The 56287-nt window shown below is 71.8% G+C and carries 52 protein-coding genes (1 of these 52 cut by a window edge); 37 read left to right on the forward strand and 15 right to left on the reverse strand.

Annotation, left to right across the window (positions count from 1 at the left end; genetic code table 11):
- Window positions 1-138: 138 nt before the first annotated feature.
- Window positions 139-825: a hypothetical protein gene (locus AC5L30_RS29060; protein WP_494871135.1), complete on the reverse strand. Its 687-nt coding sequence runs from the start codon at window positions 823-825 to the stop codon at window positions 139-141.
- A 69-nt stretch (window positions 826-894) separates the two neighbouring features.
- Here AC5L30_RS29060 and AC5L30_RS29065 point away from each other — a divergent pair, with 69 nt between their 5' ends.
- From AC5L30_RS29065 to AC5L30_RS29075, 3 genes are read left to right on the forward strand one after another with little or no spacing between them, the layout of a single operon-like run.
- Window positions 895-3513, forward strand: coding sequence for a valine--tRNA ligase (locus tag AC5L30_RS29065; protein ID WP_494871136.1), 2619 nt, complete (start codon window positions 895-897; stop codon window positions 3511-3513).
- Window positions 3510-4844 (forward strand): bifunctional folylpolyglutamate synthase/dihydrofolate synthase, encoded by a 1335-nt coding sequence (locus tag AC5L30_RS29070; protein ID WP_494871137.1) that lies wholly within the window; start codon window positions 3510-3512, stop codon window positions 4842-4844. Before AC5L30_RS29065 ends, AC5L30_RS29070 begins: the two co-directional genes overlap by 4 nt.
- Window positions 4841-5275 (forward strand): DUF4233 domain-containing protein, encoded by a 435-nt coding sequence (locus tag AC5L30_RS29075; RefSeq protein ID WP_494871138.1) that lies wholly within the window; start codon window positions 4841-4843, stop codon window positions 5273-5275. Before AC5L30_RS29070 ends, AC5L30_RS29075 begins: the two co-directional genes overlap by 4 nt.
- A 40-nt stretch (window positions 5276-5315) precedes the next feature.
- Here AC5L30_RS29075 and AC5L30_RS29080 read toward each other — a convergent pair whose 3' ends face one another.
- On the reverse strand, window positions 5316-6851 hold the full coding sequence (locus AC5L30_RS29080; RefSeq protein WP_494871140.1) for a VOC family protein: 1536 nt from the start codon (window positions 6849-6851) through the stop codon (window positions 5316-5318).
- A gap of 142 nt (window positions 6852-6993) precedes the next feature.
- Between AC5L30_RS29080 and ndk the strand changes: the two genes are divergently transcribed.
- Window positions 6994-7419, forward strand: a complete 426-nt coding sequence (gene ndk / locus AC5L30_RS29085; protein ID WP_091409968.1) for a nucleoside-diphosphate kinase — start codon at window positions 6994-6996, stop codon at window positions 7417-7419.
- A gap of 40 nt (window positions 7420-7459) precedes the next feature.
- Here ndk and sigJ read toward each other — a convergent pair whose 3' ends face one another.
- Window positions 7460-8386 carry an RNA polymerase sigma factor SigJ gene (gene sigJ / locus AC5L30_RS29090; RefSeq protein WP_494871142.1) on the reverse strand — a complete coding sequence of 309 codons (927 nt, stop codon included), beginning with the start codon at window positions 8384-8386 and terminating at the stop codon, window positions 7460-7462.
- Complete coding sequence (locus AC5L30_RS29095) at window positions 8335-8766, reverse strand: carboxymuconolactone decarboxylase family protein (protein ID WP_494871144.1); 432 nt, start codon at window positions 8764-8766, stop codon at window positions 8335-8337. The genes sigJ and AC5L30_RS29095 overlap by 52 nt, the downstream gene beginning before the upstream one ends.
- Before the next feature lie 432 nt (window positions 8767-9198).
- Here AC5L30_RS29095 and ileS point away from each other — a divergent pair, with 432 nt between their 5' ends.
- Window positions 9199-12369, forward strand: coding sequence for an isoleucine--tRNA ligase (gene ileS / locus AC5L30_RS29100; RefSeq protein ID WP_494871146.1), 3171 nt, complete (start codon window positions 9199-9201; stop codon window positions 12367-12369).
- Between the two features lie 105 nt (window positions 12370-12474).
- Complete coding sequence (locus tag AC5L30_RS29105; protein WP_494871147.1) at window positions 12475-13164, forward strand: lysophospholipid acyltransferase family protein; 690 nt, start codon at window positions 12475-12477, stop codon at window positions 13162-13164.
- 228 nt (window positions 13165-13392) lie between these two features.
- Here AC5L30_RS29105 and AC5L30_RS29110 read toward each other — a convergent pair whose 3' ends face one another.
- Window positions 13393-14715, reverse strand: a complete 1323-nt coding sequence (locus tag AC5L30_RS29110; RefSeq protein WP_494871149.1) for a hypothetical protein — start codon at window positions 14713-14715, stop codon at window positions 13393-13395.
- Window positions 14716-14822: 107 nt separating this feature from the next.
- On the opposite strand from AC5L30_RS29110, the gene AC5L30_RS29115 reads away from it, so the two are divergent.
- The 11 genes from AC5L30_RS29115 (at window position 14823) to AC5L30_RS29165 (ending at window position 28086) form a co-directional block, all read left to right on the forward strand.
- The gene (locus tag AC5L30_RS29115; protein ID WP_494871151.1) at window positions 14823-16823 is read left to right on the forward strand and encodes a TIGR03960 family B12-binding radical SAM protein; all 2001 of its coding nucleotides are present in this window, start codon (window positions 14823-14825) and stop codon (window positions 16821-16823) included.
- A gap of 260 nt (window positions 16824-17083) precedes the next feature.
- Window positions 17084-17524, forward strand: coding sequence for a hypothetical protein (locus tag AC5L30_RS29120; protein ID WP_494871153.1), 441 nt, complete (start codon window positions 17084-17086; stop codon window positions 17522-17524).
- Between the two features lie 10 nt (window positions 17525-17534).
- Window positions 17535-19019, forward strand: coding sequence for a WXG100 family type VII secretion target (locus AC5L30_RS29125; protein WP_494871155.1), 1485 nt, complete (start codon window positions 17535-17537; stop codon window positions 19017-19019).
- Between the two features lie 10 nt (window positions 19020-19029).
- Window positions 19030-20430 carry a type VII secretion-associated serine protease mycosin gene (gene mycP, locus AC5L30_RS29130; RefSeq protein ID WP_494871157.1) on the forward strand — a complete coding sequence of 467 codons (1401 nt, stop codon included), beginning with the start codon at window positions 19030-19032 and terminating at the stop codon, window positions 20428-20430.
- Between the two features lie 157 nt (window positions 20431-20587).
- The gene (locus AC5L30_RS29135) at window positions 20588-21400 is read left to right on the forward strand and encodes a TIGR03936 family radical SAM-associated protein (RefSeq protein ID WP_494871159.1); all 813 of its coding nucleotides are present in this window, start codon (window positions 20588-20590) and stop codon (window positions 21398-21400) included.
- Window positions 21401-21531: 131 nt separating this feature from the next.
- A complete protein-coding gene (locus AC5L30_RS29140) occupies window positions 21532-24651 on the forward strand; it encodes an Rne/Rng family ribonuclease (RefSeq protein ID WP_494871161.1) in 3120 nt (1039 codons plus the stop codon).
- Window positions 24652-24767: 116 nt separating this feature from the next.
- Window positions 24768-25250 (forward strand): hypothetical protein, encoded by a 483-nt coding sequence (locus AC5L30_RS29145; RefSeq protein WP_494871163.1) that lies wholly within the window; start codon window positions 24768-24770, stop codon window positions 25248-25250.
- Window positions 25251-25416: 166 nt separating this feature from the next.
- The gene (gene rplU / locus AC5L30_RS29150) at window positions 25417-25731 is read left to right on the forward strand and encodes a 50S ribosomal protein L21 (protein ID WP_007464063.1); all 315 of its coding nucleotides are present in this window, start codon (window positions 25417-25419) and stop codon (window positions 25729-25731) included.
- A gap of 11 nt (window positions 25732-25742) precedes the next feature.
- A complete protein-coding gene (gene rpmA, locus AC5L30_RS29155) occupies window positions 25743-25997 on the forward strand; it encodes a 50S ribosomal protein L27 (protein WP_007464062.1) in 255 nt (84 codons plus the stop codon).
- A gap of 93 nt (window positions 25998-26090) precedes the next feature.
- A complete protein-coding gene (gene obgE / locus AC5L30_RS29160; RefSeq protein WP_494871164.1) occupies window positions 26091-27566 on the forward strand; it encodes a GTPase ObgE in 1476 nt (491 codons plus the stop codon).
- 70 nt (window positions 27567-27636) lie between these two features.
- Entirely contained in the window at window positions 27637-28086 is a 450-nt protein-coding gene (locus tag AC5L30_RS29165; protein WP_494871166.1) for a GNAT family N-acetyltransferase, read from the forward strand.
- 32 nt (window positions 28087-28118) lie between these two features.
- Here AC5L30_RS29165 and AC5L30_RS29170 read toward each other — a convergent pair whose 3' ends face one another.
- Window positions 28119-28778, reverse strand: a complete 660-nt coding sequence (locus tag AC5L30_RS29170) for a DUF6766 family protein (protein WP_494871168.1) — start codon at window positions 28776-28778, stop codon at window positions 28119-28121.
- Between the two features lie 66 nt (window positions 28779-28844).
- Window positions 28845-29336 carry a DUF4383 domain-containing protein gene (locus tag AC5L30_RS29175; RefSeq protein ID WP_494871169.1) on the reverse strand — a complete coding sequence of 164 codons (492 nt, stop codon included), beginning with the start codon at window positions 29334-29336 and terminating at the stop codon, window positions 28845-28847.
- Between the two features lie 231 nt (window positions 29337-29567).
- On the opposite strand from AC5L30_RS29175, the gene AC5L30_RS29180 reads away from it, so the two are divergent.
- From AC5L30_RS29180 to AC5L30_RS29190, 3 genes are read left to right on the forward strand one after another with little or no spacing between them, the layout of a single operon-like run.
- A complete protein-coding gene (locus AC5L30_RS29180) occupies window positions 29568-30413 on the forward strand; it encodes a hypothetical protein (RefSeq protein WP_494871171.1) in 846 nt (281 codons plus the stop codon).
- 31 nt (window positions 30414-30444) lie between these two features.
- Window positions 30445-30912, forward strand: coding sequence for a phage holin family protein (locus AC5L30_RS29185; RefSeq protein ID WP_494871173.1), 468 nt, complete (start codon window positions 30445-30447; stop codon window positions 30910-30912).
- Entirely contained in the window at window positions 30909-31526 is a 618-nt protein-coding gene (locus AC5L30_RS29190) for a DUF3618 domain-containing protein (protein ID WP_494871175.1), read from the forward strand. The genes AC5L30_RS29185 and AC5L30_RS29190 overlap by 4 nt, the downstream gene beginning before the upstream one ends.
- A gap of 101 nt (window positions 31527-31627) precedes the next feature.
- Here the strand turns inward: AC5L30_RS29190 and AC5L30_RS29195 are convergent, their stop codons facing one another.
- Window positions 31628-32707 (reverse strand): glycosyltransferase family 2 protein, encoded by a 1080-nt coding sequence (locus AC5L30_RS29195; RefSeq protein WP_494871177.1) that lies wholly within the window; start codon window positions 32705-32707, stop codon window positions 31628-31630.
- A 158-nt stretch (window positions 32708-32865) separates the two neighbouring features.
- Here AC5L30_RS29195 and AC5L30_RS29200 point away from each other — a divergent pair, with 158 nt between their 5' ends.
- A complete protein-coding gene (locus AC5L30_RS29200) occupies window positions 32866-33504 on the forward strand; it encodes an SRPBCC family protein (protein ID WP_494871179.1) in 639 nt (212 codons plus the stop codon).
- Complete coding sequence (locus AC5L30_RS29205; protein ID WP_494871180.1) at window positions 33501-34670, forward strand: zinc-dependent alcohol dehydrogenase; 1170 nt, start codon at window positions 33501-33503, stop codon at window positions 34668-34670. The genes AC5L30_RS29200 and AC5L30_RS29205 overlap by 4 nt, the downstream gene beginning before the upstream one ends.
- A 50-nt stretch (window positions 34671-34720) precedes the next feature.
- On the opposite strand, the gene AC5L30_RS29210 is transcribed toward AC5L30_RS29205, so the two are convergent.
- Window positions 34721-35968, reverse strand: coding sequence for a cytochrome P450 (locus tag AC5L30_RS29210; RefSeq protein WP_494871181.1), 1248 nt, complete (start codon window positions 35966-35968; stop codon window positions 34721-34723).
- Between the two features lie 146 nt (window positions 35969-36114).
- On the opposite strand from AC5L30_RS29210, the gene AC5L30_RS29215 reads away from it, so the two are divergent.
- Entirely contained in the window at window positions 36115-36516 is a 402-nt protein-coding gene (locus tag AC5L30_RS29215; RefSeq protein WP_494871183.1) for a hypothetical protein, read from the forward strand.
- A 120-nt stretch (window positions 36517-36636) separates the two neighbouring features.
- Here AC5L30_RS29215 and AC5L30_RS29220 read toward each other — a convergent pair whose 3' ends face one another.
- Window positions 36637-36855, reverse strand: a complete 219-nt coding sequence (locus AC5L30_RS29220; protein WP_030336536.1) for a DUF397 domain-containing protein — start codon at window positions 36853-36855, stop codon at window positions 36637-36639.
- Between the two features lie 69 nt (window positions 36856-36924).
- Here AC5L30_RS29220 and pepN point away from each other — a divergent pair, with 69 nt between their 5' ends.
- Entirely contained in the window at window positions 36925-39441 is a 2517-nt protein-coding gene (gene pepN / locus AC5L30_RS29225) for an aminopeptidase N (RefSeq protein WP_494871184.1), read from the forward strand.
- Window positions 39442-39544: 103 nt separating this feature from the next.
- Here pepN and AC5L30_RS29230 read toward each other — a convergent pair whose 3' ends face one another.
- Window positions 39545-40750, reverse strand: coding sequence for an FAD-dependent monooxygenase (locus AC5L30_RS29230; protein WP_494871186.1), 1206 nt, complete (start codon window positions 40748-40750; stop codon window positions 39545-39547).
- Between the two features lie 159 nt (window positions 40751-40909).
- Window positions 40910-41635 (reverse strand): PadR family transcriptional regulator, encoded by a 726-nt coding sequence (locus AC5L30_RS29235; protein WP_494871187.1) that lies wholly within the window; start codon window positions 41633-41635, stop codon window positions 40910-40912.
- 165 nt (window positions 41636-41800) lie between these two features.
- Here AC5L30_RS29235 and nadD point away from each other — a divergent pair, with 165 nt between their 5' ends.
- The 6 genes from nadD to AC5L30_RS29265 all read left to right on the forward strand — a co-directional run bounded on the left by nadD (window position 41801) and on the right by AC5L30_RS29265 (window position 45837).
- Window positions 41801-42397 carry a nicotinate-nucleotide adenylyltransferase gene (gene nadD, locus AC5L30_RS29240; protein WP_387172177.1) on the forward strand — a complete coding sequence of 199 codons (597 nt, stop codon included), beginning with the start codon at window positions 41801-41803 and terminating at the stop codon, window positions 42395-42397.
- 110 nt (window positions 42398-42507) lie between these two features.
- The gene (gene rsfS / locus AC5L30_RS29245) at window positions 42508-42915 is read left to right on the forward strand and encodes a ribosome silencing factor (protein ID WP_494871188.1); all 408 of its coding nucleotides are present in this window, start codon (window positions 42508-42510) and stop codon (window positions 42913-42915) included.
- Window positions 42912-43541 (forward strand): histidine phosphatase family protein, encoded by a 630-nt coding sequence (locus AC5L30_RS29250; RefSeq protein ID WP_494871190.1) that lies wholly within the window; start codon window positions 42912-42914, stop codon window positions 43539-43541. The genes rsfS and AC5L30_RS29250 overlap by 4 nt, the downstream gene beginning before the upstream one ends.
- 48 nt (window positions 43542-43589) lie before the next feature.
- Window positions 43590-44444, forward strand: a complete 855-nt coding sequence (locus AC5L30_RS29255) for a DegV family protein (RefSeq protein ID WP_494871192.1) — start codon at window positions 43590-43592, stop codon at window positions 44442-44444.
- 3 nt (window positions 44445-44447) lie between these two features.
- Window positions 44448-45221 carry an SDR family NAD(P)-dependent oxidoreductase gene (locus AC5L30_RS29260; RefSeq protein ID WP_494871193.1) on the forward strand — a complete coding sequence of 258 codons (774 nt, stop codon included), beginning with the start codon at window positions 44448-44450 and terminating at the stop codon, window positions 45219-45221.
- A 241-nt stretch (window positions 45222-45462) separates the two neighbouring features.
- Entirely contained in the window at window positions 45463-45837 is a 375-nt protein-coding gene (locus tag AC5L30_RS29265; RefSeq protein ID WP_494871195.1) for a VOC family protein, read from the forward strand.
- Window positions 45838-46095: 258 nt separating this feature from the next.
- Here the strand turns inward: AC5L30_RS29265 and AC5L30_RS29270 are convergent, their stop codons facing one another.
- On the reverse strand, window positions 46096-46494 hold the full coding sequence (locus AC5L30_RS29270) for a hypothetical protein (protein ID WP_494871197.1): 399 nt from the start codon (window positions 46492-46494) through the stop codon (window positions 46096-46098).
- Window positions 46495-46598: 104 nt separating this feature from the next.
- Here AC5L30_RS29270 and AC5L30_RS29275 point away from each other — a divergent pair, with 104 nt between their 5' ends.
- The 4 genes from AC5L30_RS29275 (at window position 46599) to AC5L30_RS29290 (ending at window position 51471) form a co-directional block, all read left to right on the forward strand.
- Window positions 46599-47435: a ComEA family DNA-binding protein gene (locus AC5L30_RS29275; protein WP_494871198.1), complete on the forward strand. Its 837-nt coding sequence runs from the start codon at window positions 46599-46601 to the stop codon at window positions 47433-47435.
- Window positions 47432-49891: a ComEC/Rec2 family competence protein gene (locus tag AC5L30_RS29280; RefSeq protein ID WP_494871200.1), complete on the forward strand. Its 2460-nt coding sequence runs from the start codon at window positions 47432-47434 to the stop codon at window positions 49889-49891. The genes AC5L30_RS29275 and AC5L30_RS29280 overlap by 4 nt, the downstream gene beginning before the upstream one ends.
- A 180-nt stretch (window positions 49892-50071) precedes the next feature.
- A complete protein-coding gene (holA, locus tag AC5L30_RS29285) occupies window positions 50072-51052 on the forward strand; it encodes a DNA polymerase III subunit delta (RefSeq protein WP_433311878.1) in 981 nt (326 codons plus the stop codon).
- On the forward strand, window positions 51049-51471 hold the full coding sequence (locus AC5L30_RS29290) for a hypothetical protein (RefSeq protein ID WP_494871201.1): 423 nt from the start codon (window positions 51049-51051) through the stop codon (window positions 51469-51471). The genes holA and AC5L30_RS29290 overlap by 4 nt, the downstream gene beginning before the upstream one ends.
- A gap of 148 nt (window positions 51472-51619) precedes the next feature.
- Here the strand turns inward: AC5L30_RS29290 and rpsT are convergent, their stop codons facing one another.
- Both rpsT and AC5L30_RS29300 read right to left on the reverse strand, forming a co-directional pair.
- A complete protein-coding gene (rpsT, locus tag AC5L30_RS29295; protein WP_030491765.1) occupies window positions 51620-51886 on the reverse strand; it encodes a 30S ribosomal protein S20 in 267 nt (88 codons plus the stop codon).
- A 216-nt stretch (window positions 51887-52102) separates the two neighbouring features.
- Complete coding sequence (locus tag AC5L30_RS29300) at window positions 52103-53089, reverse strand: phosphotransferase family protein (protein WP_494871203.1); 987 nt, start codon at window positions 53087-53089, stop codon at window positions 52103-52105.
- A gap of 61 nt (window positions 53090-53150) precedes the next feature.
- Here AC5L30_RS29300 and AC5L30_RS29305 point away from each other — a divergent pair, with 61 nt between their 5' ends.
- The 3 genes from AC5L30_RS29305 to AC5L30_RS29315 form a co-directional block, all read left to right on the forward strand.
- Entirely contained in the window at window positions 53151-53687 is a 537-nt protein-coding gene (locus tag AC5L30_RS29305; RefSeq protein WP_112588292.1) for a DUF4240 domain-containing protein, read from the forward strand.
- 116 nt (window positions 53688-53803) lie between these two features.
- A complete protein-coding gene (gene lepA / locus AC5L30_RS29310) occupies window positions 53804-55681 on the forward strand; it encodes a translation elongation factor 4 (protein ID WP_112620143.1) in 1878 nt (625 codons plus the stop codon).
- Window positions 55682-56051: 370 nt separating this feature from the next.
- A protein-coding gene (locus AC5L30_RS29315; protein ID WP_494871206.1) for a GlsB/YeaQ/YmgE family stress response membrane protein crosses the window boundary here: on the forward strand, window positions 56052-56287 show its 5' portion. It continues 49 nt past the right edge of the window; only the first 236 of its 285 coding nucleotides appear in the window; it begins with the start codon at window positions 56052-56054; its stop codon lies beyond the right edge, outside the window.

The following is a 56287-nucleotide window of genomic DNA, read 5'->3' on the forward strand; positions in this document are numbered from 1 at the left end:
GCGTTCCACCCCCCGGATAAGGGGCCCGTTTCTCGCGTCCACCCCCGATGAGGGCGTTTATCGACCCGGTTTCCCTGGTGCGTAATCGTGCGGCGTGCGGCGATGCAGGTGGGTGGCCGGCGGGGCCGGCGGTGCGGTTCAGTCTCGGGTCTGCATGCCATCGCGCAGGTTGCGCAGCAGGCCGCCGGCGTCGTTGACCGACCGACCCGGGAACATCGCCATGACCACGCTGCCGTGGTCGGCCCAGCCGCACACCGCGAAGTCCCCGCCCTCGCCGCTGGTGCTGCCACACTTCAGCACACCGCCGAGGTCGCCCGCGGGCAGCTCGCGCAGACCGTTCACCGCGCCGGTCTCGTCGGACATCAGCCGGAAGAGGCTGTCCAGGTCCCGTTCCGGCTGCCAGAGCAGGGTGGTGCCCCCGAAGATGAGAACGGAGCGCTTCTCGTCGGCCGGGTCGCGGTAGACCGTGCCGAAACTGCGGTCCAGCTCGATGTTCGCCGCCAGGCCGCTGCGCAGATAGTCGGCAGTGCTCTTCGCCCGCTCGCTGTCGTCGCGGGTCAGACCCGCCACCTGATCGGGCGAGGTCAGTTGGGTGTCCTTCTGCTGCGCCACCCGCCATCCACCGACACCGAGGACCCCGGCGCCGGCGAGGCCGACCACCAGTGCGACCGCCCAGCCGATCTTGCGGCGGCGGGACCAGCCGCCGAACCCCTCGTCGGGGTCGCCTCCGGGGTCCCGGGTGCTCAGCTGGATCGGCTCTTCGGTCAGCTCGACCGGCTCGCGGCCGCCATCGCGCGACCGCTCGGTGAGATGTGCGTCGGACATAGCCGACACCGTACGCGAACGGCAGGTGGCGCACGTCAGGTCTGCGGAAGCCCTCCGTAGACTTGTCCGGTGACCGAGAGACTGGATGCCCGACGCCCCGACGCCCCGACCCTTGCCGGCCAGTATCAGCCCGGTGAGGTAGAGCAGCGACGGTACGAGCAGTGGGTAGCCGGCGGGCACTTCCGGGCCTCCGCCGACAGTGACAAGCCCCCCTTCACCATCGTCATCCCGCCGCCGAACGTCACCGGGTCCCTGCACATGGGCCACGCGTTCGAGCACACGCTGATGGACGCGTTGACCCGGCGTAAGCGGATGCAGGGCTTCGAGGCGCTGTGGCTGCCGGGCATGGACCACGCCGGCATCGCCACCCAGAACCTGGTCGAGCGTCAGCTCGCCGCCGAGGGGCTTTCCCGGCACGATCTCGGCCGGGAGAAGTTCGTCGAGCGGGTCTGGCAGTGGAAGGCCGAGTCCGGTGGCGCCATCCTCGGCCAGATGCGCCGCCTCGGCGACTCCGTCGACTGGGACCGCGAGCGCTTCACCATGGACGCGGGGCTGACCCGCGCCGTCCAGACAATCTTCAAGAAGCTCTTCGACGACGGCCTCATCTACCGGGCCAACCGGATCATCAACTGGTGTCCGCGTTGCCTCACGGCGCTCTCCGACATCGAGGTCGAGCACACCGACGACGACGGCGAGCTGATTTCGATCCGCTACAGCGACGAGGTCGTGGTGGCCACCACCCGGGCCGAGACGATGCTCGGCGACACCGCCGTGGCGGTGCACCCCGACGACGAGCGCTACCAGCACCTGATCGGCACCGAGGTCGAGCTGCCGCTGACCGGCCGCCGGATCCCGATCGTCGCCGACGCGCACGTCGACCCGTCCTTCGGCACCGGCATGGTCAAGGTGACGCCCGCCCACGACCCGAACGACTTCGAGATCGGCCAGCGGCACGACCTGCCCGCGCTGACCGTGATGGACGAGCGCGGTGTGATCACCGTGCCCGGCCCGTTCGAGGGGTTGGACCGGTTCGAGGCGCGGCCCGCGATCGTGGCCGCGCTGCGCGAGCAGGGCCGGATCGTCGCCGAGAAGCGCCCGTACGTGCACGCGGTTGGGCACTGCTCGCGGTGCAAGACCACCGTCGAGCCGCGGCTGTCGCTGCAGTGGTTCGTCAACACCGCCCCGCTGGCCCAGGCCGCGGGGGACGCGGTGCGCGACGGCCGGGTCCGCATCGAGCCGGCCGAGCTGGCCAAGCGCTACTTCGCCTGGGTCGACAACATGCACGACTGGTGCATCTCCCGGCAGCTGTGGTGGGGGCACCGCATCCCGGTCTGGTACGGCCCGGCGGGTGAGATCGTCTGCGTCGGCCCCGACGAGGCGCCGCCGACCGGCGAGGGCTGGCACCAGGACGAGGACGTCCTGGACACCTGGTTCTCCAGCGGCCTGTGGCCGTTCTCCACTCTGGGCTGGCCCGAGCAGACCCCGGACCTGGCGAAGTTCTACCCGACCAGCGTGCTGGTCACCGGGTACGACATCCTGTTCTTCTGGGTCGCCCGGATGATGATGTTCGGCCTCTACGCGATGGACGGCCGGCCGCCCTTCGACGTGGTCGCGCTGCACGGCATGGTGCGCGACCAGTTCGGCAAGAAGATGTCGAAGTCGTTCGGCAACGTGGTCGACCCGCTCGACTGGATCGACCGGTACGGCGCCGACGCGACCCGGTTCACCCTGGCGCGGGGCGCGAACCCCGGTCAGGACGTCCCGGTCAGCGAGGAGTGGTGCCAGGGCTCGCGCAACTTCTGCAACAAGCTCTGGAACGCCACCCGGTTCGCCCTGATGAACGGCGCGCACACCACCGGCGACCTGCCCCCCACCGAGCAGCTCTCCACCGTCGACCGGTGGATCCTGTCCCGGTTGGCGCACGTCACCGCCGAGGTCGACGAGCAGTTCGAGGCGTACGAGTTCGCCAAGGTGTGCGACCTGCTGTACCACTTCGCCTGGGACGACGTCTGCGACTGGTACGTCGAGCTGAGCAAGCCGGTGCTCGCCGAGGGCGGTGAGCGCGCGGAGGCCAGCCGCCGGGTGCTCGGGCACGTGCTCGACCAGCTGCTGCGGCTGCTGCACCCGGTCATCCCGTTCGTCACCGAGGAGTTGTGGCTCGCGCTGACCGGCGGCGAGACGGTGCAGGCCGCCGCCTGGCCGGTGGCCGACCGGTCGCTGATCGACGACGCCGCCGAGGCCGAGCTGGTCGGCGTGCAGCGGGTGGTCACCGAGATCCGCCGGTTCCGTTCCGACCAGGGGCTGCGCCCGACGCAGCGGGTGGCCGCCCGCCTGGACGGGCTGGCCGGCGCGGGTATCGCGGCCCACGAGCCGCTGATCCGTTCGCTGGTCCGGCTGGACCCGGCCGGTGACGACTTCCAGGCCAGCGCCACGCTGGCCATGCCCGGCGCGGTCGGTGTCGCGTTGGACACCCGGGGGTCGATCGACGTGGCCGCCGAGCGGGCCCGGCTGACGAAGGACCGCGCGGCGGCCGAGAAGGAGGTCGCGCAGGCTCGGGCGAAGCTCGACAACCCTGCCTTCATCGGCAAGGCCCCCGAGCCGGTGGTCGCGAAGATCCGCGACCGGCTCGCCACCGCCGAGGCCGACCTGGTCCGGATCGACGCTGCTCTGGAGACACTGCCCTCGTGACCGACCGTACCGATTTCGCCGCCGTCGAAGCCGAGCTGAACGCTCGCGGTTTCACCCGCATGGTCTTCGAGCTGGACCGGATCGAGTCGCTACTCGACCTGCTCGGTAGCCCACAGCGGGCGTACCCGGCGATCCACCTGACCGGCACCAATGGCAAGACCTCCACCGCGCGGATGATCGACTCGCTGCTGCGGGCACACGGGCTGCACACCGGCCGGTACACCAGCCCGCACCTGGAGACCGTCCGGGAGCGGATCAGCCTGGACGGGGAGCCGGTCAGCGAGGAGCGGTTCACTTCGGTGTACCGGGAGATCAAACCGCTGGCTGAGCTGGTCGACGCGCGGTCGGACGAGCCGCTGACGTACTTCGACATGACCACCGCGCTGGCGTTCGCCACCTTCGCCGACGCACCGGTCGACATCGCGGTGGTGGAGGTTGGCCTCGGCGGTGCCGAGGACGCCACCAACGTCCTCCAGGCCGGGGTCTGTGTGATCACCCCGATCGGCCTGGACCACACCGAGTGGCTCGGTGACACGCTTCAGGACATCGCGCTGGCCAAGGCCGGCATCATCCACTCGGGGGCCACCGTGATCTCGGCGGCCCAGGAGGAGGAGGCCGCTGGTCCCCTCCTCGAACGCTGCGCCGAGGTCGGGGCCACCATCGCCCGGGAGGGCGGCGAGTTCGGCGTGCTGGGTCGGGCGGTCGCGGTCGGCGGTCAGGTGCTCACCCTCCAGGGGCTGGGTGGCGTGTACGACGATGTGTTCATCCCGCTGCACGGTGCCCATCAGGCGCAGAACGCGGCGATGGCGCTTGCCGCCGTGGAGGCGTTCCTGGGTGCGGGGGCTCGACGTCAGCTGGACATCGAGGCGGTCCGGGAGGGCTTCGCCTCGACCAGCTCCCCGGGTCGGCTGGAGCGGGTCCGTAACGCGCCGACCATCCTGCTGGACGGTGCGCACAACCCGCACGGTATGAAGGCCACCGTCACGGCGCTCCAGGAGGAGTTCGCGTTCAGCAAGCTGGTCGCCGTGATCGGCGTACTGGCCGACAAGGACGCGGAGGCGCTGCTGGAGCTGCTGGAGCCGGTGGTCGACCAGGTGGTGGTCACCCGCAACACCTCGCCACGGGCGATGCCGACCGAGGAACTCGCCGCGCTGGCCGCCGAGATCTTCGGCGAGGAGCGGGTGGCCTCGGCCGAGGAGATGCCGGATGCGATCGAGCTGGCGGTGGCGATGGCCGAGGAGGACGTCCCCGGTGAGCTGAGCGGGGTCGGGGTGCTGGTCACAGGTTCCGTGGTGACGGTCGCCGACGCGCGCCGGCTGCTGAAGCGATGACCAGCCCGGAGCGGGACCCGCACCCCACCGAGGACCCGACCGGCCCGCCGGTCGAGCAGCCGGTGGGGGAGGAGCCCACGGCCGGGCAGCCGCGACGCTCCGGGTTGCGCAACCCGGAGCGGGCGGTACGCGGTCTTGGTGCCGGCACCCTCAGCCTGGAGGCGCTGGTGCTCCTGCTGGCGATCCAGCCGATCCGGGTGGTCGGCGGTGACCTCGGCGGCGCCGCGATCGGTGCGGTGGTGGCCCTGGCGGTGGCCGCCGTGGTGCTCGCCGGCATGATGCGTCGCCCGTGGGCCTGGAACGCCGGCACCGTGCTCCAGGGCCTGTTGTTGCTGGGCGGTCTACTGCACTGGTCGCTGCTCGGGCTGGGCATCATCTTCGCCCTGGTCTGGGCGTACGCGTTGCACGTTCGCCGGGTCATCCTCGGCTGACGCCGGACCCGGCCGGCGGCGGTCGAAGGCGGGGGCCGGGTCAGGCGTCGGCGCGTTCGCGCCACTGGGTGAGCGCGACGCCGTGGCCGTCCGGGTCGCGGAAGGCCGCCGCCCACCCCTCCAGCTTGGTGCCCCGGTTGACCACCCGCGGCGCGTACGTGAAGCGGACCCCCGACTCGCGCAACCGTTCGTACGCCGCCTCGATGTCGTTCACCTCGAGGTTGACATGTACGAGCCGGCGGCTGATGGGCGCTGCCCCGGTCACCTCGCGCAGGACGATCCGGGTCGTCCCGGAGGCGAGGACGGCGTTGTGAGCACCCTGGTCGACCTCGCTGAAGCCGAGCACGTCGCGGTAGAAGTTGAGCGACCGGGCCAGGTCGGTGACCAGCAGGGTGAGCCCGACCCCGCTGATCGGCGCGGTCGGGTCCGCGGCCGAACCGGCTTCGAACCCGAAGATCGCCTGGTCCAGTTCCTCGTCGGTCACGGTCGCGCGTGCGGCCCCGGCGGGGGAGGGATCGTCCAGCGGAAGGTCGAGTGGGTCCAGCGGGTCGGCCGGGCCGGGACCGGACCGCTGCGCGGGCGGCGGGTCGAAACGCTGCGCGCTCGGTGGGTCGGAGCGCTGCGCGTTGGGCGGGTCGGAGGGCTGCGCGCTGGAGGGGGCGGAGCGCTCCGCGTTGGGCGGGTCGACGGTGTCCTCGACGGGTGGGGCGGTCGTGCCGTGCCCCGCCGGAGGGTCGAACCGGTCGGCGGCGGGCTCGTCGAAGCGCTCCTCGGCGGGCGGGCGCGGCGCCGGGGTGGCCCGTCGGGGCAGCCCACCGGGCTGCTGCTCGACGAGAACGCCCTCCAACACCACCGGGCCACCCGGGCTCTGGTGCATCACCACCGGCTCGCGCTCCTCGGGCACGACGACTGGGTCGTCGCGCCGGGGATCGTCGCGCCGGAGGTCGTCACGCGAAGGGTCGGTGCGCAGGGGGTCAGCGAGCGGGTCCCGGAACGGGTCACCGACCGGGTCGCGGAAGTCGTCACGGAAGTCGTCGTCGGGTGCGCGGTCGGCCCACGGCGGCGCGTCCTGCTGGATCAGCAACTCGTCCATCGCCTCCGCGTCGGCGAACTCGGGCGGAAGATCGGCGACGGCCGCGGCGGTCTCGGCGTGGGTCGGCACCTCGTCCCAGAGGACCTTGACGTGCCGCTGGTCGTCCAACGCGACCCGGATCGGCAGAGTCTGGCCCAGCGACGGCCACTTGGAGACCGGCACCCTCGGCTCGATGATCTTCTTGGATCGCGGCGGCAGACCAGGAGCGTCGATCACCAGTTGCAGTTCGCAACGGCCGAACGCGTACTGGGTGGGTGGTTCGGAGGCGCTGTGCACGTGCCCGACACCGACGACCCAGGTGCGACCGCCGCCGCGTACGGTCGCCAGCGCGATCGCCAGCACCAGCAGGGCGACCCCGAGAGCCACGATGGCCCAACTGGTCATGCCCAGCCCGAACAGGACGACGAACGTGGCCACGGTGCCCAGCACCGTGCCGATCAGCTTGCGTACCGGCGCGATGGGTCGGTTCCCGCCATTCGCCACAGTGGACCTCCCGGGGGTCAGGGCCAGGCTAGGCCGGATCGGCCACCGGGGGAAAGACCGGCCGCCGCGCCGGCGCCGGGACCGGGTCGCTAGGCTGACCGTACCGATCCCAAGCGTTCAGCGCGTACAGGAGGAACCCAGCGTGTCCAGCAACAGCCCGGATGAGCGCAGCCTCGTTCTGATCAAGCCCGACGCGGTCCGCCGCGGCCTGGTCGGCGAGGTCCTCTCCCGCTTCGAGCGCAAGGGGCTGCGGATCGACGCGATGGTGCACCGGACGATGGACGCCGCGCTCGCCGACGAGCACTACGCCGAGCACGTCGACAAGGCGTTCTACCCGCCGCTGAAGGACTTCATGACCGGCGGCCCGCTGGTCGCCCTGGTGCTCTCCGGCGACCAGGTCATCGACGTGGTCCGCGGGCTGGTCGGCGCCACCGACGGGCGCAAGGCCGCCGCCGGCACCATCCGGGGTGACCTGTCGCTGTCCAACCGGGAGAACCTGGTGCACGCCTCCGACTCGACGGACAGCGCCAAGCGCGAGATCGCGCTCTGGTTCCCCGAGCTGGGCTGACACCCACCGGCCCGGGGTCGTCGACCGACGACGCCGGGGTTCAGCCGACCGCCGGCACCTTCGCCGGGTTGCCGACCACGTAGATCCCGGTGATCTGTCCGTCGGCCGCGGCGATGGTCAGCGTGTACCGACTGCCGTCCGCGCGGGTGATCAGCATCGCGGGTTCCCCGTTGAGCTCGATCGGATCCATGGACACGCGGTGACGCGGGCCGTAGACCCCGGCGTAGAAGCGGGCGATCCGGTCCGCGCCGGTGACCGGGTTGAGGGCCGCCCGCACCCGGCCGCCGCCGTCGTTCCACGCGGTGGCGTCGGCGGCCACCAGGCTGGTGAGCCTCGCCAGGTCACCCTCGCGGGCGGCGGCGAGGAACGCGTCCAGCAACCGCTCCCGCTCCGGGCGGCTGGCGGTGAACCGGCGCTGCTCCTGCCGCACCCGCCCGGTCGCCCGGTGGTACAGCTGCCGACAGTCGGCGACGGACCGGTCCAGGATTTCGGCGATCTCCGCGTACGGCAGGTCGAAGGCCGTGTGCAGGACGTACACCGCCCGCTCCGGCGGGGTGAGTCGCTCCAGAACGTGGAGCAGGGCGGTGGAGAGCGAGTCGCGTAGCTCCACCCGGTCCAACGGTCCGAACGGCGAGGGCGTGGTCGGCACCGGCTCGGGCAGCCACGTCCCGACGTACGTCTCGCGGGCCGCCTGCCGGGCCCGCAGCCGGTCCAGGGCCAACCGGGTGACCACCCGGGACAGGTACCGGCGCGGCTCGTCGACCCGTGCGCGGTCCACAGCCAGCCAACGCAGGTACGCCTCCTGGAGCACGTCCTCCGCGTCGTGCCGGCTGCCGAGCAGGCGGTACGCGAGCCCAAGCAGCATCGGCCGGTGCGCCTCGAGCGCACCGGCCGCCTCTGATGCCGCCGCGGTGGTCACGCCTGGGCCGGAGGCTCCAGCCGCATCGTCACCCCGATCCGATTCCACACGTTGATTGTGGCAATCGCGATGACGAGGTCGGCCAGTTCCTTCTCCGACCAGACCTTCGCGGCGTCATTCCACACCTCGTCCGGCACCCCGTGCTCGCCGAGCCGGGTGACCGCGTCGGTGAGGGCCAGCGCGGCCCGCTCCCGCTCGTCGAAGAAGGGCGCCTCCCGCCAGGTGGCGACCGCGAACAGCCGCTGGCTCGACTCGCCGCCGGCGAGCGCGTCCCGGCTGTGCATGTCCACGCAGTACGCGCACCCGTTGATCATCGACGCCCGCAGCTTCACCAGCTCCAGCACGGTGTGGTCGACGTTCGTCTGGACGTACTTCTCCAGCCCCATGACCGCCTTGTACGCCTGCGGTACGACCTCGGTCGGGTTCATCCGTTGCACGACAACCTCCTGATCGGTCCGACACCGGTACGACGAATCGGTGGGGGTGTGTCGTGACAACCAGGGGTGTGACCCCGCTCATGCCGCGCCCGGCGGCGTGCCCGGTGCTCACCCATCGCCCTCCCACCGCTGGTCCGGTTCGCCCTTACTCGCAGGCGCGGCGGTGGGCCCGTCGAGTATCGTTGGACGCCGTAAGGCGATGACCCGGCCATCACCGGTGAGCCTCCGGAAGAACAGCCGGGCAACCGGCCCAGTAGAACCGGACGGGTGCGGCCCGTCACAGCCGGCAAATGAGCGGGCGGTCGATCCTGACCGCCAAGCGGGGTGGTACCGCGGGCCACGGGAGCGCCGTTCCAGGCGTACCCGGAGGTTCGTCCTCGCAGACCCACTGTTGAGTGAGCTGCATGAGGAGAGCGACCCCCGATGGCCTATCCGTTGCACGACCCGACCGCCGCCGGTGTGCCGGCGAGCCCGGACCTGCCCGCGGTCGAGCGCCGGGTGCTGGAGCACTGGACGGCCGACAAGACCTTCGAGGCCAGCGTCGAGGCCCGCCCCGCCGGCACGGACGGCAAGAACGAGTACGTCTTCTACGACGGCCCGCCGTTTGCCAACGGCCTGCCGCACTACGGTCACCTCTTCACCGGCTACGTCAAGGACGTGGTGCCGCGCTACCAGACCATGCGCGGCCGGCACGTCGAGCGGCGCTTCGGCTGGGACTGCCACGGCCTGCCCGCCGAGGTGGTGGCCGAGAAGCAGCTCGGCATCACCAGCAAGGCGGAGATCATCGACCTGGGCGTGGCCCGGTTCAACGAGGCATGCCGGACCTCGGTGCTGGAGTTCACCCAGGACTGGGAGCGGTACATCAACCGGCAGGCCCGGTGGGTCGACTTCACCAACGACTACAAGACCCTCGACCTGGACTACATGGAAAGCGTCATGTGGGCCTTCAAGACTCTGCACGACAAGGGTCTGATCTACGAGGGCTTCCGGGTGCTGGCGTACTGCTGGCGTTGTGAGACGCCGCTGTCGAACACCGAGACCCGGATGGACGACGTCTACCGGGACCGGCACGACCCCACCCTGTCGGTGTGGTTCGAGCTGACCGCCGACGAGTCCGCGCCGGAGCTGGTGCGCGGGCCGGTCAAGCTGGGTGTCTGGACCACCACGCCGTGGACCCTGCCGTCGAACCTGGCGCTCGCCGTCGGCCCGGACATCGAGTACGCGGTGCTCGAACGCGACGGCGACCGTTACCTGGTGGGGGCGGCGCGGCTGGCCGCGTACGCCAAGGAGCTGGAGTCCTACGAGCAGGTCGGCACGGTGTACGGCCGGGACCTGGTCGGGCGCCGCTACACGCCGCTGTTCGACTTCCTCGTCGAGCAGGCCGGGGAGCACGCCTACCAGGTGCTCGGCGCGGAGTTCGTCACCACCGAGGACGGCACCGGGATCGTGCACCTGGCCCCGGCCTTCGGTGAGGACGACCAGAACGTTTGCAACGCCGCCGGCATCCCCACCATCGTCACGGTGGACGACCACACCCGGTTCACCGCGCTGGTCCCGCCGTACCAGGGTGAGCAGGTCTTCGACGTCAACAAGCCGGTGATCCGGGAGCTGAAGGACCGGGGGGTGGTGCTCAAGCAGGACACCTACACCCACTCGTACCCGCACTGCTGGCGCTGCGACACCCCGCTGGTCTACAAGGCGGTGTCGTCGTGGTTCGTCGCGGTGACCCAGTTCCGGGACCGGATGGTCGAGCTGAACCAGGAGATCAACTGGACGCCCGGCCACATCAAGGACGGCTCGTTCGGCAAGTGGCTGGCCAACGCGCGGGACTGGTCGATCAGCCGGAACCGGTTCTGGGGCTCGCCGATCCCGGCGTGGAAGTCCGACGACCCGAACTACCCGCGGCTGGACGTCTACGGCTCGCTGGCCGACATCGAGCGAGACTTCGGCGTACGCCTGACCGACCTGCACCGGCCGGCGGTGGACGACCTGGTCCGTCCCAACCCGGACGACCCGACCGGTCAGTCGATGATGCGCCGGGTGCCGGAGGTGTTGGACTGCTGGTTCGAGTCCGGGTCGATGCCGTTCGCCCAGGTGCACTACCCGTTCGAGAACGCGGACTGGTTCGAGCACCACTACCCGGGTGACTTCATCGTCGAGTACATCGGGCAGACCCGCGGCTGGTTCTACACCATGCACGTGCTGGCCACCGCGCTGTTCGACCGGCCGGCGTTCCGCAACTGCCTGAGCCACGGCATCCTGCTCGGCTCGGACGGGCGCAAGATGTCCAAGAGCCTGCGCAACTACCCGGACGTCTACCACGTCTTCGACTCGTACGGCTCGGACGCGATGCGCTGGATGCTGATGTCCTCGCCGGTGCTGCGCGGTGGGGACATGGCGGTCACCGAGGCGGGCATCCGCGACGCCGTCCGGCAGGTGCTGCTGCCGCTGTGGAACGTGTGGTACTTCTTCACGCTCTACGCCAACGCTGACGGGTACCAGGCGCGGCGGCGCACCGACTCCACCCACCTGCTCGACCGGTACGTGCTGGCCAAGACGAACGAGCTGGTGTCCACGGTCGGCGCGCAGATGGACGCGTACGACATCTCCGGTGCCTGTGCCACCGTCCGGTCCTACCTGGACGCGTTGACCAACTGGTACGTGCGCCGGTCCCGGGACCGGTTCTGGTCCGGTGACGCCAACGCCTTCGACACCCTGTCGACGGTGCTGGAGACGCTCTGCCGGGTGGTGGCGCCGCTCGCGCCGCTGACCGCGGAGGAGATCTGGCGTGGCCTGACCGGGGAGCGTTCGGTGCACCTGGCCGACTGGCCGGAGGCGAGCGAGTTCCCGGCCGACCACGACCTGGTCGCCGCGATGGACAACGTGCGGGCGGTCGCCTCGGCGGCGCTGTCGCTGCGCAAGGCCAAGGGGCTGCGGGTACGACTGCCGCTGTCCAAGCTGACGGTGGCCTCGCCGGTCGCGGAGCAGCTGCGGCCGTTCGCCGACCTGGTCGCCGACGAGGTCAACGTCAAGACGGTGGAGTTCAGCGCGGAGCTGTCCGCGTACTGCGAGCAGGTGTTGACGGTGGTGCCCCGGGCGCTCGGCCCGCGGGTCGGCAAGCAGGTGCAGCAGGTGATCAAGGCGGTCAAGGCGGGCGAGTGGGAGCTGGTCGACGGCGCCCCGGTGGCCGCCGGCGTCACCCTCGCCGAGGGGGAGTACGAGCTGCGCCTGGTCGCCGCCGACGCCGAGCACTCCGCGCCGCTGCCCGGCGGCGAGGGCGTGGTGGTGCTGGACACCGACGTCACCCCGGAGCTGGCCGCCGAAGGGCTGGCCCGTGACGTGGTGCGGGTGGTGCAGCAGGCCCGCCGGGACGCCGACCTGGACGTTTCGGACCGGATCGTGGTGTCGGTGTCGGCGTCCGACGAGGTACGCGCGGCGGTGGCCGCGTACGTCGACTTCGTCTCGGCGGAGGTGCTGGCCGACTCGGTGGACTTCGTCGAGGGCCCGGACAGCTCTGCCGTTGCGGGCCCGGACGGCTTCGCTGGCGAGGTCGGCGAGGGTGAGCGGGTCACGGTGGTCGTCCGCCGGGTATAAGGGACCAGCGCCAGGGTGCGGGCGCCTCACCACCTCCGTCTGGGAGGTGTGGAGGCGTCCGCTACCGTGACACCGCCTGTTCGCACCTGATCTGCCGGAGGACCAGTGCCCCTGCTCTACACCATCGGCAAGCTCACCGTGGCGCCCACGCTGCGGTTGGCGTTCCGCCCGACCGTGGAGGGGCTGGAACACGTGCCGGAGATCGGTGGCGCGGTCTTCGCCGGCAACCACCTCTCGGTGGCCGACGAACTGTTCCTCGGCACGGTCGTGCCCCGGCACCTGGCGTTCTGGGCCAAGTCGGAGTATTTCAAGGGCACCGGCGTGAAGGGCGCGATCTCCAAGTTCGTCCTCACCGGCCTGGGTGCCATCCCGGTCGAGCGGGCCGGTGGTCGGGCGGCGCTGTCCGCGTTCGACGCGGCGATCCCGGCGCTCAAGGGCGGTGACCTGGTGGTGGTCTACCCCGAGGGCACCCGCTCGCCGGACGGCAAGCTCTACCGGGGGCGCACCGGCGCGGCCCGGCTGGCGATCTCGGCCGGCGTGCCGATCATTCCGGTCGGCATGATCGGCACGGACAAGGCGCAGCCGATCGGGGCCCGGGTGCCCCGGCCGGGCACCGCCAAAATCACGGTTCGATTCGGCAAGCCGTTGGACTTCACCGGCCGGCCGGACGACCGCACCTCGCTGCGGCAGATGACCGACGAGCTGATGGGTGAGATCCAGAAGCTCACCGGCCAGGAGTACGTGCCCCGCTACGCCCCGCCGCGCGCCCACCCGGACCCGACCCGCGACGCCTGACCCTGGCCCCGGCTGTCTGGTCCTGGCCGCCCGGTCCCGGCCGCCTGGTCCCGGCCGCCTGGTCCCGGCCGCCTGGTCCCGGCCGCCTGGCCCCGGCCGCCTGGCCCCGGCCGTCCGGTCCTGGTCGCCTGGCCCCGGTCGTCCGGTCCTGGCCGCAGGCCGAGGAGCACCCGTCCTCAGAGGCCGCACGGGCCGGCCGCCTGCGTCTCGGCTCAGCTCCGTCTCGGCTCAGCTCCGCTCGGGCTGGACGATCTGGGCGCGCAGGGTGGCCAGCAGGTCGGCACTGTCAGCGACGGAGAGTCGGGTGAACACGCCGGTGGCGATGCTGCCGTGGTCGACCGACGTGCAGACCACCACGTCACTGCCGTCGGCGCTACCCACCGCGCATCGTTCGTGCCTGCCCCGCACACCGGTGTCCACGCTCTCCGGGGTGGCCAGCGCGTACCGCTCGGTGAGCCGGCTGATCTCGGCTTCGGCGTCCGACTCCGGGCTCAGCCGGAAGCCGGTGCCACCGAAGACGGTCACCAGCTTGCCGCTCGTGGTGGAGTAGACGCCGGCGAACGTGTCCTCGGCCAGCCAGTGCTCCTTGCGTACCTCGCTCTCCAACTTCCGGGCGGTCTCTGTGCTGCGGTTGTCCTGCCGCAGGCTGAGGTCATCCACCTGGGCGGGGAGTGCCGCGCGCGCCGGGTACTGGGCCGAGATCGGGAACCCGTAGTAGGCGGGGCAGCCACAGCAGCAGGCCAGCGTGAGCAGCAGCAGCAGCCACGGCCAGCGGCGTCGCCGGCGGACCGGCACCGGCACGTACCCCTTGGGGGCCTGCCAACCAGGCGGCGGCGCCGGCGGTGGCGCGGTGGATCGCCGACCCCGGCGCTGCTTCGGCACCTTCGGCGGCGCGGGTGGCGACATCGGTCGGGCCGGCACCATGGGTCCGATGGCCCGTGGTGCACTCGGGGCCGTCGGCGGCCCCGAGTGCGGCCCGGCCGGGGAGGCGGGGGACCCGACCGGGTAAGCGGGCGGGCCGGCCGGGGAGGCGGGTGGCCCGGACCACTGCCGGGTGTCCGGCGGCGTCGGGTACTGCATCGTCGGCGGCGTCGGGTACGGCGTCGTCGGGGGCAGCGGAGGCAGTTCGGCGGAGGGCAGGTCCCAGCCGCCGGTGTCCACGCCGGCCCACGGGTCGACCGGCGTCTGGTGCTCCGGCGGCGCGACGGGGACCGGCGGAGGCGGGGTCGGCTCGGCCGACCGGCCCCAGGCGGACCGGCGGGGCAGCGGCGGCGGCACCGGGGCCGAACCGCTCCACCTGGGCGCCGGGACCTCGACGGTGGCGGCAGGCTCCGGCTCGTCCGGGGGTTCCGGCTGGTCCGGGGATTCCGGGGGTTCCGGCTGGTCCGGGGATTCCGGCTGGTCCGAGGGGTCCGGCTGGTCCGAGGGGTCCGGCTGGTGCGGGGGTACGGGTGGGGAGGTCGGCTCGTCGGCGACCGCCGGGTCCCGCTCCGGCTCCGCGCCCGGGGTGCTCCCGTCGGCCGGCCGTGCTCCCGGCTGGGGCTCCGGCATCGCGGCAATCTCCTCTCGCGCCGATCCGAGGTTAGTACCGCGCCGCCACCACTGCCGATCGGGCGTGCGCGCGATCGCCGCCGGGTGAACGCGTACCCTTGGGCATCATGAGTGCCCCGTCCACGACGCCGCGCGCCGCCGCGACCAACTCCGTGTGGTCCCAGCTCGAGCCGCTGCTGCCCCAGGTCTCCAAGCCCATCCAGTACGTCGGGGGCGAGTTGGGTGCGGTGACGAAGGACTGGGACTCGGCGACCGTGCGTTGGGCGCTGATGTATCCCGACGCGTACGAGGTGGGCCTGCCCAACCAGGGCGTGCAGATCCTCTACGAGGTGCTCAACGAGCTGCCTGACACCCTCGCCGAGCGGACGTACGCGGTCTGGCCGGACCTGGAGACGCTGATGCGCACGCACGGCGTGCCGCAGTTCACCGTCGACGCGCACCGGGCGGTGCGCGGGTTCGACGTGTTCGGCATCTCCTTCTCCACCGAGCTGGGCTACACCAACATGCTCACCGCGATCGACCTGGCCGGCATCCCGATGCTGGCCGCCGACCGCACCGACGCCGACCCGGTGATCGTGGCCGGCGGGCACGCCGCGTTCAACCCGGAGCCGATCGCCGACTTCATCGACGCCGCGGTGCTCGGCGACGGCGAGGAGGCGGTCCTGGAGATCACCGCGATCGTCCGGGAGTGGAAGGCCGAGGGCTCGCCGGGTGGCCGCGACGAGCTGCTGCTGCGGCTGGCCCGCACCGAGAGCGTCTACGTGCCGCGCTTCTACGACGTCGACTACCTGCCGGACGGCCGGATCCAGCGGGTCGTGCCGAACCGGGCGGACGTGCCGTTCCGGGTGCACAAGCGCACGACGATGGACCTGGACGCCTGGCCGTACCCGAAGAAGCCCCTCGTTCCGCTGGCCGAGACGGTGCACGAGCGGTACGCGGTGGAGATCTTCCGGGGCTGCACCCGGGGCTGCCGGTTCTGCCAGGCCGGGATGATCACCCGGCCGGTGCGGGAGCGGTCGATCACCACGGTCGCGCAGATGGTCCGCGAGGGCCTGGAGTTCTCCGGCTTCTCCGAGGTCGGCCTGCTGTCGCTCTCCTCGGCGGACCACTCCGAGATCGGCGACATGTGCTCGGGCCTCGCCCAGCAGTACGAGGGTACGAACGTCTCCCTGTCGCTGCCCTCGACCCGGGTGGACGCCTTCAACATCGACCTCGCGCAGGAGCTGTCCCGCAACGGGCGGCGTACCGGCCTGACCTTCGCCCCGGAGGGCGGGTCGGAGCGGATCCGCAAGGTCATCAACAAGATGGTGTCGAAGGAAGACCTGATCCGTACGGTCGTCACCGCGTACACCAACGGCTGGCGGCAGGTGAAGCTCTACTTCATGTGCGGCCTGCCCACCGAGACCGACGAGGACGTCCTCGAGATCGCCGAGATGGCGCACGAGGTGATCAGGGCCGGCCGGGCCGCGACCGGTTCCAAGGACATCCGCTGCACGGTCTCCATCGGCGGGTTCGTGCCGAAGCCGCACACCCCGTTCCAGTGGGCCGCGATGGACCGTCCGGAGGTCATCGACCACCGGCTCAAGATCCTCAAGCAGGCCATCAACGCGGACCGCTCGCTGGGCCGGGCCATCGGCTACCGCTACCACGACGGCGAGCCGTCGCTCATCGAGGGTCTGCTCTCCAGGGGTGACCGCCGGGTCGGCTCGGTGATCCGCAAGGTCTGGGAGAACGGCGGCCGGTTCGACGGGTGGAGCGAGCACTTCTCGTACCAGCGCTGGGTGGACGCGGCGGCCGAGACGCTGCCCGCCTACGGGGTCGACCTCGACTGGTACACCACCCGTCAGCGCGACGAGTTGGAGGTCCTGCCCTGGGACCACCTCGACTCGGGCCTGGACAAGGACTGGCTCTGGCAGGACTGGCAGGACTCGTTCAGCGAGTTCGAGCAGGACGACTGCCGGTGGACGCCCTGCTTCGACTGCGGCGTCTGCCCATCGATGGACACCGAGATCCAGATCGGGCCCACCGGCAAGAAGCTGCTGCCGCTCACCCCGCTGGGTGGCAACGGCATGAAGGTCCCGTCGGGCCACTCGCACTCGCACCCCTGACCGGGGCGCCTTCGGGCAGCGTCGGCGGGCGGTGTACCCACCACCCTCCACATCCGACATGTCACCCAACGGGTCCGCGTTCCGCGGGCCCGTTGGCGCTGTACGGGCTTGCCGTGCCATCGCGCGCACCGGACCTTCCCTGAGATCGGCCGTCATCTGTACCACGTGGTGGTGGCTGGGGCTGCCCCGACTAGGTCAGACTCGATACGCTGCGTCTGACATGGACCGACCCGGCGGGTCGGGGACGGGGGAGGAAGCGCATGGGTAACATCCCGCCGCCGAGCATCGGCGATCTGCACGTCAGCGTCGAGGACCTGGACGCCGCCGCCACGTACGTCGAGCGGCTCAGGCAGTACATCGACGACACCCTCAAGTACGAGATGGAGCGCATCAAGGAGCGGATGAAGGGCGACAGCAACAACGCCCAGACCGTTCCGAACGGCACTCCCTTCGGCGCGTACGAGGACGCCCGCATGCAGTGGCGGGCCCTGGAGACGTCCACGGCGAACATGGAAGCGCACCTCACGACGCTCGCCCAGAAGCTCACCGCGCTCAAGGAGGGCACCGAGGAGATCGCCAAGGCGTTCCGCGACACCGAGGCGCGTAACGGCGCCAACGGCAAGGAGATCGAGCGACTGCTGGAGTCGGCGGCACCGCCGCCCACTGCCAGCGGCGCACCCACCTACCCGTACACGGCCTGAGGGGGACGTCATGGCTGGAGGAACCTGGGAGCGGTGCGTCCGCGAGGTGACGCTCTCCGCGGACCCGGAGACGGTCGGATCAGTCGGCGCGGGCTGGAACAATCTCTCCAGCGGCCTGCAACAGCTGCGGGACGCGCTCGTCGGTCGATCGTTCGTCGGTCCGATCGCGACGGGCCAGGAACGCCCGCACGTCGGCGGCCTGCCCGGGATGCTCGCCGGTTGGAAGGGCAGCGGTGGTGACGCGTACCGCGAGCACCTGAGCAAGATCGGCAAGCAGATCGAGGATCTGATCACCGACGCGACCAACGTCAGTGGCGCGTTGACCCGGATCGAGGGCGACATCCGCAAGTCGGTCTCCACGATCCCGATCCCGCTGATGGACGACTTCGGATTCAACGAGTGGAGCCTGCCCAACGGCACCGAGCTCGACGATGCCCGCGACGGCGAGAGTTCGTCGGGGTTCCTCGCCGCGTTGCGCCAGGACTACCAGAACAACCCCGCCTCGTACGCCGACGGCGCGTTCCGGGACAAGGCTGACGACCTGGAAGCGACCATGAAGGTCGACGGCCAGGCCGGCGACAGCAAGCGGGGCGGCTGGTGGGACACCAAGGCCCATCTGGACAACTGGTACCGGGACAACCAGCAGGCCGCGAACACCGCCATGGCGCCGCTGCCCCAGGCGGTCTACACCGAGCGTCCCAAGCTCACCGTGAACAGCCCGGTGGACGACAACAGGGGCGACATCGAGCGCGACCCCCGGGTGCCGCCGAGCGGGCGGCCGGACACCATTGGTGGCGACTTCGGCGGGAAGCCCGACATCGGCGGTGGCGGCCCGACGATCGGCAGCAGGCCGCCGGGCATCGGTGACACGGGCGGTCCGACGTCCACCGTCGACCCGTTCTCCCCGACCAAGCCCGGGGGGATCGGCGACGGCTCGCCCTCCGGCGGCACCGGCCAGCTCACACCCCCGTCGACCGGCTCTGGCTACCCGGGCTACCCGGACGGCGACGACGGCTACAGCAGCGGTCTGGCTGGCGCCAGCCCGAGTGGCGTCGGTGGCCTGGGTGGTGGCATCGGCGGCGGCGGGGTCGGCAGCGCCGGTCTCGGTGGCGCCGGCGGAGGCTTCGGAGGTGGGGCCGGCGTCGGCTCGGCCGGCGGCATCGGTGCCGGTGGCGGCCTGGGCGCGGGCGGCGGCATCGGCGTGGGCGGCATCCCCGGCATGGTGGGCGGCGGCAACGGAAAGCTGCCGCCGATGACGAGCGCCGCGAACGCGTTGCGCACCGCCGCTGGCGCCGGCGGCGCCGGGATGGCGGGCGGCGCGCGCGGTGCCGCGGGCGTCGGTGGTGCCGGAATGATGGGCGGCGGCATGATGGGCGGCGCGGGCGGCGCCGGGCACGGCGGTGGCAACACCGGCTCCGAGCACTCGTCGTGGTTGACTGAGGATGACGATGTGTGGGGCCCTGGTGACGGCGCGTCCCCGGGTGTCCTTCGATGAGGATGGACGGATGAGGGTGAACGCTGGAGCTCTCCGGCCGGTGACCGCCTTCCTGCTGGCGGTGTTCCTGGTGGTGGGGGCCGCTCAACCGGCGGCCGCCGCGCCCCGCCGGGCCGAGCAGTGGTATCTGGATGAGCTCCGAATCGATCAGGTGCACAAGGTCTCGACCGGGCGGGGTGTGGTCGTGGCCGTGCTCGACACCGGTGTCGAGGCCAGCCACCCGGATCTGCGGGGTCAGGTGTTGGCCGGTGGCCGCAGTTACGGCGCCTCCGGAGACGCTCGGACCGACGAGGACGGGCACGGCACGCACATGGCCGGCATCATCGCGGCGAAAGCCAGCCGGGACGGGGTGGATGGCATCGCCCCCGGGGCGAAGATCCTGCCCATCATGTTGCGCAAGGGCAGCGGTACCAACAGTGACGCGGCGATGGCCCGCGGCATCCGGATGGCCGTCGACGGCGGCGCCAAGGTGATCAACATATCCCAGGGCGGCCCGGGCCTGGCCGATCCCGTCGAGGTGGACGCGATCAAGTACGCGTTGGACCGTGACGTCGTCGTGGTCGCCTCCGCCGGTAACCGGGCCAAGGGCGACGCCGCCGTCATCAACCCGGCCAACACTCCCGGTGTGATCGCGGTGACCGGGACGACCAGAGGCGGCTCGTTCTGGTCCGGCTCGGTCCAGGGGCCGGAGGCGGTGGTCGCCGCTCCCGGCGACCGCATCTACAACGTCGCCAACGAGGGGGGCTACGGCTGGGGCGACGGGACCTCCGACTCCAGCGCGATCGTGTCCGGTCTCGCCGCGCTGATCCGAGCGAAGTATCCGGACCTCAGCGCCCCCAACGTGATCAATCGGATCATCCGGACCGCCCGGGACGCCGGCCCGTCCGGACGGGACCCGCAGTACGGCTTCGGGGTGATCGACCCGATGAAGGCGCTGACCGCGACCGTGCCGCCGGTCACCGCCAACCCGCTGCTCGACCCGGCCGCGGCCACCGACGCGGGCCCGGCCCGCACCGGGGGTGCGGACGAGGAGTTCGACGTCACCCAGCACGGCGATCGCGGCGGTCCGACCGACCAGCAGGTGATGGTGGTGGGGATCGGCATCGCCGTGGTGCTGGTGTTGCTGGTGGGGCTGGCGGTGTTCCTCATCTGGAACCGCCGTCGGTACCGGCGGGAGGCGGCCCGAGCCGCCGACATCCCGGACGAGGTGCTCGACCGGGCGGCCCCCGGCGCGTACCCGTCGCCGGACGCGGATTACGCCCCGCCGCCCGGCTACCCGCCGCCGCCCGGCTACGGCCCGCCTTCCGGGTATGGCCCGCCTTCCGGTTACGGGCCTCCCTCGGGTTACGGCCCGCCGCCCGGTTACGGTCCACCGGGCGGGGCGCCGCCCACCCCGCCCAGGGAGCGGTAACCGGTCCCGATCGTGCTGGCCGGCCGGTGACCTCCGCGTCACCGGCCGGCCATCGGCTTTCGTGGCGGGTGGTCACCGCCCTGGTGACCGGTTTACCCCCCTCTGCCGGGGCGGTTCGACCGCCCCGGCTGCGTACCGTCACGAGGCCTGCGCCAGGATGGGCGGACACGCAGGTACACCCGAGGAGCCCACGATCGCCAGAAAGCCTCAACCCGAGGGCGGCCAGGCACCGGTCGTCCAGCGCGTCCGCATCCGGTACGCCAAGCGCGGGCCGTTGCGCTTCACCTCGCACCGGGACTTCGCCCGGGCGTTCGAGCGCGCGCTACGCCGGGCCGCTGTGCCGGTCGCCTTCTCCCAGGGTTTTCATCCGCACCCGAAGATCTCCTACGCCAGCGCCGCGCCCACCGGGGTGGCGAGCGAGGCGGAGTACCTGGAGATCGCCCTTCAGGCCGCGGTCGACCCGGAGGCGCTGCGCGCCGCGTTGGACGCCGCGCTCTCGCCGGGGCTGGACGTCCTGGACGCCGTGATCGCCGAGGGGGGCAACCTGCCGGACCGGATCGAGGCGTCGCACTGGCACATCGAGTTGCCCGAGGTCGACACGGCGGTGCTGCGCGCCGCGGTGGACGCTTTCGTGGCGGCCGAGGAGGTGCTGGTGGAGCGGATGACCAAGCAGGGTCGACGCACTTTCGACGCCCGAGCCGCCGTGATATCGATCGATGTCCAACTGCCTACGCCGACGCCTTCCGGGGAGCCGGCCGTACCGTGTGCGATACTCGAACTGGTCGTGCGGCAGGTCACCCCGTCCGTACGGCCCGATGACGTCCTTTCCGGCCTCCGCGTGGTGGCCGACCTGGAGCCGCCGGTTTCGCCGAGGGTGACCCGGCTGGCTCAGGGCACGTTGACCGCGCAGGGTGCGATCGTGGATCCGTTGGATGCGGACCGCGACGGGGCAGCCATCGTTGGGCACTGACCGACGGTCGGTGTTCTGGCAGGCAGACTTCGGCGGTCGCGCACCACGCGCGCCCGGCGGAAACACTTTTGCGGCGACCCTGCGTGGCAGCGCTCACCCGCGCCCGGGGTAGCCAGAACTGGAGAACGTCCATGCTCGAGAACGAGCCCGAGGGCGGCGAACGGACCGGTTCACAGCCGGCCAGCGAGACCGCCGACCAGAGCAGCACTGCCGACGGCGCCGCCGTCGCGCCCCCCAGCACCGCGGTCGGTTCGGCCTCGGTGGAACCGGCCGGCGCGCAGAGCGCTCCCGGTGGGGAGACCGCCGAGCCGGCCGCGCCGGCGCGGCGTACCCGGGCGACCCGTCGTCGGGCCGCCCCGCTGAACCAGCCGGAGCAGACCGACGCCCCCATCGAGGCGCCCACCGGTGGCGCCGGCAACGTCGAGTCGCCGCAGGCGGAGGTCTTCGCTCCGGTCTCCGGCGACCTGGATGTCGCCCCGAAGACCCCCCGGCGTCGCCGCAAGGCGGCCGCCGTCGAGACAACCGCTGAGGAACCGCTGGTCGCCGCCTCCGCGGAGGCCGCCTCGGCCGAGGTGGTTCCGCCGGTCAAGGTGACCCGTACCCGGCGCAAGAAGGCCACCCCGGCTGCCGTCGAGGAGCCGCCCGCCACCGAGCAGCCGGCTGCCGCCGACGAGGTGCCCGCCGTCGAGGAGCCGGTCGTCGCCGAGGAGTCGGTCGTCGCCGAGGAGCCGGCGGAGTCCGACCTGCGCGAGGCCGAGGCCGAGTTGAACGACTCGGAGACGCTGCCGAGCGCCTCCGCCGCCGAGCTGGCCTGGAGCAGTGGCGCGCAGGACCGCTCCGGCGAGGTGCCACCGGGTGTGGCTGTCTCCGGTGTGACGGATGAGCCGGCCGAGATCGAGCCGGAGCAGCCGCGTACCCGTCGTCGGCGCGCTGCGCTCTCCGCGCCCACCGTGCTGTTCATGGCGCCCCAGCCGGACGCTGTCCCGGTGACCCGACCGGTGGAGCCCGCCGCCGCGACCGAGGAGCCGGCCGTCGAGGAGGCCGCCGAGCCGTCCCGCCGCCGTCGGCGTGGTCGCCGCGAGGTCGAGCCGGTGGAGCCGATCGAGGCGATCGAGGCCGAGGAGGAGCCGACCGAGGAGGCCGACGAGGCCGCCGAGGCGGATGAGGACGACGAGGACAGCGCCGCCGCGCGCCGCCGCCGCCGGCGTGGTCGCCGCGGCCGGGGCCGGGGCAAGGGCGGGGCCGACGACGCCGAGGACGAGGAGTCCGAGGAGGCGGCGCAGGCCGACGAGGAAGAGACCGCCGAGGCCGAGGGCGAGGGCGACGAGGACGAGGAGTCCGAGGGCGGGGACGGCCTGACCCGTCGCCGCCGTCGCCGTCGCCGTCGTGGCGCCGGTGACACCGAGGGCGCGGCGGACGACGGTGTGCCGACCGTGGTGAAGATCCGCGAGCCGCGCCGGACCGTCGACGAGGTGCAGGGTGTGTCCGGCTCGACCCGGCTGGAGGCCAAGCGTCAGCGCCGCCGGGACGGTCGGGAGCAGCGGCGTACCCGTCCGCCGATCCTCAGTGAGTCGGAGTTCCTGGCGCGCCGGGAGGCCGTCGACCGGGTGATGGCGGTTCGCCAGCGCGGTGATCGCACCCAGATCGCCGTCCTGGAGGACGGCGTCCTGGTCGAGCACTACGTCACCCGCAACTCCTCCGGCACGATGGCCGGCAACGTGTACCTGGGCAAGGTGCAGAACGTGCTGCCGAGCATGGAGGCAGCGTTCGTCGACGTCGGCCGGGGCCGCAACGCGGTGCTGTACGCCGGTGAGGTCAACTGGGACACCTCCGGGCTGGAGGGGCGGGCCCGCTCGATCGAGCAGGCGCTGCGCTCCGGCGACTCGGTGCTGGTCCAGGTCACCAAGGACCCGATCGGGCACAAGGGCGCCCGACTGACCAGCCACATCGCGCTCTCGGGCCGGCACCTGGTCTACGTGCCCAACGGCAACGCCTCCGGGATCAGCCGCAAGCTGCCGGACAACGAGCGCAAGCGGCTGCGCGACGTGCTCAAGAAGTTGGTCCCGGACGGTGCGGGCGTGATCGTCCGGACGGCCGCCGAGGGCGCCACCGAGGACGAGCTGGCCCGCGACGTCAAGCGGCTCCAGGCGCAGTGGGAGGACATCCAGGCCAAGGCCGCCGAGGGTGGCGCTCCGGTGCTGCTCTACGGGGAGCCCGACCTGGTCATCCGGGTGGTCCGGGACCTGTTCAACGAGGACTTCCGCGAGCTGGTGATCGAGGGCGAGCAGTCGTACGACATGGTCGAGTCGTACCTGTCGCACGTCTCCCCGGACCTGGTCGACCGGGTGCGCCGGCACGTCGGCACGAGCGACGTCTTCGCCGAGTACCGGATCGACGAGCAGATCATCAAGGGTCTGGATCGCAAGGTCTTCCTGCCCTCCGGCGGCTCGCTGGTGATCGACCGCACCGAGGCGATGACGGTCGTCGACGTCAACACCGGCAAGTACACCGGCTCCGGGGGCAACCTGGAGGAGACCGTCACCCGCAACAACCTGGAGGCGGCGGAGGAGATCGTCCGTCAGCTCCGGCTGCGGGACATCGGTGGCATCGTGGTGATCGACTTCATCGACATGGTGCTGGAGTCGAACCGTGAGCTGGTGCTGCGCCGGCTCACCGAGTGCCTGGGCCGGGACCGCACCAAGCATCAGGTCACCGAGATCACCTCGCTCGGCCTGGTGCAGATGACCCGTAAGCGGATCGGCGCGGGCCTGCTGGAGGCGTTCAGCGAGACCTGTGAGTGCTGCAAGGGTCGGGGCGTCATCATCCACACCGAGCCGGTGCCGGAGAAGCCGCGCCCCGCTGGTGCGGGGGAGAAGGTCAAGGCGGTCGCCTCGTCGACGGCTCCCGCTCCGGCGGCCGAGCCGAGTGCCACGCCGTCGCGCCGCCGGGCCCGCAAGAACGCCCCGGCCGCGGCCGAGCGGACCGTGGTCGAGGTCGTCGACACCGATTCCCACGCCGAACCGGACGCCGACTACCAGGACACCATGGGCTACGACCTGTCCCGCTACGAGTCGGACACCGCCGCCGCGCCGGCGATCTCCGACGCTCAGCAGGGCGAGTCGGCTCGGCTGGCCGCGGCGGACGACCCGGACGCGCTCGCTGACGGTGAGGGCGACGAGGAGGCCACCGAGGGTGGTGGCGGCCGTCGCCGGTCGCGTCGCGGTGGCGCCCGTCGGCGGACCCGCCCCTGAGCGCCTGACCGGCCGCGTGTTTGACGAGGTCCCTCTCCCGGCAAAGTGACGGGGGAGGGACCTCGCCGTTGCGGCCACCCGGTCCTCGATCGGCCGTCCCAGGTCAGGAGGAGAAGATGCGCCGTCTGCTCGCGGTCACCGTGCTGCTCACCATGCTCTCCGGCGCGGCCGGCTGTTCCACCGACGGGACCGCCGAGGGCGCTGGCTCAACGGCCGCTGGCACCTCTCCCGGGCCGACCGGCGTGCCGGCCAGCGGTGGAGTGGCGGGCGGTGACGCCAGCGAGGTCTGCACCACCGCGCAGGAGGCCAGCACCACTGCCGTCCGGACGTACGTGGCGGAGCTGGGCCAGATGCTCGCCGCGGTGGGTGCCGGGGACAGCCGCACGGCCGAGGCCGCCCGGGGGCGGGCCGAGGCGGCGCTGGCCGACTGGCGGACCGTGCTGCGGGAGCAGTCGACGCGAACCGACGATCCGCAGCTCAAGACTCTGCTCGCCGACATCGGGACCGAGGTTTCCGCGCTCGGCGCCGACGTCGAGTCGATCGACGAGACCGAGCTGGATCGGCTCCAGCAGCGCCTCGACCAGCTCTGCGGGCGCTGACCAGGGCGGGCCGGTTTGGGGTCCGGGCCAGCGATGGCGTACTCTTGCCTGCGGCCCACCTTTGGTGTGCCGAGTTCCCGTGTGCCCGCGCCGCCGTGCACTGCTACCCGGCGAGCCGCTGCGGGGACGACCGCCAGCAGCCTCAACGACAGGGAGTCCGCCTCCGATGTACGCGATCGTCAAGACCGGCGGCAAGCAGTACAAGGTCGCCGAGGGCGACGTGATCGAGGTCGAGAAGCTCACCGGTGCCCCCGGTGACGCGGTGAAGCTCACCGCGGTGCTCCTCGTCGACGGTGACGACCTGGTGACCGACGCGGCGAAGCTTGCCGAGGTCGCGGTGTCCGGCGAAATCGCCGCGCACACCAAGGGCCCGAAGATCCGGATCCACAAGTTCAAGAACAAGACCGGCTACCACAAGCGCCAGGGTCACCGCCAGCCGTTGACCCAGGTCAAGGTGACCGGCATCTCCAGCGGGAAGTAGGTCGTCCTCCAATGGCTCACAAAAAGGGTGCGTCCAGCTCGCGTAACGGTCGTGACTCCGCGGCCCAGCGACTCGGCGTGAAGCGCTTCGGTGGTCAGGTTGTCAGCGCCGGTGAGATCATCATCCGGCAGCGTGGCACCAAGTTCCACCCCGGTGACCTGGTCGGCCGTGGCGGCGACGACACGCTGTTCGCGCTGTCCGCCGGTGCGGTCCTGTTCGGCACCAAGCGCGGTCGTAAGACCGTCAGCATCGTTCCGCAGCAGTAGTTCTCGGGCTAAGCGGGCCGCGGACCTCAGGGTCCCGGCCCGCTTAGCCTTTTTCGAAGTGCGAGGTCGGACCTCGCTGGAAGGATTGACGCCGTGGCAACGTTCGTTGACCGGGTCGTTCTGCATCTGCAGGCCGGCGATGGCGGGCACGGTTGTGTCTCGATCCACCGGGAGAAGTTCAAGCCCTTCGGTGGGCCGGACGGCGGCAACGGTGGGCACGGGGGCAGCGTGTCCCTGGTGGTCGACCCGCAGGTGACCACGCTGCTCGACTTCCACTTCCACCCGCACGTCAAGGCCGACAACGGCAAGGGCGGCGCCGGCTCGAACCGGGACGGGGCCAACGGCCGCAACCTGGTGCTCAAGGTGCCCAACGGCACCGTGGTGCAGACCTCCGATGGCACCGTGCTGGCCGACATGGTCGGCGCCGGCACCACCTTCGAGGTCGCCCGCGGCGGGCGTGGCGGGCGGGGCAACGCCTCGCTGGCCAACGCGAAGCGCAAGGCACCCGGCTTCGCCGAGCTGGGCGAGCCCGGCGACCAACTGGACATCGTGCTGGAGCTGAAGAGCGTCGCCGATGTGGGCCTGGTGGGCTTCCCGTCCGCCGGCAAGTCGTCGCTGATCTCGGTGATCTCCGCCGCGAAGCCGAAGATCGCCGACTATCCGTTCACCACACTGGTGCCCAACCTCGGTGTGGTCCGGCTGGACAACCACACCTTCACCGTCGCGGACGTGCCGGGCCTGATCCCCGGCGCGGCCACCGGCAAGGGGCTGGGCCTGGAGTTCCTGCGGCACATCGAGCGCTGCGCGGTGCTGGTGCACGTGATCGACTCGGCGACCCTGGAGCCCGGCCGTGACCCGGTGGCCGACATCGACGCCATCGAGGCCGAGCTGAGCCAGTACGGCGGCCTGGCCGAGCGTCCACGGCTGGTGGCCGTCAACAAGGTCGACGTGCCGGACGGCCGCGACCTCGCCGAGATCGTGCGCCCCGACCTGGAGGAGCGCGGTTACCGGGTGTTCGAGGTCTCCGCGGCTACCCGGGAGGGGCTCAAGGAGCTGACCTACGCGATGGCCGAGCTGGTCGATGCGGAGCGTAAGGCCGCTCCGCCCGCCGAGCCGACCCGGATCGTGATCCGGCCGATGGCCGTGGACGACGACGGTTTCACCATCACGGCCGAGGCGGATGGCTCGTTCACCGTCCGCGGTGTCCGGCCGGAACGCTGGGTCAAGCAGACCAACTTCGACAACGACGAGGCGGTCGGCTTCCTGGCTGACCGGCTGGCCCGGCTCGGGGTGGAGGACAAGCTGGCCAAGGCCGGCGCGCAGCCCGGTGATCTGGTCCGGATCGGTGCGCGCGAGTTCGACTGGCAGCCGACGCTCTTCGCCGGTGTGGACTTCGTACCCGGCAACCGGGGCACCGACGTCCGTCTGGAGGAGAAGTCGAACCGGGCTTCCGCCGCGGATCGGCTCGCCGCCCGCAAGGCTCGCCGGGTGCGGTCGGCGGACGAGGTGGGCGCGGACGCGTCCGACGACCTCGACGACGACATCGACGACGAGGACGACGCCGAGTAGTTCGTTGCACTCCGTGATGGGGTTGATTTCCGGAAACCTCCGCGAAATCCACGCGTCCTAGCGTGGGGTGATGCTGATCGAGTCCCGGCCTGCCATCGATCCGGAGATCTCCGCCATGGTCACCGCGCAGCAGCGTGAGCTGCGCGAGGCCGATGGTGGGTTGGATGGGCAGGTCTTCGTCCCCCATGACGACGTCCGCTACCTGGCGGTGGTGGTGAACGGTCGGGCGGTCGCCTGCGGTGGGCTCCAGGCGCTCGATGCCGAAACCGGCGAGGTCAAGCGGATGTACGTCCGGCCCGCGTACCGGGGGCGGGGGATCGGTCGTCAGCTGCTCGCCGCGCTGGAGGAGTGCGCGTTCCGGCAGGGGCACTCGGTGGTCTGCCTGGAGACGGGCACCTACCTGCCGGCCGCGATCGCCTTGTACACCTCGTGCGGCTACCAGCGGATTCCGGTCTACGGCGAGTACGTGGGCAACCCGTACAGCGTCTGTTTCGCCAAGCGGTTGCCGGTCGCGGCCTGACGGTCGGTGTCGCCGCCGCTCGCGCCGCCGGTTCAGGCGCCGGTGCTGGCGTGCTCGACGGTCACCGGCTTCGACTCCGGCGAGGCGTGCTGGCGCAGCACGATGCTCAGCAGGATCAGCGCACCGACGGCGAGGAACTCGCTCTGCCAGTTCTGCATGGACTGGAACCAGAAGTCGCTGGTGCCGAGGAACTCCCACGCCCCGATCGGCGGTGCGCCGCTCTGGAGCGCCTGCTCCTGGTTGTACGCGGCGGTGCCGCCGAGCAGGTGACCGACGAACGAACCGGCGAAGATCAGCAGCAGCGCGAGGGAGAGGCTGTTCCGGTAGATCACCAGCGGCAGGCCGCCGACGCGTACCGGCCAGGGTGACTGCGGGGTCGCCCGGCGCTCGTCGTCCTCGGGTCGATCGGTCTGGTCCATCGGCTTCGACTCGGCCGAGCCCCGCTGCACCAGGTACGCGGTGAGCAGCACGTACCCGCCCATCTGGAGGAACTCCGACTCCCAGTTCTCGAAGACCGACTCGGCGAAGTGCCCACTGGTCAGGTACGCCGGCCAGCTCAACGGCGCGGCCCCGAACTCGGTCAGCTCCTCATTGTGGGTCTGCCAGCCGAAGACGCTCTGCAACACCAGAAAGACCAGGAACGCCCCCAGCATGACGACGGCCAGGGCGTTGTTGCGTAGCCAACGAGGCATGATCGCACCCTCCTTCGCCGGTCAATTACCCCTGCGGGGGTGACCGCGAAACCCCGAAGTGCCAGGTCAGTGCCGGTCGGCTGGGCTGTCCAGGCGTCCGCCGGTGCCTGCCTGGTTCGACAGCAGCAGCCCGAGCGCGAGCATCCCGAAGCCGAGCGCGAGGTGCAGCCAGTTGTCGGCGTCGTTGACCGGCAGGATGTTCGCCCCGCCCTCCGGGTTGACCGCCTCGATCGCCAGGCCGTATAGCCAGAGAGCGAGGTAGATCGCGCCACCGGCGGCCAGGAACACCCGGGCGCCGGCGACGCTGCGGGCCAGCACCAGGCCGACCAGCCCGAAGAGCAGGTGCACCGCGTTGTGCAGGATCGACACCTGGAACAGCCCGAGCAGGTGGGCGTCGGAGTGGTGCCCGGCGAAGCGCAGCTCGCCGTAGTCGGTGGTGATGCCGGGGATGAAGCCGAGGACGCCGATCAGCAGGAAGACCCCGGCCACGACCAGCGCGGCCAGCTGGACCCGGGGTCGGGGGGCGGCGGCTCGGCCGCCCCGTGCGTCTCGTGCCATCGCTGCCCCCTTCGTGGATCTGCCGGCCTCGCGAACCTCACTGTCCGCGGCGGCGACGTGACGCAGCCCGACGATCCTCCATTTTGAAGTCCATCCGGTGGGCGGCGCAGAGAAATGCACGAAGAGGTATGGAAGCGAGAACGCAGGGTAGGTGAATGGTCAGCGGCGGCGGCAACGCGTCCGCAACCCCCCAGCCACAACCGCGACGACTTTCTGAGCGGAAGGGAAATCATGACTTACGATCTTTCACCTACGTCCTCCACGTACGGGCAGCAGTCGACCAACGGCGGTGGCGTCCGCGACCAGGCGCGCCAGGTCGGGTCGGAGGCCGCGCAGGCCGGTGGCGCGGTCGCCCAGACCGCCAAGGAGCAGGGCGCAGAGGTCGGCCGGGAGGCCGCCCGGCAGGCCCGCAACCTGTACGGCGAGGCCCGCAGTCAGCTCGCCAGCCAGACCGGCGAGCAGCAGCGCCGCGCTGCCGGTGGGCTGCGTTCGCTGGCCGACGAGATGCGCTCGATGGCCGAGAACGGTGGCCAGGCCGGCCCGGTGAGTGAGCTGGCCCGCCAGGCCGCCGACCGGGTGCACGGCGTCGCTGGTTGGCTCGAGGAGCGCGAGCCCGGCGATCTGATCACCGAGGTACGCGACTACGCGCGGCGTAACCCGGGCACCTTCCTGGTCGGCGCGGCGGTCCTCGGTGTGCTGGCCGGCCGGCTGACCCGCGGCATCTCGGCCGGTGGCGACGACGCCGGCAACGGGTCCTCGGCCTACCGGGGCGCCGGGGCGTACGACCCGGAGCAGACCGCCGTGATCCCGACGCAGCCGCCGTCGTCCCGCGCGGTGCCGGACGCCGTCCCGCCGGGCGGCTACCTCGACCCGACCCCCGGTACGCACACCCCGCCGACGTCCGGTGGCTACACCGACCAGACGCCTGGTACCTATGCCGACCCGGCGCCTGGCGGCTACGCCGAGCCCGGCCGGGGCGACAACCCGGAGCACTCCGGCACCGGTCAGCCGCTGCCGCCGGTGACTCAGACCGACCCGCTGCCGGGCGTGCCGTCCAGCGGCAGCCCTCGCCCGTGAGCCGCCGAGTCATCCGAAGGGAGGCGACGGCATGAGCATGCCGACGCAGGGGTCCGGTCTGGACTCCGGTTACCACCCCGACGCGGGTGCCCCGCACACCGCCGCGGAGGTGAAGAGCAGCTCGCTCGGTGACCTGATGCGTCAGGTCACCACCGACCTGTCGACGCTGATGCGTCAGGAGGTCGAGCTGGCCAAGGCCGAGATCCGCCAGGAGGGCAAGAAGGCCGGCAAGGCCGCCGGGCTCTTCGGCGGTGCCGGCTTCGGCGGCTACATGGTGGCGCTCTTCGTGTCCATCGCGGTATGGCAGTTCCTGGACAACGTCATGGACTCCGGCCTGGCCGCGCTGATCGTGGCCGTGATCTGGGCCGTGGTCGCCGCGGTCCTCTACTCGATGGCCAAGAAGAACGCCCAGCACGTACGCGGGCTCAAGCAGACCAACGACAGCGTGCAGCGGATCCCCGACGCGCTCAAGCCGCACCCGGAGGGAGTCACCCGATGAGCACCGATCCCGATCAGATCCGCCGGGAGATCGAAGCCACCCGTAACAGCCTCAGCTCCGATGTGGATGCGCTGGCGTACAAGGTCAGCCCTGGCCGCATCGTCGACGACCGTAAGCAGCGGGCCCGTTCCGCTCTGCAGAATGTGAGGGACAAGGTCATGGGAACCGCGTCTGACCTCGGCCACGGCACCGGCCAGGCCGCCCACTCGGTGGGTGACCGCGCCTCGTCGGCGGCCTCCAGCGTCAGCGACGCCGCACACTCGGCGGCGACCACTGTCAGCGACGCCGCGCACAGCGCGCCGCAGGTGATTCGGCAGAAGTCCCAGGGCAACCCTCTCGCCGCCGGTCTGATCGCGTTCGGCGTCGGCTGGCTGGCCTCGTCGCTGATCCCGGCCTCCCGCCGTGAGCAGCAGGCCGCCTCCCAGGTGAAGGCCAAGGTCAGCGAGCACAGCGGGGCGGTGAAGGAGAAGCTGGGCGAGGTGGCCAGCGAGCTGCGCGAGCCGGCCCAGCACGCCGCCGATTCGGTGAAGTCCACCGCTCAGGACGCCGTGCACGCGGTCAAGGACGACACCAAGTCCGCCGCCCACCAGGTCAAGGACCACGCCACCCCCTGATCCCGTGCCAACCCAGCACGACAGCTCGCGGCCACCCTCGGGTGCCCGCGAGCTGTCGCGTTGAGCGCCGATCTTGCGTTTTCGGCTGGAGTTCTGTGGGTCTACGGGCGGTCTTGTCCCGACCGGAAGTGCACGATCGTGCGGGTCTGCGGGTGGCGCGGGGCGGGGTTGGCGGCTCGGCGGATTCGGGTGTCGCCGTAGCGGACGCCGCCCAGCAGTAGGCGTTGGGCTACCGCGAGCCAGCCGCACACGCCGCGTTCCAGCAGCCAGAGCGGGGCGGCCAGCGCCGTGCTCGGCGGGAACACCCGGTCGCCGCCGGCGCGGCGGCGACCCGTCTCGGCCAGTGCGACGACCCCGGCCACCGCGCCGAGCAGCACCCGGGGCCGGCGGGACGCGACCGCCGCCGCCAGCGCCGGCAGCACCGCGAGCGCGGTCAGCAGGCGAGCCGGCTGAGCCAGATCGTCGTACGCCTGACGGACCCGTTGACCGCGGAAATGCGCGGCGGCCGGAGGTAGCCGGCGGACGTACAGCCAGGCCGGGGCGACCTCGGTGCCGCGGTACGCGCGCACGGTACGGATCAGCTCCAGGTTCTCGAAGAGCACGTCCGGGTCGTACCCGCCCATGGCCAGGAAGGTGCTGCGCCGCACGGCGAGGGTGCCCGGGTAGTCCGCGCCGAGCGCCCGGTTGAGCAGCGTGCGGCCGGTGTCCCACCAGGCGTGCCAGGGCAGCGGGTCGAAGTAGTTCTGCGGTCGGACCAGGTCGGCCCGGCCCAGCAGCCGGCGTACCGCGGTCAGCGCGGCCTCGTCGTACCGGACGTCGTCGTCGGCGATCACCACCTGTTCGTGGCCGGCCGCGCGGACGCCGGTGTGTACCCCGAGCACCTTGCCGTTGAGCCCGCGTGCGCTCGGGTCCGGTGGGAGGTGCCGGACCAGCCCTCGCCACGCCTCGGCGTGCCGCGCGTAGAGGTCCGGAGGTGAGCCGTCGACCACGAGCACCTCGACCCGACCAGCCAGCCAGCGCAGGTAGTCGGTCAGCTCGGCCAGGCCGGTGTCGGTGTGCCACCGCAGCGGCAGCACGTACGTCATCGGTAGGCGGACCGGCGACGTGCCGGCGCTCTCGCGTTCGACGTCCGGTGGGCGCGTGGCGCGCCGGGTGTCACCGGTAGGGCTGAGCGAGGACATGACAACTCCGTGGCGGACAGGGTCGCGTCGGTGTTGAGCAGCATCTGCCCGCATTTCCGTCGATCAAACAGCGAAGTCGTTTCGACTGTCGGACGCCGGGTAGCGCTGCTCCTAAGAGCTGTCCATGCCCGGTTGTCCGAGTGGAGGAGATAGACGTGATGACCAACAACGGAACCAGGTGGGCGCTGCTCGGCGTTACCGCGGCGACGGCGGTCGGGGTGGGGCGGGCGGTGGCCCGCCGTCGGCGTCGGCATCAGCCGGACCGGCAGGACGGCTGGTACGTGGTGCGTCGCGGGGTGACTGTGGACCGCTCCCGGGACGAAGTGATCGGTTTCTGGACCGACCGCGAACGGCTGGACGGCGCGCTGGCCGAGTGGGCCACGCTGCAACAGCTCGACGAGCGGCGTTGGCGGTGCGTGGCCCGCGACCGGGCCGGCGGTGAGACGCAGTGGCGGGCCGAGATCACCGTCGAGGGGGCGGGCACGCTGAGTTGGCGGGTCGAGGACGGGCCGATGCCGCAGCTGGGGCGGATCGAGCTGGTCGAAGCCCCCCAGGGCCGGGGCACCGAGATCCGGGCCGAGCTGCGTTACCGCTCCGGTCCGGTGCGTCGGTTGGCCGGCCTGGTCGGCGGCGACGAGCCGGACCTGGCGCTGCGGGACGCGCTGCGCCGGGCGAAGGCGCTGATCGAGTGCGGCCAGGTGGTGGACACCCGGGACGACCCGTCCGGCCGGAGCCCGGTCCAGGAGAAGACGACCGACAAGGTTCGGGAGACGTTGATGACGGGAGGACGGGCGTGAGGGCGCTCTGCTGGGAAGGCGTCGGCAAGCTGGCGGTCCGGGACGTGCCGGAGCCCCAGATCCGCGCCGAGGGAGACATCATCGTGCGGGTCCGGGCCAGCAGCGTCTGCGGATCCGACCTGCACCTGATCAACGGGTACCTGCCGGCGATGCGGGAGGGGGACATCCTCGGCCACGAGTTCATGGGTGAGGTGGTGGAGACCGGGCCCGGCGTGCGGCGGCACCGGGTGGGCGACCGGGTGGTGGTGGGGTCGGTGGTCGCCTGCGGGGGCTGTTGGTACTGCCGGACGGAGCAGTACTCGCTCTGCGACAACTCCAATCCGCAACCGGTGTTCACCGAGAAGCTGTGGGGGCACTCGCCGGCCGGCATTCTGGGCTACTCGCACGCCGCCGGCGGCTACGCCGGATCACACGCCGAGTACATCCGGGTGCCGTTCGGCGACATCGGCGCCTTCGCCGTACCCGACGGGGTGCCGGACGACTCGGTGGTGTTCGCCTCCGACGCGATGCCCACCGGGTGGATGGCGGCGGACCTCTGCGGGCTCACCGGTGGCGAGGTGGTGGCCGTCTGGGGCGCGGGTGGAGTCGGTCAGATGGCGGCCCGTTCGGCGCAACTCCTGGGCGCCGAGCGGGTCATCATGATCGACCGATTTCCGGATCGGCTCGCCACCGCCACCGAACGGATCGGGGTCGAGACGATCAACTACGCGGAGACCGACGTGCTGGAGGCGTTGCGCGAGCTGACCGCCGGGCGCGGCCCGGACGCCTGCATCGAGGCCGTCGGGATGGAGTCACACGACGTCGGGCCGACCTACGCGTACGACCGGGTGAAGCAGGCGGCGCGGTTGCAGACCGACCGCCCGACCTCGGTCCGCCAGGCGATCATGGCCTGCCGGAAGGGCGGCACGGTGAGCATCGTCGGTGTGTACGCCGGTCTGGTCGACAAGTTTCCGCTCGGCGCGGCCATGAACAAGGCCCTAGTGCTGCGGATGGGCCAGATGCACGCGCAGCGCTACATCCCGATGCTGCTCGACCGGCTCGCCGCCGGCGAGATCGAGCCCGGCTATCTGGCCACCCACCCGCTCTCCCTGGAGCAGGGCGCCCAGGGGTACGAGCTGTTCGAGAAGAAGGAAGACGGCTGTCTGCGCAGTGTTCTGCATCCCTGACGGGCTGGGCGCACCCGCCTCGCTGGTCACCGCGATCGGCGGGGTGGGGGTCAGGCGGCGTGGCGGACGTTGCTGAGGGTCAGGCCGAGGGGCGGCAGCGCGGGCATCCGGTGCAGGTCCAGGGCCAGGTTCTGGACCGGCACCTCGTAGCGCATGGTGGTGGTCAGGTTGGTGACCGCCCGCTTCATCAGGTCGATGGTGATCCACTCACCGGCGCAGCGGTGCCCGGCCCAGTGGTCGCCGCCGCCCTGCGGGATCAGCTCGAACGGGTCCACCCGCCGGCCGGCGAACCGCTCCGGGCGAAACAGCTCCGGCTGCGGCCAGAGGGTCGGATGGTGGTTGGTGCCGTAGAGGTCGAGCAGCACCCGCCGGCCCTTCGGAAAGTGGTGACCCTGCCAGTCGAAGGACCGCCGGACCCGGGCCGCCGCGATCGGGAAGAACGGGTAGTAGCGGCGTACTTCCTGGACGAAGTGCTCGGTGGCCTCGTCGTCCCCGCGGACCCGTTCCCGCCAGGCCGGATGGTCGTGCAGGGCGAGCGCGGCGAAGGCGATGTACTGGTCGACGGCGACCACCGGGCGCAGCACGTTGAGCAGCTCCACCGCCGCGATCCGCCGGGGGAGGAGGTTGCCGCGCCGGTCCCGGTGTTCGGCGATCACGGCCAGGGCGCTGCCGGCCGGTGCCGGAGCGAAACCGGCCCGGGTCCGTTCGATGAGGTCGGCGAGCCAGCGTTCGGCGCGGTACCGGGCGAGCCGTCCCCGCCAGTGCCGGGGGCCTATCACCGCCGGGGCCTCGATCATGGCGTGCAGCTCGACGGCGCGGCGCTCGACCTGCGACGCGGGCAGCGGCACCCCGGCCCAGGCGCAGACCACCCGGGTCAGCAACCGACCCAGCTCGTCGTAGAGCGGCACCGGGCCGGCGCCCTCCCAGGCGGCGATCCGGGTCCGCCACTCGTCGTCGAAGAGCTGGCCGAGCCGCTGGATCGCGGCCGGCGTCATGATCGACATGAACATGGCCTTGCGGTCGGAGTGCTCCGGCCCGTCCAGCCCCTGCACCCCACCCCGACCGGTCAGGGTCCGCTGCGCCCGCAGCGGCATCGCGGTGGCACGCTGGAAGCGGTCGTTGTCGTAGAACAGCTCCGCCGCCGGCCGGCCGCGCAGGCAGATGGTCGGGGCGAGCAGGATCCGGGTCCGGAAGATGTCGCTGCCGTACCGCTCGCAGCGCTCGCCGATGAACCGGTAACCGGAGCGGAGCAGCGCGAGGGTGCTGTCCGGGCTGCGGTCGGCCGGCATGGTCGCCATCGGGTCTCCTCACGCGCAGGTGCGGCTGGTCGCCGTCGACCACTGCGGTTACCCCCGTCGACGCCGCTGAACCCCACCCGGCTGGCCCCTCCCCGGGGCGGCGGAACCTGGTTTGCTGCTGGTGGGACAACCACGGGGGAGGGCGGATGCGCGACAACAGATCGCCGCACTGGCGGCAGCGGCGAGCGGCCGGGGCACTGGGTGGAGGCCGCGACGGGCGGTCACTGATCGGGCCGCCGCGGCGGCCGACCCGTCCGCACCGGTTCTTCACCGTGCATCTGGGTTTCACCGCGCCCGGCCCGGCCGAGGCGCGGGAGCTGGCCGTGGCGTACGCCGAGGCGCTGAGCCTGCTCCGCTCGGAGGTGGCGCTCGGGGCGGCGGCCCTGTCACCGGCGGACGCCTGGCAGCGGGCCGAGCGGCTGTTCTGCGGCGCGGTCGGCCCGGATGGGGAGCGGTGCGTCGACGTGGCCGGCCATCCGGGCTTTCACCACGCCCCGGGCCCCGGTGGCCTCGGCTGGGGCGACGGCGACGGCCCCGGTGATGGTTGATCACCAGCCCCGGGTGGGCGATCCGGGGGTGCGCCGGTCAGCTCGCCCGCGTGGCCGTGCCGGTGTCCCGACCACGGGCACCGGCACGGCGATCCCACACCGACGGGTCGGCGGGCACGATCAGTCCAGGTCGAACTCGCCGTCCTGGGCGCCGGCCACGAAGGCGTCCCACTCGGCCTGGGTGAAGACCAGCACCGGCCCGTCCGGCTCGGCCGAGTTGCGCATCCCGATCAGGTCGTCGACGAAGGCGACCTCAACCGCGCTGTCGGAGGTGTCCCCCTCGGCCCGCTGCCAGACCGCCCGAGAGAGGTCGAAGTCGCCCTTGGGGTGCTGCGCCATGGTTCTTTCCTCCAGTGCCGAGGGTCGTGTGGTGACCGGGTGCCGATCCCCATCGGGCAGGATAAGCGGATGCCGAGCCTGACCCGTGTAGAGGCGACCGCGCGTGGCGCGGCGATTACTGTCGTGTCCTATCAGGTGGACCTCGACCTGACCGGCGACGGCGACGTGTTCCGCTCCCGCGTCGAGATCCGGTTCCGGGCCACCGCCGGCGCCGCGACCTTCGCCGAGGTCAAACCCGCCGAACTGCGCGGCGTACGCCTCAACGACCGCGACCTCGGTCCCGACCTGCTCACCGACAACCGGCTGCCGCTCGACGACCTGGCCGAGGAGAACACGCTCATCGTCGAGGCCGAGATGGCGTACTCCAAGACGGGCGAGGGGATGCACCGCTTCGTCGACCCGGCCGACGGGGAGACCTACCTCTACGCCGAGTCCTTCCTCGACAACGCGCCGCGCATCTTCGCCGCCTTCGACCAGCCCGACCTCAAGGCCCCGGTCACCCTCTCGGTCACCGCGCCGCCGCAGTGGATCGTCGCCGGCAACGCCGAGCTGGCCGCCAACCCGGCCCCCGGGCGCTGGGAGTTCGCCCCGAGCGCGCCCCTGGCCACGTACTTCTTCTCGCTGATCGCCGGGCCGTACCACGTCCGACGGGCCGAGCACGACGGCATTCCGCTGGGCATCTACTGCCGCCGGTCGCTCGCCGAGCACCTGGACGCCGACGCCGAAGAGATCTTCACCATCACCCGGCAGTGCCTGGACCGGTTCCACCAGCTCTTCACCGAACGCTATCCGTTCGGCAAGTACGACCAGGCGTTCGTGCCCGAGTTCAACGGCGGCGCGATGGAGAACCCGGGCCTGGTCACCTTCCGCGACGACTACGTGTTCCGTTCGGCGGTCACCGACACCCAGCGCGAGCAGCGGGCCGGCACCATCGCCCACGAGATGGCCCACATGTGGTTCGGCGACCTGGTCACCATGCGTTGGTGGGACGACCTGTGGTTGAACGAGTCCTTCGCGGAGTACCTCGGCACCCGGGTCACCGCCGAGGCGACCCGCTTCAGTCGGGCCTGGACCACCTTCGCCATGCGCCGAAAGGCCTGGGGGTACGCCGCCGACCAGCGGCCCTCCACCCACCCGATCGCCCCGCAGGAGGTCGTCGACGCCGAGGAGGGCCTGCTCAACTTCGACGGCATCTCGTACGCCAAGGGAGCCAGCGTGCTGCGGCAACTGGTCGCGTGGCTCGGCGACGAGGCGTTCCTCGCCGGCCTGAACGCGCACTTCGCCGCACACCGCTTCGGCAACGCCACCCTCGCCGACCTGCTGACCAGCCTCTCCGCCAGCAGTGGGCGGGACCTGTCCGACTGGGCCGAGCTGTGGTTGCGCCGCCCGCAGGTCAACACGCTGCGTGCCGAGGTCACCGTGGACGCCGACGGCCGCTACCGCGAGGTAGCCGTGGTGCAGACCGCGCCCGAGTCGTACCCGGTGCTGCGCCCACACCGGATCGGCGTGGGCCGCTACTCGATGGACGGCACCGGCCGGCGCGACGAGGTGGACCTCGACCCGAGCGCCGACGGAGGCCGCACCGTGCTCGGTGCGTTGACCGGCGAGCCGGCGGCCCGGCTGCTGTTGCTCAACGACGGCGACCTCACCTTCGCGAAGGTGCGCCTCGACCCGGCGTCGGCGGACGCCGTCCCACTGGTGCTGCCGGGTCTGACCGATCCGCTGGCGAGGGCGGTGCTCTGGCGCGAGGCACTGGACGCGACGACCGACGGCGAGCGGCCGGTCACCGGCCTGGTCGACCTGCTGGCCGCCGCGCTGCCCGCCGAGACCGAGGTGATCATCGCGGAGGACGTGCTGACGCTCAGCCGGTCGCTGGTCGACCGCTACCTCGACCCGCTGACCCGGTCCACGGCGTTGGCCAGGGTCGCGGGCGCGTGCCAGCGGCTGCTCGACGGCGCGCCGGCCGGGGAGTCGTTGCAGCTCGCCGCCGCACGGGGCTGGATCGCCGCGACCACCGACGCGGATCTGCTCGTCGGTTGGCTCGCCGGCCGGGACGTGCCGGCCGGTCTGAAGGTCGACGCGGAGCTGCGCTGGGCGGTGCTGCGTCGCCTGGTGGTGCTGGGCGCCGCCGGCGAGGCGGAGATCGCCATCGAGGCCGCCGCCGACAACAGCTCCACGGGCGCGGAACGGGCCGCCCACTGCCGAGCGGCCCTGCCCGACCCGGTGGCGAAGCAGGCGACCTGGGAAATCATCGTGCGGGGCACCGAGCTGTCCGGTCGGCTGCTGGAGGCGATCACCGAGGGGTTCTGGCAGCCCGAGCAGGCCGACCTGACCACCGCGTACGTCGATCGGTACTTCGCGGAGATGCCGGCCGCCGCGCACCGGCGTACCCCCTGGACGGCCGACCGGGTGGCCGCCCTGGCGTTCCCCCGCTACGCCGTGGCGCAGCCCACCCGGGAGGCGGCCGCGGCGCTGCTGGCCCGCGACGACCTGACTCCCGGCCTGCGTCGGGTGGTGACCGACGCCGACGACGACCTGCGTCGCGCGCTGGTCGCCCGGACGGCGGTGGCCGCCGCCTCGGCCTGACCGTTGCCAGCGCGCCCTGACGCCGTAGGGGTGGCCGGCGCGGGCTGGCCCAGCGCGGGCTGGTGGCCGCGGGGTGGCTGGCCGGCCACCCCGCAGCCATCGCTCAGCGCAGGGCGGGCTCCGCCGTGACCGGCGCGTCCCAGTCGATGACATAGCGCTGCTCGTCGGCGACGGTCTTCTCCGGGTCCAACACCGTGCGCACCATCAGCGGCATCAGCAACGGCATCAGCGTCCGCGCGACCGCGCCGGGGGCCTTCGCCTGGTTGATCCGGGCCGCGCGGGCCGCCACCTTCTCCACCCGGGTACGACGCAGCCGCACGTACGCGGCGAACGCCGCCTGGACGTCCGGCAGGTCGCGCAGGCAGCGGGCGAGTTGTACCGCGCTCTCGATGGCCAGTGACGCGCCCTGCCCCGAACTGTTCGACGGCGCGTGCGCCGCGTCGCCGACCAGCACCATCCGGCCTCGATGCCAGTGCGGCACGGGCGGCATGATCTGCAGCGACCCGACCACCTGGAGGTCGTCGGCGTTGCTGGTCACCATCAGCTCCCGGCCCGGGTCGTCGTCGCCGTAGCTGGCCCGCAGCGTGTCCAGCCACTGCTCCGCCGGCACCGCCCGGGCCTCGACGAGGCTCATCGGCCGCTGCTGCGGCAGGTTGGCCCCCCACCGGGTGCCGCCGCCGGGCTCCGGCCAGTACAGGTAGTAGCCGCGCCGGCCGAACGCGAACGTCATCGTGCCCGGCTCGGCGTCCACCTCGTGCCGGGCGACCGCCTCGAAGCCGAGCAGCCCGGTGAACCGCGGGCCGGGCGCGGCCGGGTCGATGAGACCCCGGACCGTGGAGCGGATTCCGTCCGCGCCGACGAGGATGTCGGCGGTCGCGGTGCTGCCGTCCGCGAAACGTGCGATCACGCCGTCGTCGGTCTGCTCGGCGTCGACCAGCCGCTTGCCGTACGCGAACGGCACGCCCTCAGCGAATGCCTGGTCGTGCAGCACCTGGTACAGCTCGGCCCGGTGCACCACGTGCAGCGGCGGCACCCCGGTCAGCGTGGGCAGGTCGATGCGGCGGCGGCCGACGGCCAGAGCGCTGCGGTCGATCGGGGTGGCGATCGCCGTCACCGCCTCGTGCGCGCCGACCGTACGCAGAGCGGCCACGCCGTTGGGCGCGAGGGCGAGGGTGCCGCCGATGCCGCTGGCCGTGGTCGGATACGCCTCGTAGACGGTTGCGGTGATGCCGGCCCGGCGCAGCGCGAGCGCTGTCACCGGCCCGGCGATGCCGCCGCCGATGACGATCGCGGTTCGTACCGTGGTCATGCTCTCTCCCTGGGTGTGGTCGTTGGCGCGCGGGCGCGCGGACCTGGGAGGGAACCCGGTTATCCTCGTGGTTGCCGCTTCGGGCCGGGTGCCTTCCCAGGCGTCGGTTCGGGGTCAGGGCCCCGGTGAGGTGTTGGCGCACCTCGCCGGGGCCGCTCTTCATCCGGTGCTGTCGGCTCTCCGGCTGCTGCTGTCGGGGTTGGCCTCCGGGGTGTTGGTGGTTGGGGTGTCGGGGTTGGCCTTCGGAGTGATGCTTCCCTCGGTCAACTCGGTCAGCTCGGCCGGCATCTCGCCGGTCTCGTGGAAAGTCCGCCAGGTGTCCAACCCGGGGTAGCTCCCCGACGTCAGCTCCGCGAGCAGTGCCCGCAGCCAGGCCGCCTCCGCGTCCCGCATGGCGAGGTCGTACTCCGACTCGACCAGGAACAGCCGCGGAATCTCCCGCAGGTGCGCGTCGAGCGTCTCGCGGTCCTGGCGGATCACGTCCTCCAGCAGGTCGAGCCGCTGCCGCAGCAGGTCGGTGGCCTCGTCGGGATGTAACGCGGCGAGCACGGACAACCCGGCCCGGAAACGGGGATGCTCTGCCATCGGGGTGGAGACCAGTTCGCGGGCCCAGTCGACCAGCTCGGCCCGTCCCGCGTCGGTGATCCGGTAGACGGTGCGTTCCGGGCGTCGGCCCTCGCGCACACTCTCCACCGCCTCGATCAGGTGGTGTTTGTCCAGGTTGCCGATCACCGTGTAGAAGGAGCCCCACTTGAACTCCATGTCCTGGTCCTTGCCCCAGGCGCGCAGTGCGGTGGCGATCTCGTACGGGTGCATCGCCCGCTGGACCAGGGCGGACAACACGGCCAGCGCCAACAGATTGCCGACCTTGCGCCGCTTCGGCACGACCGTCCTCCTCGCTCGCCAACGGTTACTCGTCGACGAATATACGCCCACGTGTGGGGATGTCGCGACCCTTTGCCGAGTGGATCACTGCGCTCCGCTGGGGTGATCACCGGCGCTGGGCCGGGCCGGAACGGTCGGCCACGACGCTCGGCCTACGATCACTGGGTGGAGGAAGATATCCGGCGGATCGGGATCATGGGTGGCACCTTCGACCCGATCCACCACGGGCACCTCGTCGCGGCCAGCGAGGTGGCCGACCGGTTCGGCCTGGACGAGGTGGTCTTCGTCCCCACCGGGCAGCCGTGGCAGAAGGCCGACGAGCCGGTCAGCCCGGCCGAGGACCGGTACCTGATGACCGTGATCGCCACCGCCTCCAACCCTCGTTTCCAGGTCAGCCGGGTCGACATCGACCGGAGTGGCCCGACCTACACGGTCGACACGCTGCGTGACCTGCATGCCGAGTACGGCCCGAAGGTGCAGTTGTTCTTCATCACCGGCGCGGACGCCCTGCAACGCATCCTGTCCTGGAAGGACCTGGACGAGATCTTCGAGCTGGCCCACTTCATCGGTGTGACCCGGCCCGGTTTCCCGCTGACCGACGAGCACCTCCCGGCGGATACCGTCAGCCTGATCCAGGTGCCCGCGATGTCCATTTCGTCGACCGACTGTCGTGCTCGCGTCGCCAGAGGTGAGCCGGTCTGGTACCTGGTGCCCGACGGTGTGGTGCAGTACATCGCCAAGCGGAGCCTCTATCAGCGCTGAGCGCACCCGCTACGCCCAGGTTTGGGCACCTAACCGACCAGAACTGCACGATCGCGGTGCCGCCGGGTATGAGACGCTTGGAGGATCGCACGCTTGATCGAAGGAGAACGGTGACGATTTCCGAACGCGCTCACGAGCTGGCTATCGCGGCCGCCCAGGCCGCCGCCGACAAGAAGGCGCAGGACATCACGATCATCGACGTCGGCGACCAGCTCGCCATCACCGACGCGTTCGTGCTCGCCGCTGCCCCCAATGAGCGTCAGGTGCTGGCCATCGTCGACGCCATCGAGGAGAGCCTGCTGGAGTTGCCGGAGAAGGCGAAGCCGGTGCGGCGCGAGGGCGAGCGCGGTGGCCGCTGGGTGCTGCTCGACTACGTCGACATCGTGGTGCACGTCCAGCACACCGAGGAGCGCGAGTTCTACGGGCTCGACCGCCTCTGGAAGGACTGCCCGACCATCCCGTTCGTTGATCGCGACCTGGTCGAGGCCGACGCCACCGGGTCCGCCGCCGCAGAATGACCCAACTGATCGTCTGGCGGCACGGCAACACCGACTGGAACGCCGCCAACCGCGTCCAGGGGCAGCTCGACGTACCCCTCAACGAGCTTGGCCGCGACCAGGCCCGCGCCGCCGCCCCGCTGCTGGCGGCGCGGCGGCCCGACGCGATCGTGGCCAGTGACCTGAGCCGCGCCGCGGAGACCGCCGCCGCGCTCGCCGCGCTGACCGGGCTGCCGGTGCGCACCGACGCGAGGCTGCGCGAGCGGCACTTCGGCCAGTGGCAGGGTCTGCACCTCACCGAGGTCGCCGAGCGCTTCCCCGAGGAGTACGCGCGCTGGCGGGCCGGTGACCCCGACCCGGGTGCGGATCTGGAGCCCCTGCACGACCTCGGCGAGCGGGTCGGTGCCGCGCTACAGGAGGCCGCCGACGTGGCCTCGGGCGGCACCGTGGTGATTGCCACTCACGGTGGCGGTTCCCGGCAGGGCGTCGGTCGTCTGCTCGGCTGGGACACTGCCGTGTTGCGCACCGTCGGGTCGCTGGCCAACTGCCACTGGACCGAGCTGCGCCACGACGACGTCCGTGGGTGGCAGTTGCGGGCGCACAACGTCGGCCTGATCACCGCCCCGGTCACCGTCGACGCGTTCTGAGCACTCACGCCTCGGCGTTCACGGCCTCGATCGGCTAGCGTGCCGGGCATGCCCGTCGCGGTTGTCATCGACTCCACCGCCTACCTTCCGCCCGAGCTGGTGCAGGCGCACCGGCTGACCGTCGTGCCGTTGACTGTCGTGCTCAACGGCGCGGAGGGGCTGGAGGGGGTGGAGACCCAGCCGGCCGACGCGACCCTGGCACTGAGCGCCCGCCGGGTCACGGCGACCACCTCCCGCCCGGCACCCGAGCAGTTCGCCCGGACGTACCGCCGACTGCTCGACGCCGGTGCCGACGGGATCGTCTCGGTACACCTCTCCGCCGCGTTGTCCGGCACGGTGGAGGCCGCCCGGCTGGCCGCCGCCGACCTGGACGGCCGGGTGGAGGTCGTGGACAGCCGCTCGGCGGGCATGGGGCTGGGCTTCCCGGCCATCGCCGCCGCCACCGCCGCCGAGGCTGGCGCCGACCTTGCCGGTGTACGCGACGCGGCGCTCGCCGCCGTTGACCGCACCACCGTCTGGTTCTACGTCGACACGCTGGAGTTCCTCCGCCGGGGCGGCCGGATCAACGCGGCCGAGGCGCTGGTCGGCACCGCTCTGTCCGTCAAGCCAATCATGCACATGCCGGACGGTGCGATCGTGCTGCGGGAGAAGGTCCGTACCGCCAGCCGAGGAGTCGCCCGGCTCGTCGACCTGGCCGTCGAGGCGGCCGGCGACGACGACGTGGATCTCGGGGTGCACCACCTGGCCGCACCGCAACGGGCCGAGGCGTTGCGCGCCGCGCTGACCGAGCGGTTCGGTGACCGGCTGCACGACACGTACGTCTCCGAGGCGGGTGCCGTCGTCGCCGCGCACGCCGGGCCGGGACTGGCCTGCGTGGTCGTCCACCGCCGACCGGTGGGCTGAGCGGTGCCCACGTCGTGCGTGGTGACCGGGGGTGGCCGCGGTGTCGGCCGGGCGGTGGTGGAACGGCTGGTGGCCACCGGCGCCACCATCGTCGTACTGGAACGCGACGCCGACGCGGTCGACTGGTTGGCCGGCCACCCGGCCGCCGATCGGCTCGTCGCGGTGGTCGGCGACGCCGCCGACGAGCAGGTGGCGGAGCACGCCGCCGAGCTGGCGGACCGCGCCGCGCCGCTGACCGGCTGGGTGAACAACGCGGCCGTGTTCCGCGATGCCACGCTGCACAGCGCGTCGGCCGACACGGTGTTGAACCTGATCGGCTTGAACCTGCGACCAGCCGTGGTGGGCGCCGCGGTCGCCGTCCGCCGCTTCCTGGCCCGCGCCGCCGGCGGCGCGATCGTCAACGTCTCGTCGCACCAGGCCCGTCGACCGGTGTCCGGTGCCCTGCCGTACGCGACAGCGAAGGCCGCCGTGGAGGGGCTGACCCGGGCACTGGCCGTCGAGTACGGGCGGCACGGCATCCGGGCCAACGCGGTCGCGCTCGGCTCGATCGCCACCGAGCGGCACACCGAATTCCTGGCCACGCAGGAGCCCACCCAGGCCCAGTGGATCGACGCCGAGCTGACCCGGCTGCACCCGGTGGGCCGCATCGGGCGGGCCGAGGAGGTGGCCGAGGCGGTCGCGTACCTGCTGTCGCCCGCGGCGAGCTTCATCAACGGGGTGACGTTGCCGGTGGACGGCGGGCGGGCCGTGCTCGGCCTCGACCCAGAGGCCCGCTGACCGGTTCTCGTCGCGCGGCTGCTCCGCGGCGCTGTGTTAGCCTCCGTGCGCGCCCCAGATGGGCCTACCCCCCGGAGGTTCTGGCTACTTCAGCCACCACGCCGAGATCGATGCGATGTACGCGTCTCTCGTGCGGGATCCGGGGCGTCGGTGCCCTCGGGGCTTTGTCATCTGCGTGGCTGGGTGAACGCTGTGGGCCTCCGGTCGGGTCTTCGGATCGACCGGGAAGAAGACGGTACGGATGACAGTCACGTTCAACCACACCATCATCGCCAGCAAGGACAAGAGCGCCTCGGCCACGTTCTACCGGGAGCTGTTCGAGCTGCCGGAGGCACCTTCGTGGGGGCCGTTCGCCAACGTCCAACTGGACGAGGGTGTGCTGCTCCAGTTCGCCGAGCCGCCGGTGGACATCCAGATGCAGCACTACGCGTTCCTCGTCGACGACGAGTTGTTCGTGCGGTGCCTGGCGTTCGTCGAGGGACGTGGCATCACGTACTGGGCCGACCCGCAGCTGAAGCGGGAAGGCGAGACCAACACCGAGCACGGCGGGCGGGGCTTCTACTTCTTCGACCCGTCCGGCCACGCCATCGAGATCATCACCCGGCCTTACCTGTAGGGGCTGGCCGCGGACACCGACCTGTGGACGGAGTGAGGCCAGGCCGATCACCGTCGGTCACCTTCGTCGGGGTGAATGCGGCATTAAGCGGTATACCTCAGAGGTATATTTATACCTCTGAGGTATACATACCGCTCCTTGGCGGATCGACATGGCGGGCCAGCCGAGCGCACGGTGAGGCCACCAGGTAACTCAAGGTCGAGTTAGCCCTGGGGTCAACATCCGCCGTTCGTCAACCTTCGGTTAGGAATTACTCGTCTAGAACGCTTCGTCAGCCACTCCGCTGTAGCCGCGTAGTCCGTGTTGCCGAGCCAGCTCGTAGATGCCATCGAGATGGCCGAGCATCCCTACCGGAAGGGTGAGCAGCACGTACTTCGCCGCATCGTCGGGCGCGTCGACAAGGTCGTATTCGGTCGGTTCGAGGAAATCCACCAGCTCGGGCGAGCGCGACAACAGCTCGGCCCGGAAGCCGGTGACGTCCGGGTGTGGTTCGAGAGGGCCCGTCGCTCCGTCGGCCAAGCCGTCATAGATCTCGCCGGGGTCGCCCACGCCGATCTTCCAGAACGCGAAATCACTGCTCACGGCGATGCTCTCAAACTGCTCGGACGGTGACCGGTCACTCCGGCCGCCTGCGATCGTGCTGCCGTCTGCGCCCATAGCAGATCAGGGCATGATCAGGGCGTTGTCCACAGTGGCAGTGGTTGTCCACAGGGCAGCGTCTTCTCCCTTCACCGTCCGGGCTGCCGCCATAGCGTCGCGCTGTGTCGCACGACGAGGAGACAGAGGTACGCCAGCGTCTGCGCCGGCTGACGGAGGCGGCTGCCGCGCCGCCGCCCCGGCCGCAGGCGCCGCTCGCGGGCGTACCCCCGTCGTCCCTGGTCGGCGCACCGCCCGCGGATGTGCTGCCCCGGTCCGCCGCGTTGGTCGCGGAGTCGTCGTCGGACGGCCTCGCGGTCCCGCCGGGTACGCGGCTGCCGGGTCCCGGGGCGTTCGACCCTGGGCGGCGCGGTGTGCGGGCGTTGGCGGTGGTCGCCGTGGTGGTGGTCGTGGGCGCGGCGGGTTGGGCTTGGCAGGCCCGGCCGCAGTCGGAGCCGGTCGCCCCGCTGGCCAGCGACGCCGCCTCGGCCGCACCGGCTGCGGGTGACCCCAGCGCGTCCGGCTCCGGCGAGGTGGTGGTGGCGGTCGCGGGCAAGGTCCGAAAACCCGGTCTGGTACGCCTGCCGGCCGGGTCCCGGCTCGCCGACGCGGTGCAGGCGGCCGGCGGCGCGCTCCCCGGGGTCGACGTGGCGCTGCTCAACCCCGCCCGCAAGGTCACCGACGGCGAGCTGATCGTGGTTGGGGTGACGCCACCGCCGGTGCCGGGCGGTGCGGCCGGGCCTGCGGCGGGTGGTGCGGCTCCCGCCGCCGGGCCGCTGAACCTCAACACCGCGACACTGGCGCAGCTCGACGCGCTGCCCGGGGTGGGGCCGGTGCTCGCCCAACGGATCCTCACCCACCGAGATCAGCACGGCGGGTTCAAGTCCGTTGGCGACCTACGCCAGGTCGACGGGATCGGCGATGCCCGTTACGAGCAACTCAAGGATCTGGTGACGGTGTGAGCGGGTTCGCCGTCGCCGCTGACCGACCGTCGGTCGGCACGGCTCAGCCCGGGTCACCGGCCGGGCAGCCTCACGCCACGCCGCCGGCTGGCCGGGCCCGGTCCGAGCCGCCGGATCTGCGACTGGCTGGGCTCGCCGTGGCGGCCTGGCTCACCGCGCTCGCCGGCCTGCACCTCGGCAGCCGCGCCGTCCTGCTGGTGGTCGGCACGGCGACCGGCCTGACGGCAGTCGGTGCTCTGCATCTGCTCGGCCGCCTCGGCCGTCGCCGCCCCGTGGCGCGGCGATACGGGTGGATTGCCGTGGCGGTCGGCCTCGGAGTGGTCTGCGGTGGTGCGGCCACCGCCGCCCGGCTGGCCGTTCGCGACGCGCCGACGATCCGTGCCCTCGCCGAGCAACGCGCTCCGATCACCGCCGACCTGGTCGTCCGGGACGACCCGCGCCCGATCCGCAGCGCCGGGCGGCCGGGGATGCTGCTGGTGTCGACCGAGCTGGTCCGGCTCACCGGCCCGGATGGTCGACGCATCCACGCGTCGGTGCGGCTGCTCGTCCTGGCGACCGACCCGGCGTGGCGGGGCCTGCTTCCCGGGCAGCACCTCACCGTCGACGGCCGGCTCGGCGTCCCGCGCGGCGGCGACCTCACCGCGGCAGTGCTCAGCACCAACGGTCCACCGGAGCGGCACGGCGCGCCGTCCTGGGCGCAGCGTGCCGCCGGGGCGCTGCGTAGCGGCCTGCAACGGGCCTGCGCGCCGTTGCCCGACGACCCCGGTGGGCTGCTGCCCGGTCTGGTGGTGGGCGACACCAGTCGACTGCCACCCGCCGTCGAGGAAGACTTCCGAGCCACCGGGATGACCCATCTCAACGCGGTCTCCGGCTCCAACGTGGCGATCGTGGTGGGTGCGGTGTTGTTGCTGGCTCGGTGGGCGCGCGCTGGTCCGTGGCTCGCCGCCGCGCTGTGCGGGGTGGCGCTGGTGGGGTTCGTCATTCTGGTCCGTCCGTCGCCGAGCGTCGTACGGGCCGCCACGATGGGAGCGATCGGGCTGGCCGCGCTCGCCGCCGGTCGTCCTCGGGCAGCGCTGCCCGCGTTGGCGGCCGCGGTCACCGTGCTGGTGCTCGTCGACCCCGAGTTGGCCGGGGACCCCGGGTTCGCGCTCTCCGTGCTGGCCACCGGTGGCCTGCTGCTGCTCGCGCCGCGTTGGCGGGACGGGTTGCGTCGGCGAGGCGTCCCGCCTGGGCTGGCCGAGGCGTTGGCCGTGCCGGCGGCGGCCCAACTTGCCTGCGGCCCGGTCGTCGCCGGGATCTCCGGCACGGTGAGCCTGGTGGCGGTGCCGGCGAACCTGCTGGCGGTGCCGGCCATCGCGCCAGCGACCGTGCTGGGCGTGCTGGCGGCCGTGGTGTCGCCGATCTGGCCGGCCGGTGCCGAGTTCGTCGCGTGGCTGGCGAGCTGGCCGGCCTGGTGGTTGGTGATCATCGCCCGGCAGGGTGCGCGACTGCCGGGCGGCACCCTGCCGTGGCCGGGTGGGGTGCCCGGTGCCCTGCTGCTGACCGGGCTGACCGTTGCGCTGGTGATCGCGGTGCGCCGGCCCCTCGTACGCCGGCTGGTAGCGGTGGTTGGGGTCGCCGCCGTGCTGGGTGCCCTGCCGGTTCGGTTGGTAGCCGCCGGCTGGCCGCCCGCCGGCTGGGTGGTGGTGGCGTGCGCGGTGGGTCAGGGCGACGCCCTGGTGCTCCCGGTCGACCCCGGCCGGGCCGTGGTGGTGGACGCCGGGCCGGAACCGGGTGCGGTGGACGGTTGCCTGCGTCGGCTCGGCGTACGGGAGGTGCCCCTGCTGGTGATCAGCCACTTCCACGCGGACCACGTGGGCGGGGTGGCCGGGGTGTTCCGGGGGCGGCGGGTGGGTGCCGTGTTGACGCCGTCGTCGACCGACCCGGAGAGCGGCCGGGACCTGGTTCGGGCGGCGGCCTCCGGCGGGCGGGCGGCGCTGCTGACCACGGTTGCTGGCGCTCGCCATCCCGTGGGCGGGGTCGACCTGCTGGTGCTCGGCCCGCCGTACCCGTTGGCCGGGACCAGGTCGGACCCGAACAACAACTCGCTGGTGCTGCGCGCCACGGTGGCCGGGGTACGGATCCTGCTGGCCGGCGACGCGGAGACCGAGGAGCAGCACGCGATGGTGGCGCGGGCGGCGCCCGGCCAGTTACGGGCGGACGTGCTGAAGGTCGCCCATCACGGTTCGGCGTACCAGGACCCGGGCTTCCTCGACGCGGTGCGGCCGGCGGTGGCGCTCGTGCCGGTGGGCACGGGCAACACCTACGGGCACCCGAGTCCAGGGCTGCTTGCCCGGCTGAGCAGGGGTGGCGCGCGGGTGCTGCGTACCGACACGGACGGCGATGTGGCGGCGGTCCGAACGGGCGACGGTCTGGCGGTAGCCCGGCGAGGTGTGCCGCCGGGCCGCCAGCCCTGACCCCCGGAACGGCCCGGTTCCCTGGATGCCGTGTGGATCAAGGTGGACGGCTTCCTATTGGACGGGTGACTTGCGGATTAAACGAGGGATTGAGATAGATGTCTGGATTTGCACTGTGTGCGGGCTGCGCCGACCAAGTAGCGAATGAGCAGGCACGATCCCGCCGCAGGCCGTGCGAATATGGGCGGCGTGACCCCCGCCAGCCTCGCCCCCATTCTGCTCGTCCTCGGTGACGAGGAACTGCTCGCCACGCGCGCGGTCACCGAAGCTGTCGCGAAGGTTCGCAGCGTCGACCCCGAGGTGGACGTCCGCGAGTACCAGGCCAGCGCGCTCACCGTCGGCGAGATCGCCGAGATGCTCAGCCCTTCGCTGTTCGGCGGGCGGCGGCTGCTGATCCTGCGCTCCGGCCAGGATGCCCGCAAGGACCTGGTCGCCGCGCTGTTGGCGTACGCGAAGAATCCCGACCCCGACGTTCAACTGCTGGTGCTGCACCTGGGGGGCGCCAAGGGCAAGGCGTTCGCCGATGGCCTGCGGGCGGCTGGCGCGACGGTGGTCCCGGCCGCCAAGCTCAAGGGGCACCGCGACCGGGTGGCCTTCGTCCGCGACGAGATCCGCCGGGCTGGCGGAAAGTGCACCGACGACGCCGCCGAGGCGCTCATCGCCGCGGTCGGCAACGACCTGCGTGAGCTGGCCGCCGCCTGCTCGCAACTGATCGCCGACACCGATGGGCGGATCAGCGCCGAGACGGTCTCCCGTTACTACCGGGGCCGGGTCGAGGTGACCGGCTTCACCGTGGCGGACGCCACCATGGTCGGCGACGTGCCGGCGGCACTGGAGGCACTGCGCTGGGCCCTGCACGTCGGGGTGGACCCGGTGCCCATCGCCGACGCCCTGGCCGACGGGGTGCGCACGGTGGCCCGGGTGGCTTCGGCCGGGCGGGGTAGCCCGTACCAGCTCGCCAGCAGCCTCGGAATGCCCGCCTGGAAGATCGAGCGGGCGCAGCGGCAGGGGCGGGGCTGGACGCCGGAGGGCCTGGTCCGGGCCATGCAGGTCGCCGCCGAGTGCAACGCGGCCGTCAAGGGTGGGTCCGACGACCGGGCGTACGCCCTGGAGCGTGCGGTCTTCTCTGTCGCGGCGGCCCGGCAGGGCAGCACCAGGTGACGAGGGCGAACCGCCCAGCGTGGGCCACCATTTCCGTGGACGAGGAGCGTTACCGGCCGCTCTATGCCCGACTCCTCGGCCTGCGGTTCGTCAACCCCGGCGGCGTGCTGTGCTTCCTCTTCTTCGAGGGTGCCATCGCCCTGGCGGTGCTGCTCGCCCTCGCCGAGTTGGTCAGCTGGTGGGCGGTGCTGGTGCTGCCGGTCGTGGTGGCGGCCATGGTCAAGCTCAACGACATGGTGGCCGCGATCGTGGTCCGCTCCGCCGCGCTCGTGCCTGAGCAGGAACGGGACCGGTTTCGCCGGCAGATGGAACCGGTGGTCGGCCGAGCCCGGGTGGAGTGGGTCTCGCACAGCGTTCCCGGCGTGGTGATCACCGCCGACCCGGTGCCACCACCCCGGCGGGCCGACCCGTCAGACTGAGCGCCAAGCCGTCGGGCAGCGCGCAGAACGGCCGGCCGGAAGAAATCGCGCAGAACGGCCGGCCGGGAGAAACACGGCCGGCCGTTGGACACACGGAAGCCCCGGGCCTGGGCCCGGGGCTTTCCGAATCAGTCTGACGGTGTAGTCGTCAGGCGGAGAGCGACACCACGCGCTTTGCGATCGCGGACTTGCGGTTCGCGGCCTGGTTGGAGTGGATCACGCCCTTGCTGACGGCCTTGTCCAGCTTGCGCGAGGCGTCCAGCATGAGCGCGGTCGCCTTCTCGACGTCACCGGCCTCGGCAGCCTCGTGGAACTTCCGGACGGCGGTCTTCAGCGACGACTTGACCGACTTGTTGCGCAGCCGGGCCTTCTCGTTCTGCCGGTTGCGCTTGATCTGGGACTTGATGTTCGCCACGCGACAGCCTCGTCTTGATAGCTCGGGTTGGTCAGCTTATTGCGCGTGATGACGAACATGCGTCATCGCTGCGCGAAGAGCCAGGTTACCAGGTCGCCCGGGACGAGCCAAAACGGCTCGGCCTTCGCGCGGACGGACCCGGCCCGTCGGGGACCAGGTTACGCCCTCGGCCATGGCGGCGGCTCACCACCAGCCTCGGCGGCAGGCCGCTTCGCGTCACCGCCAGCCCTGGCGGCGGGCCAGCCAATCGAGCGACTGCTCGCCGCTCCACCGCTGGTGGGCGGGCAGGTGCGGCGAGGCCGTCGGCGGTGCCGCCGCGGCGCCGGTGAGGTAGTAGCCGGCCAATGCGGCCAGGGTCGCGTCCAGCGCGTCCGGGGGCGCGCCGGCGGTGGCCGGGTGCGCGGCGAAGAGCCGGTCCGCGTCCAACCCGCTGGCGTACGCGGTGAGCAGCAGCCCGGCCAGGTCGAACCAGGCCGGCCCCGAGCAGACCCAGGTCCAGTCGCAGAACCAGGCTCGGCCGTCCGAGTCGATCAGCACGTTGTCGACCCGCAGGTCGCCGTGGATCAGGCCGGTCGCCGCGGCGGCGTACCGGGGGAGGCGGGACTCCAACTCCACCAGCTCGGGCAGCCGGCCCAGGAGCGGCGCGGGCAGTTCTGGGGTCGGCTCGCGGCCGGCGGCGACCTCCTCCCACCAGAGGATGTCCGACCGGGCCAGGTCGGCCAGGCGCGGCAGGCCGAGCGCGGTCAGCTCGGCCGGCGGGTCGGCCAGGGCGGCGGCGATTCGCGCGTACCCGGCGAGGGTGGCGTCCAGCTCGGCGGGCCTCCAGGGCAGGTGCGGGGTGTGCCCGTCGACGGCGTCGGTGCACAGCACGAACCAGCCGGCCGCGGAGAGGGTCCACCGGGGGCGGGGCGCCGGCAGGTCCGCCGGCAGCCGATCGAGGATCGCGGCCTCTCGGGCGTACCAGTCGACCAGATGCGGTTGCTCGGCGGCGGGTGCGGCCTTGACGAAGGCCCGACCGCCGTCGGCGGTGTCGAGCACGGCGGCGAAGCCCCGGGTGAAGCCCGCGCCCGCGACCCGGGCGGTGACCACCGGCGCGCCGAGCCGTTCGGCGACGGCGGTCCGCAGCGCCGCCGGCAGCGTCGGCCACGACGGGCGCAGGGCGCTCGCGTGGTACGGCACCGGCGGCAGCAGGGGAGGGGACATCCCACCATGCTGCCCCGGGGTACGTGCGCGACGCACGGCGACACTGCCAGACTGCCAAGCCATGAGGACCGAGGACTTCTGGCAGCTGATCGACGAGGCTCGGGCCGGCGGCGGGGGTGAGCCCGGCCCGGTCGCCGCGCGGGCCGTGGCGCTGCTCGCCGAGCGCGACCCGGAGGACATCATCGGGTACGCGCGGCACCAGACGCGGGTGTTGGCCGCCTCGCACAAGGCGGATCTGTGGGGAGCGGCGTACCTGATCAACGGTGGGGCCTCGGCCGACGGTTTCGAACACTTTCGGGGCTGGCTGATGACCCAGGGGCGTGCCGTCTTCGCCCGCGCGGTCGCCGAACCGGACTCGCTGGCCGAACTGCCCCAGGTGCGGGCGGCCTCGCTCAGCGGCGAGGAGTTCTCCGCCGAGCAGATGCTCTCGGTGCCCTGGGACGCGTACCGCAAGGCCACCGCGACCGAACTGCCGGCGGACCGCGACCCGGTCCGGACGCCGGACCTCAACGACTTCTGGGACTTCGACGACGAGGACGAGGCGCGTCGACGGCTGCCCCGGCTGGCCGCGCTCTTCGTCGAGCCGCCCATGGAGTGAGGGGTCCTCGGGGCGATCCATCGCCCGCGCAGCGGGCGCACCCCGGCGGCGTGGGAACATAGAGGGGGTCGGCGGCGCGCCGGCCTGTTCACGTCAGCCGACCAGAACGGACCGCTGTGCCACCGAAGCTCGATCCCGGCGCGAACGCCCCTGGTGCCACCGACCCCGGTCGCATCCGGAACTTCGGCATCATCGCCCACATCGACCACGGGAAGTCGACCCTGGCCGACCGGATGTTGCAGCTCACCGGCGTGGTCGACCCGCGGCAGATGCGCGCGCAGTACCTGGACCGGATGGACATCGAGCGCGAGCGCGGCATCACCATCAAGAGCCAGGCCGTCCGCATGCCGTGGACCATCCGCGAGGGTGAGCGGGCCGGCGAGCACGCGGTGCTCAACATGATCGACACCCCGGGGCACGTGGACTTCACCTACGAGGTGTCCCGGTCGTTGGCCGCCTGCGAGGGCGCCGTGCTGCTGGTCGACGCCGCGCAGGGCATCGAGGCGCAGACCCTGGCCAACCTCTACCTGGCTCTCGAGAACGACCTGCGCATCATCCCGGTGCTCAACAAGATCGACCTGCCGGCCGCGCAGCCGGAGAAGTACGCCGAGGAGTTGGCCCACCTGATCGGCGGCGACCCCGCCGACTGCATCCGGGTCTCCGGCAAGACCGGCGAGGGCGTCCCGTACCTGCTCGACGAGATCGTCCGGCAGTTCATCCCACCGGTCGGTGACGCCGTGGCGCCCGCCCGGGCGATGATCTTCGATTCGGTGTACGACGTCTACCGGGGCGTCGTCACGTACGTCCGGGTCATCGACGGCCGGATCAGCGCCCGTGACCGGATCAAGATGATGTCCACCGGTGCGGTGCACGAGCTGCTGGAGATCGGCGTCATCTCACCCGAGATGGTCAAGGCCGAGGCGCTCGGCGTCGGCGAGGTCGGCTACCTGATCACCGGTGTGAAGGACGTCCGCCAGTCCCGGGTCGGTGACACGGTCACCATCAACAGCCGGCCGGCGGCCGAGGCGTTGGGTGGCTACAAGGACCCGAAGCCGATGGTCTACTCCGGCCTCTACCCGATCGACGGGTCCGACTACCCGAACCTGCGCGAGGCGTTGGACAAGCTCAAGCTCAACGACGCCGCCCTGGACTACGAGCCGGAGACCTCCGGCGCGCTCGGCTTCGGCTTCCGCTGTGGCTTCCTCGGCCTGCTCCACCTGGAGATCATCCGGGAGCGGCTGGAGCGCGAGTACAACCTCGACCTGATCTCCACCGCGCCCAACGTCGTCTACCGGGCGATCACGGACGACGGCGAGGAGATCGTCGTCACCAACCCGAGCGAGTACCCCACCGGCAAGATCGCCGAGGTGTATGAGCCGGTGGTCCGGGCCACCGTGCTGACGCCCAACGACTACGTGGGCGCGGTCATGGAGCTCTGCCAGGGTCGGCGCGGCACCCTGCTCGGCATGGACTACCTCTCCGCCGACCGGGTGGAGTTGCGCTACACGCTGCCCCTCGCGGAGATCATCTACGACTTCTTCGACCAGCTGAAGAGTCGTACCAAGGGCTACGCCTCGCTCGACTACGAGCCCTCCGGCGAGCAGGCGTCCGACCTGGTGAAGGTGGACATCCTGCTGCACGGCGAGCCGGTGGACGCGTTCAGCGCCATCGTGCACAAGGACAAGGCGTACAACTACGGCGTCACCATCGCCGCCAAGCTACGTACCCTGATCCCGCGCCAGCAGTTCGAGGTACCGATCCAGGCGGCCATCGGCAGCCGGGTCATCGCCCGGGAGACCATCCGGGCGATCCGCAAGGACGTTCTCGCCAAGTGCTACGGCGGCGACATCAGCCGTAAGCGCAAGCTGCTGGAGAAGCAGAAGGAAGGCAAGAAGCGGATGAAGATGGTCGGCCGGGTCGAGGTGCCGCAGGAGGCGTTCATCGCCGCCCTCTCCTCCGACTCCGGCGACGGCAAGGCCGCCGGCAAGAAGTAGGTCGCGACGCCGTACGCGCCCGGGTGACAACGCGCCCGGGCGCGTCGCGTTTGCGGGCGTCTCGCCCGCTCTACCCCCGTCGGGTCTGTTGGGCCGCGGTGACTGCCGGCTGAGCGACGAGGTGCGGCGAGTGGGGCCGGCCGGCGCGGAAAATTTTTCTGTCGCTGTCGTGGGGGTCGGCCGGTCGACGAGATGGGCTCCTACCTGTGTGGACGCACTCACGCGTCAACCGACGCACCTCCAAACCATTGACGACTGACGTTGTCCTTTGCGGTGAGTCGGTTTGGGCTTTCGGCGGGTCGGGCACTTAGCCGTCACGACAGGAAGCACACACCTCGTGTGTCAGACATTCTTTTGAAGGAGGGCGACCGTGGAGTTCACCGTGTGGGGCATCATCACCGCGATCGTTGTTGGTCTCATCGTCGGCGCGCTCGGCCGCCTGGTCGTCCCGGGCCGGCAGAACATGCCGATCTGGCTGCACATGCTGATCGGTATCGGCGCGGCCCTGCTGGGCACCGTCCTGGCGCGCGCCGTCGGCATCGCCACCGAGACGAGCGGTATCGACTGGGGCGAGCTGCTGGTGCAGGTCGTGCTGGCCGCGATCGC

Source organism: Micromonospora sp. BQ32 (assembly GCF_059358895.1).

Excerpts from the sequence above, each read along its gene's own strand:
- AC5L30_RS29060 (WP_494871135.1), bottom strand. The coding sequence starts at position 825 with ATGTCCGACGCACATCTCACCGAGCGGTCGCGCGATGGCGGCCGCGAG.
- AC5L30_RS29075 (WP_494871138.1), top strand. The coding sequence starts at position 4,841 with ATGACCAGCCCGGAGCGGGACCCGCACCCCACCGAGGACCCGACCGGC.
- AC5L30_RS29095 (WP_494871144.1), bottom strand. The coding sequence starts at position 8,766 with ATGAACCCGACCGAGGTCGTACCGCAGGCGTACAAGGCGGTCATGGGG.
- ileS (WP_494871146.1), top strand. The coding sequence starts at position 9,199 with ATGGCCTATCCGTTGCACGACCCGACCGCCGCCGGTGTGCCGGCGAGC.
- AC5L30_RS29110 (WP_494871149.1), bottom strand. The coding sequence starts at position 14,715 with ATGCCGGAGCCCCAGCCGGGAGCACGGCCGGCCGACGGGAGCACCCCG.
- AC5L30_RS29115 (WP_494871151.1), top strand. The coding sequence starts at position 14,823 with ATGAGTGCCCCGTCCACGACGCCGCGCGCCGCCGCGACCAACTCCGTG.
- AC5L30_RS29120 (WP_494871153.1), top strand. The coding sequence starts at position 17,084 with ATGGGTAACATCCCGCCGCCGAGCATCGGCGATCTGCACGTCAGCGTC.
- AC5L30_RS29125 (WP_494871155.1), top strand. The coding sequence starts at position 17,535 with ATGGCTGGAGGAACCTGGGAGCGGTGCGTCCGCGAGGTGACGCTCTCC.
- mycP (WP_494871157.1), top strand. The coding sequence starts at position 19,030 with ATGAGGGTGAACGCTGGAGCTCTCCGGCCGGTGACCGCCTTCCTGCTG.
- AC5L30_RS29135 (WP_494871159.1), top strand. The coding sequence starts at position 20,588 with ATGGGCGGACACGCAGGTACACCCGAGGAGCCCACGATCGCCAGAAAG.
- AC5L30_RS29140 (WP_494871161.1), top strand. The coding sequence starts at position 21,532 with ATGCTCGAGAACGAGCCCGAGGGCGGCGAACGGACCGGTTCACAGCCG.
- AC5L30_RS29145 (WP_494871163.1), top strand. The coding sequence starts at position 24,768 with ATGCGCCGTCTGCTCGCGGTCACCGTGCTGCTCACCATGCTCTCCGGC.
- rplU (WP_007464063.1), top strand. The coding sequence starts at position 25,417 with ATGTACGCGATCGTCAAGACCGGCGGCAAGCAGTACAAGGTCGCCGAG.
- rpmA (WP_007464062.1), top strand. The coding sequence starts at position 25,743 with ATGGCTCACAAAAAGGGTGCGTCCAGCTCGCGTAACGGTCGTGACTCC.
- AC5L30_RS29165 (WP_494871166.1), top strand. The coding sequence starts at position 27,637 with ATGCTGATCGAGTCCCGGCCTGCCATCGATCCGGAGATCTCCGCCATG.
- AC5L30_RS29170 (WP_494871168.1), bottom strand. The coding sequence starts at position 28,778 with ATGCCTCGTTGGCTACGCAACAACGCCCTGGCCGTCGTCATGCTGGGG.
- AC5L30_RS29175 (WP_494871169.1), bottom strand. The coding sequence starts at position 29,336 with ATGGCACGAGACGCACGGGGCGGCCGAGCCGCCGCCCCCCGACCCCGG.
- AC5L30_RS29180 (WP_494871171.1), top strand. The coding sequence starts at position 29,568 with ATGACTTACGATCTTTCACCTACGTCCTCCACGTACGGGCAGCAGTCG.
- AC5L30_RS29185 (WP_494871173.1), top strand. The coding sequence starts at position 30,445 with ATGAGCATGCCGACGCAGGGGTCCGGTCTGGACTCCGGTTACCACCCC.
- AC5L30_RS29190 (WP_494871175.1), top strand. The coding sequence starts at position 30,909 with ATGAGCACCGATCCCGATCAGATCCGCCGGGAGATCGAAGCCACCCGT.
- AC5L30_RS29195 (WP_494871177.1), bottom strand. The coding sequence starts at position 32,707 with ATGTCCTCGCTCAGCCCTACCGGTGACACCCGGCGCGCCACGCGCCCA.
- AC5L30_RS29200 (WP_494871179.1), top strand. The coding sequence starts at position 32,866 with ATGACCAACAACGGAACCAGGTGGGCGCTGCTCGGCGTTACCGCGGCG.
- AC5L30_RS29210 (WP_494871181.1), bottom strand. The coding sequence starts at position 35,968 with ATGGCGACCATGCCGGCCGACCGCAGCCCGGACAGCACCCTCGCGCTG.
- AC5L30_RS29215 (WP_494871183.1), top strand. The coding sequence starts at position 36,115 with ATGCGCGACAACAGATCGCCGCACTGGCGGCAGCGGCGAGCGGCCGGG.
- AC5L30_RS29220 (WP_030336536.1), bottom strand. The coding sequence starts at position 36,855 with ATGGCGCAGCACCCCAAGGGCGACTTCGACCTCTCTCGGGCGGTCTGG.
- pepN (WP_494871184.1), top strand. The coding sequence starts at position 36,925 with ATGCCGAGCCTGACCCGTGTAGAGGCGACCGCGCGTGGCGCGGCGATT.
- AC5L30_RS29230 (WP_494871186.1), bottom strand. The coding sequence starts at position 40,750 with ATGACCACGGTACGAACCGCGATCGTCATCGGCGGCGGCATCGCCGGG.
- AC5L30_RS29250 (WP_494871190.1), top strand. The coding sequence starts at position 42,912 with ATGACCCAACTGATCGTCTGGCGGCACGGCAACACCGACTGGAACGCC.
- AC5L30_RS29255 (WP_494871192.1), top strand. The coding sequence starts at position 43,590 with ATGCCCGTCGCGGTTGTCATCGACTCCACCGCCTACCTTCCGCCCGAG.
- AC5L30_RS29265 (WP_494871195.1), top strand. The coding sequence starts at position 45,463 with ATGACAGTCACGTTCAACCACACCATCATCGCCAGCAAGGACAAGAGC.
- AC5L30_RS29270 (WP_494871197.1), bottom strand. The coding sequence starts at position 46,494 with ATGGGCGCAGACGGCAGCACGATCGCAGGCGGCCGGAGTGACCGGTCA.
- holA (WP_433311878.1), top strand. The coding sequence starts at position 50,072 with ATGGGCGGCGTGACCCCCGCCAGCCTCGCCCCCATTCTGCTCGTCCTC.
- AC5L30_RS29300 (WP_494871203.1), bottom strand. The coding sequence starts at position 53,089 with ATGTCCCCTCCCCTGCTGCCGCCGGTGCCGTACCACGCGAGCGCCCTG.
- AC5L30_RS29305 (WP_112588292.1), top strand. The coding sequence starts at position 53,151 with ATGAGGACCGAGGACTTCTGGCAGCTGATCGACGAGGCTCGGGCCGGC.